Annotated in this window: 50 protein-coding genes, 5 tRNA genes, 2 rRNA genes, 1 pseudogene and 1 riboswitch; of the genes and pseudogenes, 4 read left to right on the forward strand and 54 right to left on the reverse strand. The window is 49.9% G+C overall.

Annotation, left to right across the window (positions count from 1 at the left end; all coding sequences use genetic code 11):
* The 8 genes and pseudogenes from bla to BLQ36_RS11770 form a co-directional block, all read right to left on the reverse strand.
* Nucleotides 1–552, reverse strand: a pseudogene (gene bla / locus BLQ36_RS11735) (class A beta-lactamase); the annotation flags it as partial.
* A gap of 149 nt (nucleotides 553–701) precedes the next feature.
* A tRNA-Pro gene (locus BLQ36_RS11740) sits at nucleotides 702–778 on the reverse strand.
* Nucleotides 779–854: 76 nt separating this feature from the next.
* Nucleotides 855–1,619, reverse strand: coding sequence for a zinc ribbon domain-containing protein (locus tag BLQ36_RS11745; RefSeq protein ID WP_074515772.1), 765 nt, complete (start codon nucleotides 1,617–1,619; stop codon nucleotides 855–857).
* A 144-nt stretch (nucleotides 1,620–1,763) separates the two neighbouring features.
* A complete protein-coding gene (gene guaA / locus BLQ36_RS11750) occupies nucleotides 1,764–3,296 on the reverse strand; it encodes a glutamine-hydrolyzing GMP synthase (protein WP_412583181.1) in 1,533 nt (510 codons plus the stop codon).
* Between the two features lie 136 nt (nucleotides 3,297–3,432).
* Complete coding sequence (locus BLQ36_RS11755; protein ID WP_081342355.1) at nucleotides 3,433–3,867, reverse strand: regulatory protein RecX; 435 nt, start codon at nucleotides 3,865–3,867, stop codon at nucleotides 3,433–3,435.
* A gap of 90 nt (nucleotides 3,868–3,957) precedes the next feature.
* On the reverse strand, nucleotides 3,958–5,001 hold the full coding sequence (gene recA, locus BLQ36_RS11760) for a recombinase RecA (RefSeq protein WP_074515775.1): 1,044 nt from the start codon (nucleotides 4,999–5,001) through the stop codon (nucleotides 3,958–3,960).
* A 147-nt stretch (nucleotides 5,002–5,148) separates the two neighbouring features.
* The gene (locus BLQ36_RS11765) at nucleotides 5,149–8,337 is read right to left on the reverse strand and encodes an efflux RND transporter permease subunit (RefSeq protein WP_074515776.1); all 3,189 of its coding nucleotides are present in this window, start codon (nucleotides 8,335–8,337) and stop codon (nucleotides 5,149–5,151) included.
* 12 nt (nucleotides 8,338–8,349) lie between these two features.
* Complete coding sequence (locus BLQ36_RS11770) at nucleotides 8,350–9,561, reverse strand: efflux RND transporter periplasmic adaptor subunit (RefSeq protein ID WP_318260985.1); 1,212 nt, start codon at nucleotides 9,559–9,561, stop codon at nucleotides 8,350–8,352.
* Nucleotides 9,562–9,800: 239 nt separating this feature from the next.
* Here BLQ36_RS11770 and BLQ36_RS11775 point away from each other — a divergent pair, with 239 nt between their 5' ends.
* Nucleotides 9,801–10,238, forward strand: coding sequence for a MarR family winged helix-turn-helix transcriptional regulator (locus tag BLQ36_RS11775; protein WP_074515777.1), 438 nt, complete (start codon nucleotides 9,801–9,803; stop codon nucleotides 10,236–10,238).
* A 46-nt stretch (nucleotides 10,239–10,284) separates the two neighbouring features.
* Here the strand turns inward: BLQ36_RS11775 and BLQ36_RS11780 are convergent, their stop codons facing one another.
* From BLQ36_RS11780 to larA, 17 genes are all read right to left on the reverse strand, one after another.
* Nucleotides 10,285–11,091 carry an MBL fold metallo-hydrolase gene (locus BLQ36_RS11780; RefSeq protein WP_074515778.1) on the reverse strand — a complete coding sequence of 269 codons (807 nt, stop codon included), beginning with the start codon at nucleotides 11,089–11,091 and terminating at the stop codon, nucleotides 10,285–10,287.
* 120 nt (nucleotides 11,092–11,211) lie between these two features.
* Nucleotides 11,212–11,928, reverse strand: coding sequence for a ribonuclease III (gene rnc / locus BLQ36_RS11785; RefSeq protein ID WP_074515779.1), 717 nt, complete (start codon nucleotides 11,926–11,928; stop codon nucleotides 11,212–11,214).
* Nucleotides 11,929–11,940: 12 nt separating this feature from the next.
* A complete protein-coding gene (gene fabF / locus BLQ36_RS11790; RefSeq protein WP_033170376.1) occupies nucleotides 11,941–13,185 on the reverse strand; it encodes a beta-ketoacyl-ACP synthase II in 1,245 nt (414 codons plus the stop codon).
* A gap of 46 nt (nucleotides 13,186–13,231) precedes the next feature.
* The gene (locus tag BLQ36_RS11795) at nucleotides 13,232–14,176 is read right to left on the reverse strand and encodes an NAD(P)H-dependent flavin oxidoreductase (protein ID WP_033170375.1); all 945 of its coding nucleotides are present in this window, start codon (nucleotides 14,174–14,176) and stop codon (nucleotides 13,232–13,234) included.
* Nucleotides 14,177–14,260: 84 nt separating this feature from the next.
* Nucleotides 14,261–14,491, reverse strand: coding sequence for an acyl carrier protein (locus tag BLQ36_RS11800; RefSeq protein ID WP_033170374.1), 231 nt, complete (start codon nucleotides 14,489–14,491; stop codon nucleotides 14,261–14,263).
* A 42-nt stretch (nucleotides 14,492–14,533) separates the two neighbouring features.
* The gene (gene fabG, locus BLQ36_RS11805; RefSeq protein WP_074515780.1) at nucleotides 14,534–15,277 is read right to left on the reverse strand and encodes a 3-oxoacyl-[acyl-carrier-protein] reductase; all 744 of its coding nucleotides are present in this window, start codon (nucleotides 15,275–15,277) and stop codon (nucleotides 14,534–14,536) included.
* 1 nt (nucleotide 15,278) lies between these two features.
* Entirely contained in the window at nucleotides 15,279–16,223 is a 945-nt protein-coding gene (fabD, locus tag BLQ36_RS11810) for an ACP S-malonyltransferase (protein WP_074515781.1), read from the reverse strand.
* 16 nt (nucleotides 16,224–16,239) lie between these two features.
* Nucleotides 16,240–17,187, reverse strand: a complete 948-nt coding sequence (gene fabK / locus BLQ36_RS11815; RefSeq protein WP_074515782.1) for an enoyl-[acyl-carrier-protein] reductase FabK — start codon at nucleotides 17,185–17,187, stop codon at nucleotides 16,240–16,242.
* A gap of 22 nt (nucleotides 17,188–17,209) precedes the next feature.
* The gene (gene plsX, locus BLQ36_RS11820) at nucleotides 17,210–18,238 is read right to left on the reverse strand and encodes a phosphate acyltransferase PlsX (RefSeq protein WP_074515783.1); all 1,029 of its coding nucleotides are present in this window, start codon (nucleotides 18,236–18,238) and stop codon (nucleotides 17,210–17,212) included.
* Between the two features lie 15 nt (nucleotides 18,239–18,253).
* Complete coding sequence (gene fapR / locus BLQ36_RS11825; RefSeq protein WP_033170369.1) at nucleotides 18,254–18,814, reverse strand: transcription factor FapR; 561 nt, start codon at nucleotides 18,812–18,814, stop codon at nucleotides 18,254–18,256.
* Nucleotides 18,815–18,952: 138 nt separating this feature from the next.
* A complete protein-coding gene (rpmF, locus tag BLQ36_RS11830; protein WP_033170368.1) occupies nucleotides 18,953–19,132 on the reverse strand; it encodes a 50S ribosomal protein L32 in 180 nt (59 codons plus the stop codon).
* 42 nt (nucleotides 19,133–19,174) lie between these two features.
* On the reverse strand, nucleotides 19,175–19,678 hold the full coding sequence (locus tag BLQ36_RS11835) for a YceD family protein (RefSeq protein ID WP_074515784.1): 504 nt from the start codon (nucleotides 19,676–19,678) through the stop codon (nucleotides 19,175–19,177).
* Between the two features lie 84 nt (nucleotides 19,679–19,762).
* A complete protein-coding gene (locus BLQ36_RS11840; RefSeq protein ID WP_074515785.1) occupies nucleotides 19,763–20,224 on the reverse strand; it encodes an RpiB/LacA/LacB family sugar-phosphate isomerase in 462 nt (153 codons plus the stop codon).
* A gap of 87 nt (nucleotides 20,225–20,311) precedes the next feature.
* Nucleotides 20,312–21,526 carry a nickel pincer cofactor biosynthesis protein LarC gene (larC, locus tag BLQ36_RS11845; RefSeq protein WP_074515786.1) on the reverse strand — a complete coding sequence of 405 codons (1,215 nt, stop codon included), beginning with the start codon at nucleotides 21,524–21,526 and terminating at the stop codon, nucleotides 20,312–20,314.
* A gap of 4 nt (nucleotides 21,527–21,530) precedes the next feature.
* On the reverse strand, nucleotides 21,531–22,289 hold the full coding sequence (gene larB, locus BLQ36_RS11850) for a nickel pincer cofactor biosynthesis protein LarB (protein ID WP_074515787.1): 759 nt from the start codon (nucleotides 22,287–22,289) through the stop codon (nucleotides 21,531–21,533).
* A 105-nt stretch (nucleotides 22,290–22,394) separates the two neighbouring features.
* Nucleotides 22,395–23,117: a D/L-lactic acid transporter LarD gene (gene larD, locus BLQ36_RS11855; protein WP_074515788.1), complete on the reverse strand. Its 723-nt coding sequence runs from the start codon at nucleotides 23,115–23,117 to the stop codon at nucleotides 22,395–22,397.
* Nucleotides 23,118–23,142: 25 nt separating this feature from the next.
* On the reverse strand, nucleotides 23,143–24,414 hold the full coding sequence (gene larA, locus BLQ36_RS11860; RefSeq protein WP_074515789.1) for a nickel-dependent lactate racemase: 1,272 nt from the start codon (nucleotides 24,412–24,414) through the stop codon (nucleotides 23,143–23,145).
* A gap of 178 nt (nucleotides 24,415–24,592) precedes the next feature.
* Between larA and BLQ36_RS11865 the strand changes: the two genes are divergently transcribed.
* A complete protein-coding gene (locus BLQ36_RS11865; protein ID WP_074515790.1) occupies nucleotides 24,593–26,068 on the forward strand; it encodes a helix-turn-helix domain containing protein in 1,476 nt (491 codons plus the stop codon).
* Nucleotides 26,069–26,167: 99 nt separating this feature from the next.
* Here the strand turns inward: BLQ36_RS11865 and BLQ36_RS11870 are convergent, their stop codons facing one another.
* Genes BLQ36_RS11870 through rsmD form a run of 3 tightly spaced genes read right to left on the reverse strand, consistent with a single transcriptional unit; the run spans nucleotide 26,168 to nucleotide 27,832 of the window.
* Complete coding sequence (locus BLQ36_RS11870) at nucleotides 26,168–26,764, reverse strand: ATPase (RefSeq protein WP_074515791.1); 597 nt, start codon at nucleotides 26,762–26,764, stop codon at nucleotides 26,168–26,170.
* Between the two features lie 7 nt (nucleotides 26,765–26,771).
* The gene (coaD, locus tag BLQ36_RS11875) at nucleotides 26,772–27,260 is read right to left on the reverse strand and encodes a pantetheine-phosphate adenylyltransferase (RefSeq protein WP_074515792.1); all 489 of its coding nucleotides are present in this window, start codon (nucleotides 27,258–27,260) and stop codon (nucleotides 26,772–26,774) included.
* Complete coding sequence (rsmD, locus tag BLQ36_RS11880) at nucleotides 27,257–27,832, reverse strand: 16S rRNA (guanine(966)-N(2))-methyltransferase RsmD (protein WP_074515793.1); 576 nt, start codon at nucleotides 27,830–27,832, stop codon at nucleotides 27,257–27,259. The genes coaD and rsmD overlap by 4 nt, the downstream gene beginning before the upstream one ends.
* A 163-nt stretch (nucleotides 27,833–27,995) precedes the next feature.
* Between rsmD and BLQ36_RS11885 the strand changes: the two genes are divergently transcribed.
* Both BLQ36_RS11885 and BLQ36_RS11890 read left to right on the forward strand, forming a co-directional pair.
* Nucleotides 27,996–29,681 (forward strand): DUF4127 family protein, encoded by a 1,686-nt coding sequence (locus tag BLQ36_RS11885; protein ID WP_074515794.1) that lies wholly within the window; start codon nucleotides 27,996–27,998, stop codon nucleotides 29,679–29,681.
* An 80-nt stretch (nucleotides 29,682–29,761) separates the two neighbouring features.
* Nucleotides 29,762–29,837: transfer RNA gene (locus tag BLQ36_RS11890), tRNA-Gln, on the forward strand.
* 95 nt (nucleotides 29,838–29,932) lie between these two features.
* Here the strand turns inward: BLQ36_RS11890 and BLQ36_RS11895 are convergent.
* The 26 genes from BLQ36_RS11895 to BLQ36_RS12020 all read right to left on the reverse strand — a co-directional run.
* On the reverse strand, nucleotides 29,933–30,790 hold the full coding sequence (locus tag BLQ36_RS11895) for a hypothetical protein (protein ID WP_143558762.1): 858 nt from the start codon (nucleotides 30,788–30,790) through the stop codon (nucleotides 29,933–29,935).
* Nucleotides 30,791–30,925: 135 nt separating this feature from the next.
* Nucleotides 30,926–31,564 (reverse strand): hypothetical protein, encoded by a 639-nt coding sequence (locus BLQ36_RS11900; RefSeq protein WP_074515796.1) that lies wholly within the window; start codon nucleotides 31,562–31,564, stop codon nucleotides 30,926–30,928.
* A gap of 28 nt (nucleotides 31,565–31,592) precedes the next feature.
* Nucleotides 31,593–33,173 (reverse strand): DEAD/DEAH box helicase, encoded by a 1,581-nt coding sequence (locus BLQ36_RS11905; RefSeq protein WP_074515797.1) that lies wholly within the window; start codon nucleotides 33,171–33,173, stop codon nucleotides 31,593–31,595.
* A complete protein-coding gene (locus BLQ36_RS11910; RefSeq protein WP_074515798.1) occupies nucleotides 33,170–33,658 on the reverse strand; it encodes a nicotinamide-nucleotide amidohydrolase family protein in 489 nt (162 codons plus the stop codon). Before BLQ36_RS11910 ends, BLQ36_RS11905 begins: the two co-directional genes overlap by 4 nt.
* 8 nt (nucleotides 33,659–33,666) lie before the next feature.
* Nucleotides 33,667–34,998, reverse strand: coding sequence for a 30S ribosomal protein S12 methylthiotransferase RimO (gene rimO, locus BLQ36_RS11915; RefSeq protein ID WP_074515799.1), 1,332 nt, complete (start codon nucleotides 34,996–34,998; stop codon nucleotides 33,667–33,669).
* Nucleotides 34,999–35,084: 86 nt separating this feature from the next.
* The gene (locus tag BLQ36_RS11920) at nucleotides 35,085–36,125 is read right to left on the reverse strand and encodes an ABC transporter substrate-binding protein (protein ID WP_074515800.1); all 1,041 of its coding nucleotides are present in this window, start codon (nucleotides 36,123–36,125) and stop codon (nucleotides 35,085–35,087) included.
* A gap of 109 nt (nucleotides 36,126–36,234) precedes the next feature.
* A complete protein-coding gene (locus tag BLQ36_RS11925) occupies nucleotides 36,235–37,185 on the reverse strand; it encodes a chemotaxis protein (protein ID WP_074515801.1) in 951 nt (316 codons plus the stop codon).
* Between the two features lie 119 nt (nucleotides 37,186–37,304).
* The gene (locus tag BLQ36_RS11930) at nucleotides 37,305–38,177 is read right to left on the reverse strand and encodes a S1 RNA-binding domain-containing protein (RefSeq protein ID WP_074515802.1); all 873 of its coding nucleotides are present in this window, start codon (nucleotides 38,175–38,177) and stop codon (nucleotides 37,305–37,307) included.
* 11 nt (nucleotides 38,178–38,188) lie between these two features.
* On the reverse strand, nucleotides 38,189–38,518 hold the full coding sequence (gene rsfS / locus BLQ36_RS11935; protein ID WP_143558764.1) for a ribosome silencing factor: 330 nt from the start codon (nucleotides 38,516–38,518) through the stop codon (nucleotides 38,189–38,191).
* Nucleotides 38,519–38,547: 29 nt separating this feature from the next.
* Nucleotides 38,548–39,582, reverse strand: coding sequence for an LCP family protein (locus tag BLQ36_RS11940; protein WP_074515803.1), 1,035 nt, complete (start codon nucleotides 39,580–39,582; stop codon nucleotides 38,548–38,550).
* Nucleotides 39,583–39,613: 31 nt separating this feature from the next.
* The gene (yqeK, locus tag BLQ36_RS11945) at nucleotides 39,614–40,198 is read right to left on the reverse strand and encodes a bis(5'-nucleosyl)-tetraphosphatase (symmetrical) YqeK (RefSeq protein ID WP_318260986.1); all 585 of its coding nucleotides are present in this window, start codon (nucleotides 40,196–40,198) and stop codon (nucleotides 39,614–39,616) included.
* Nucleotides 40,195–40,818 carry a nicotinate-nucleotide adenylyltransferase gene (gene nadD, locus BLQ36_RS11950; protein ID WP_074515804.1) on the reverse strand — a complete coding sequence of 208 codons (624 nt, stop codon included), beginning with the start codon at nucleotides 40,816–40,818 and terminating at the stop codon, nucleotides 40,195–40,197. The genes yqeK and nadD overlap by 4 nt, the downstream gene beginning before the upstream one ends.
* A 159-nt stretch (nucleotides 40,819–40,977) precedes the next feature.
* Complete coding sequence (locus tag BLQ36_RS11955; protein WP_074515805.1) at nucleotides 40,978–42,234, reverse strand: glutamate-5-semialdehyde dehydrogenase; 1,257 nt, start codon at nucleotides 42,232–42,234, stop codon at nucleotides 40,978–40,980.
* 18 nt (nucleotides 42,235–42,252) lie between these two features.
* Entirely contained in the window at nucleotides 42,253–43,380 is a 1,128-nt protein-coding gene (gene proB / locus BLQ36_RS11960) for a glutamate 5-kinase (RefSeq protein WP_074515806.1), read from the reverse strand.
* 15 nt (nucleotides 43,381–43,395) lie between these two features.
* On the reverse strand, nucleotides 43,396–43,698 hold the full coding sequence (gene yhbY, locus BLQ36_RS11965; protein WP_074515807.1) for a ribosome assembly RNA-binding protein YhbY: 303 nt from the start codon (nucleotides 43,696–43,698) through the stop codon (nucleotides 43,396–43,398).
* Between the two features lie 22 nt (nucleotides 43,699–43,720).
* Nucleotides 43,721–45,001, reverse strand: coding sequence for a GTPase ObgE (gene obgE / locus BLQ36_RS11970; protein ID WP_074515808.1), 1,281 nt, complete (start codon nucleotides 44,999–45,001; stop codon nucleotides 43,721–43,723).
* 182 nt (nucleotides 45,002–45,183) lie between these two features.
* A complete protein-coding gene (rpmA, locus tag BLQ36_RS11975; protein WP_033170343.1) occupies nucleotides 45,184–45,477 on the reverse strand; it encodes a 50S ribosomal protein L27 in 294 nt (97 codons plus the stop codon).
* Nucleotides 45,478–45,491: 14 nt separating this feature from the next.
* Complete coding sequence (locus BLQ36_RS11980; protein ID WP_074515809.1) at nucleotides 45,492–45,803, reverse strand: ribosomal-processing cysteine protease Prp; 312 nt, start codon at nucleotides 45,801–45,803, stop codon at nucleotides 45,492–45,494.
* Nucleotides 45,804–45,806: 3 nt separating this feature from the next.
* Nucleotides 45,807–46,118 carry a 50S ribosomal protein L21 gene (gene rplU, locus BLQ36_RS11985; protein ID WP_074515810.1) on the reverse strand — a complete coding sequence of 104 codons (312 nt, stop codon included), beginning with the start codon at nucleotides 46,116–46,118 and terminating at the stop codon, nucleotides 45,807–45,809.
* A 245-nt stretch (nucleotides 46,119–46,363) separates the two neighbouring features.
* Complete coding sequence (locus tag BLQ36_RS11990) at nucleotides 46,364–48,334, reverse strand: methyl-accepting chemotaxis protein (RefSeq protein WP_074515811.1); 1,971 nt, start codon at nucleotides 48,332–48,334, stop codon at nucleotides 46,364–46,366.
* A 147-nt stretch (nucleotides 48,335–48,481) separates the two neighbouring features.
* Nucleotides 48,482–49,816: an NCS2 family permease gene (locus BLQ36_RS11995; RefSeq protein ID WP_074515814.1), complete on the reverse strand. Its 1,335-nt coding sequence runs from the start codon at nucleotides 49,814–49,816 to the stop codon at nucleotides 48,482–48,484.
* An 86-nt stretch (nucleotides 49,817–49,902) separates the two neighbouring features.
* Nucleotides 49,903–50,005, reverse strand: a riboswitch (purine riboswitch).
* Nucleotides 50,006–50,132: 127 nt separating this feature from the next.
* Nucleotides 50,133–50,223: transfer RNA gene (locus tag BLQ36_RS12000), tRNA-Ser, on the reverse strand.
* Nucleotides 50,224–50,230: 7 nt separating this feature from the next.
* A tRNA-Trp gene (locus tag BLQ36_RS12005) sits at nucleotides 50,231–50,306 on the reverse strand.
* 12 nt (nucleotides 50,307–50,318) lie between these two features.
* Nucleotides 50,319–50,394: transfer RNA gene (locus tag BLQ36_RS12010), tRNA-His, on the reverse strand.
* A gap of 6 nt (nucleotides 50,395–50,400) precedes the next feature.
* Nucleotides 50,401–50,517, reverse strand: a 5S ribosomal RNA gene (rrf, locus tag BLQ36_RS12015).
* A 64-nt stretch (nucleotides 50,518–50,581) separates the two neighbouring features.
* Nucleotides 50,582–50,943: ribosomal RNA gene (locus BLQ36_RS12020) — 23S ribosomal RNA — on the reverse strand; the annotation flags it as partial.

Consider the following 50,943-nt stretch of genomic DNA (forward strand, 5'->3'; position numbering starts at 1 on the left):
GGCGGATAAATCACGGCAATATCATTCCGCGCCCCATAATCGCCTGAACCGCTCTTGTCGATAACTTTCCAACCTTGCGGAGTTTCTGCCTTGATAAGCGTGTCGGTTATAGAATTGTCGCTCATCCAATCAATCAGCAGTTTTTTGCTTGTCGTCGCTCAAAATATCGCCGAATATATAGACTTGCAAATTTTTTACCATCTGTCTCGGCGTGCTAGTATCACGATTATCTTTTGGATCGAAAAGATTAAGTTCAGGTTCATTTCGCGCAGGTTTGGTAGTTTTGTCGCCAATATTTTTTAGTGCCACCTTGAAATTTTCCACGCCGCCGATCTCCTGCAAAATTAAATTTGCCGCCGTGTTGTCACTCCACCTGAGCGATGCCGAACAAATTTCCGCCAGCGTCATGCCATCAGCAACATGGTCTTTGGTGATTGGCGCGTAGGACAAGATATCTTCCGCCGAAAACTTACGAATTTCATTCAAATCGGAGGTATTTTTTTGTCTTAGCAATTCTGCAGCCGTAAAAACTTTGTGCGTCGAGCAGTAGGAAATGAGCTAAACACTAAGGATCCCCCAAAGAAGGCCTTAGCGCCATGCCCCCCTTAGCCTTGCCTGTTGGAAATATTATTTCAAGACATAAAAAACGAGAGTCATTCATTTACTACATGAACAACTCTCAAGCCTTATTATTAAAGAAATGGTCGGAACGACGGGATTTGAACCCACGACCTCTTCCACCCCAAGGAAGCGCGCTACCAAACTGCGCTACGTCCCGAACAAAATCTATTATACGGCATTTCCTTTTATTTGTAAAGACTTATCCGCACATTGTATCAATGTTATTATAAGATCTATCTTTTTTTATATACCAGCAGTTCGGGATTCTTCCCTCCTTCTTCATAAGTGCAGACCAGCAGGAACTCCTTGTCTGCCAGTACCCCAAAGCACCGGCTGCTGCCAGCCGCACCTGGCAGTTGATTTCCCCAGTAGGTTTTATCATCATCCAGGAATTTTACCCGTTCGCCGCTGGGCAAGCCATAGGCCAGGTTCACATAGCTCCCCACTAGCGGATGCACTGCCTCCACTTTTGGCATTCCCTCGATGGAAAGCCCATTCAACTCTTCTACCAAGCAGTCTTTGAATGCGGCAAGCCCGCCGCCATCGCAAAACTCCTCATGCCGCCGCCAGTAAGCGAGTGTCGGCAGTTTCTCTTCCATATACTCTCTGGCCTGCTGCTCCGAAAAGCCTTGTTTCCTAAGTTCCCCGACACAGACCGCCAATAGCTCTTCCTTATTGCTATAAGTGAAGATTCCATCCGCATAACACCATTTGCAATAGTCTTCATTGAGTGACCCATCTTTGTTCCTGCCAATCAGCGGATCCTCCAGCGGCATCCCGCAACATTGGCAGATCAGCTTACGGGGCGATCCCAGCAGGGTATTGATTGAAACATCAAACACCTGGGATAACCGCTTCAATGTTTCGGTATTGGGAACTGTTTCGCCCTGCTCCCACCGGGATACTGCCTGCCTGGTCACGAAAATCTTCTGCGCCAACTCTTCTTGCGAAAGGCCAGCCTTATTCCGCAGTGCTAAAATCACCTCATGCGTTTTCATGTTTCATCCCTCCACTTTCATTATAAAACAGGCGGCCGCAGATTTCACGCAACTGCTGGTTGCCATAGCCCCAGGAGCCAGTTCCTGAAAACAAAAACAGCAGGAATCCCTCCTGCTGGATTCCTGCTTTCTTTTCTTTATGGATTATTCAAACTCAATCGTTGCTGGCGGTTTGCCCGTGCAGTCGTACATGACGCGATTGACACCTTTTACCTCATTGACGATACGGGTCGTGGTCTTCTGCAGGACTTCCCACGGAAGCTGCGCACTCTCTGCGGTCATGAAGTCGCTGGTCATGACAGCCCGCAGGGCAATCGCATAGTCATAGGTACGGCCGTCGCCCATGACACCGACGCTGCGCATGTTCGTAAGGGCGGCAAAATACTGACCAAGGTTCTTGTCAGCACCAGCCTTAGCCACCTCTTCGCGATAGATGGCATCAGCCTCCTGGACGATCTTGACCTTCTCTTCCGTCACCTCGCCGATGATGCGGATGCCAAGTCCCGGACCTGGGAAGGGCTGGCGATTGACGAGATACTCGGGAATGCCGAGCTCGCGGCCAGCCGCCCGAACCTCATCTTTAAACAGCAGGCGCAGCGGCTCGACGATTTCCTTGAAATCGACGAAGTCCGGCAGGCCGCCCACGTTGTGATGGGATTTGATGACCGCCGATTTCCCCAGGCCGCTTTCGATGACATCAGGATAAATCGTGCCCTGTACGAGATAATCGACAGCGCCAATCTTCTTGGCCTCTTCCTCGAATACGCGGATGAACTCCTCGCCGATGATCTTGCGCTTCTGCTCTGGCTCCGTGACACCAGCCAGTTTCGCATAGAAACGATCCTTGGCATTGACACGGATGAAATTGACATCATAAGAACCATTCGGTCCGAATACCGCCTCAACCTGATCGCCTTCATCCTTGCGCAGCAGGCCATGATCGACGAATACGCAGGTCAGCTGCTTGCCGATGGCCTTAGAGAGCAGGACTGCAGCCACCGAGGAGTCAACGCCGCCGGACAAGGCGCAAAGAGCACGGCCGCTGCCGATTTTCGCCTTGAGCTCTTCGACGGTTCTCTTGACGAAGGAATCCATCTTCCATTCGCCTGCACAGCCACAGACTTCGTAAACGAAATTCTTGAGCATCGTCTTGCCCTGAACCGTGTGCATGACTTCCGGGTGGAACTGGGTCGCATAGAGCTTCTTGGCTGCATTTTCCATAGCTGCCACCGGACATACCGGCGTCGAAGCCGTTACCACAAAGTCTGCCGGTGCCTCTGCAATGTAGTCGGTATGGCTCATCCAGCAGATCGTCTTCTCATCGACGCCCTGGAAAAGCTTCGAGCCCTGCTCCGCAATCGTGACTTCCGTTTTGCCATACTCGCTCGTCGGTGCCGTGGCGACCTTGCCGCCCAGCAGATGCGACATGAGCTGGGAACCATAGCAAATGCCCATGACCGGGATGCCGAGTTCGAAGAGTTTCGGGCTGCAGCTGGCCGAGTCTTCTTTGTAGACACTGTTCGGGCCACCGGTCAGGATGATGCCCTTCGGTGCCATATCACGAATCTTGTCCAGGCTCAGCGTATGCGGATGAACCTCACAATAGACATGGTTCTCACGGACGCGGCGTGCAATCAGCTGGTTGTACTGGCCACCAAAATCCAAAACCAGAATCATTTCATTGGCAGGCTTGCTCAAAATTTGTTCCTCCTCTAAGTACATTGACGTATAAAGCTTTTTTACGATTATATCATAAGCGCTTGTATTTTAAAAGCCTTGGACCTTTTCCCTAGGCCCAAGGCTTTTCTTTCTATCAATCGGTAATATCTTCATTCTGGCAGAATTCATCCACTGCCGCCCGGATTGCCGACGAGTCAAATCCCTTGCGGTAGAGATTCGCCATCATCTTCTGCCGGTCCGCCGACGGCTTGAACTTTAGTGCTAGCACCCGCATGGCTGCCGCTTTCTCGCGCTCAAAAGTATCGGCAGGAATACAGGATTTCACCAGGGAGGATTCAAAGCCCCGCTGCATCAGCTTGACACAAATCTGCCGCACCGAGCTGCGGCTTTCCTCATAAAGGAAGACAAACTGCCGGGCACAGGCATCCTCATCGTTAAGGTAGTGCATTTCCTCCAAGCGATTGATTGCCTGCCCAATCTCTTCTTCTTGGTAGCCCTTTCGCGCCAATTTTTCCCGCAGCTTATTTTCACTCTGCTCCTGACGGGCCAACAAGTCCACCGCTGCCATTAAGGCCGTCTTCTTCGGCTTGCGAAGAGACTTATTTCCCACGGAAGCCTCTTCATCATTGCCACGCCGTCTATAACGCCACACGATTCTTTACGCCTCAGTTTCCGGTGCTTCCGTCTGTTCCTCCGCCTCAAGAACCTCCTGGGACGCTAACAGCTTAGCGCGAATCTTCGCTTCAATCTCAGCACAGAGCTCCGGCTGATCCCGCAACGCCTGTTTCGCATTTTCTTTGCCCTGACCAAGGCGCGTGCCCTCGTAGGAGAACCAAGCACCACTCTTATCGACAATATCCATCTCAACGCCCATGTCAATGATGCTGGACATTTTGGAGACGCCTTCACCATACATGATATCAAATTCAGCCATCTTGAAGGGCGGCGCAACTTTATTCTTCACGACTTTGATGCGCGTACGGCTTCCCACTACATCCTGGCCTTGGGTAATCTTATCAATTTTGCGAACATCCAGACGAACCGAAGAATAGAATTTCAGTGCACGGCCACCCGTGGTTGTCTCGGGGTTGCCAAACATGACGCCAACCTTCTCGCGAATCTGGTTGATGAAAATAGCCACTGTCTGGCTTTTGCTGATAATACCAGTCAATTTGCGCATGGCCTGACTCATGAGGCGGGCATGAAGACCTACATGGCTGTCGCCCATCTCGCCTTCAATCTCTGCCTTCGGCACCAGTGCCGCTACCGAGTCCACAACGATAATGTCAATGGCACCACTGCGTACCAGAGCATCCACAATGTCCAAGGCCTGTTCACCAGTATCCGGCTGGGAAATCAGCAAATCGTCGATATTGACCCCCAGCTTTTGCGCATAGACTGGATCCAAGGCATGCTCTGCGTCGATAAAGGCTGCAATACCGCCAGCCTTCTGGGCCTCAGCAATCATGTGCAGCGTAACCGTTGTCTTACCAGAGGACTCTGGTCCGTACACCTCAATGATACGGCCACGGGGCACACCACCAACCCCTAACGCAACATCCAGCGGCAAAATTCCTGTGGAAATAACCTCCACATTCATATTTGCCTTCGCATCACCAAGGCGCATGATGGAACCCTTGCCGAAATCCTTCTCAATCTGTTTCAGCGCATTGGCCAATGCTTCTTTTTTATCCGTTGCCATCCGTATACCCGCTCCTTTCACGTTCACGTTTTATCTCTTTAGCTATTATATAAAACAACCGTTCTTTTTGCAAGAAATATTTTCGAACATATACCTAAAAAACTTCCCCTCTCCAAAGAGAGGGGAAGCAAAAACACCTCGACAGGATTACATGTAATCGGCCGTCGTTTTCTTTTTCTGTTGTTTGAACATGCCAAGCTTCGCTGCTACCCATTCCATCGCAACAAAGAATACCGGGATCAGGAAAATTCCCAAAGCCGTTGCAAAGAGCATACCACCCACAACAGCAACGCCCATACCATTACGGGCAGCCGCACCGGCACCGGTGGCAATTGCCAACGGCAAACAGCCGATGATGAAGGCAAAGGACGTCATAAGGATTGGACGCAGGCGCAGGCCAGCAGCTTCAATTGCGGCTTTTACCGGCTCCATACCACGGTCAACACGAACCTTTGCAAACTCGACAATCAGGATAGCGTTCTTCGCAGCCAGACCGATAATCATGATGATACCAATCTGCATGTAAACGCTGTTCTGAAGACCAGCATTCATATGGCCAAACATAGCCTCCAGCATGGAAAGACCATACTCGGAAACCAAAGCCCCCATGATACCAGTCGGCACCGTAAGCAGTACAGCAAACGGTACGCTCCAGCTCTCATAAAGTGCTGCCAGGCAGAGGAATACAAATACCAGTGCCAGCGCTAAGACCTGAAGTGTCGAGCTCGAGGCCTTAGACTCCTCACGGCTCTGGCCGGACCACTCGATATTGAATCCATTATCCGTATTCTGCTTAACGATTTCCTGAATAGCTGCCATAGCCTGACCAGAAGAATATCCTTGGCCGGCGTTACCCTGAATAGTAACCGAACGAGCACCGTTGAAACGGGAAATCGCCGTCGGACCCGAGCTAAGTTTCGGCTTAAGCAATGTATCCAACGGAACCATCGTACCACTGCTGCTCTTAACGAAGATGAATTTAGCCGCATCAGCTTCGCTGCGGTACTGGGTATCCGCCTGAAGCATTACCTTATAGGAGCGGCCAAACTGGTTGAAATCATTAACCTGGGTGCCGCCGAAGTTGACCTGCATCGCTGTAAATACATCCGAAAGCTGTACCCCAAGCTGTTTAACGCGTTCGCGGTCAATTTCAAATTCATAGCTCGGCGCCGTCATCTTGAAGGTCGTACGAACGCCCTGAAGTTCGGGGCGCTGGTTGGCTGCGGCTACGATCTTGTTGGTGATATCCGACAGCTCTTTATCCGTATGACCAGACATATCCTGAAGCTCCAGCGACCAGCCGCCGACCGAACCGAGGCCCGGCAGAGCCGGCGGGTTCATGGCGATAACCGTTGCCTCCGGAGCAACTTTTGCTCCCAAGCCAAACATCTTGCCAACCGCAGCATCGACCGAAGTTCCCGGAGCCGTACGCTGGCTCCAGTCCTTCATGCCCAAGACAACCAAGCCAGCACTCGGCTTAGCACCACCGGACAAGATATCAAAGCCCGTGATGGCCATGACATTCTCAACACCCGTGACATTTTCCATGGCCGCCTTGGCGACCTTATCAATGGACTTCTGGGTCTGGTTCATAGAGGTGCCCTCTGGCAGCTGAACCACCGTAAAGAGATAGCCCTGATCTTCGCTGGGAACGAAGGTCGATGGCATAATCTTGTACACGGCACCAGCAACAATGCAGACGATAACCATGAATAAAATGGCCAGCCGCGTGCGGCGGATAAACTTGGCCACAATGCCCATATAGCCGCGTTTCGTGCGTTCAAACCAATTGTTGAACTTTACAAAGAACCGCCCCAGTACGCCCTCATCGTCTTTTTCTTCATGACGTTTGAGAATCATCGCACAAAGTGCCGGCGTCAACGTCAAAGCAACAAAGGCCGACAATGCCATCGAAACGGCAATGGTCAAAGCAAACTGTTTATATAATACACCGGTCATACCGCCGAGGAAGGCTACCGGCACAAAGACGGCGGCCAATACAAAGGCGATGGCCACAACCGGCCCCTGGACTTCGTCCATGGCCCGCTCCGTTGCATCAACCGGCTCCAAGCCCTCTTCCATATGCTTCTCAACGTTCTCGATAACGACAATAGCATCATCGACAACCAGGCCGATAGCCAACACCATAGCAAACAGTGTCAACGTATTGATAGAGAAATCCAATACGATAAAAGCAGCCAAGGTACCAATGAGGGATACCGGAACTGCCAACAGCGGGATGACTGTCGCCCGCCAATTCTGCAAGAACAAGAAGATAACGAGAACGACCAGTGCCAAAGCCTCGAGGAACGTCTCCAAAACCTCTTTAATCGATGCCTTGATGTAATTCGTCGAGTCGAAAATCTGCGACATCTTGAGGTTCGGCGGCAGATTCGGTTCCGCCTTCTCCAATACTTTGCGAACGCCAGCTACCGTCTCCATAGCATTGGCATCACTGGTCAGGTTAATACCAAAACCTACCGAAGGATATCCGTTGAATTTCGAAACGATCGAGCTGGATTTTTCTCCCGTTTCCACCCGGGCAACATCCTTCAACCGGACAAATTTACCATTGTCCGACCGCAGGATGACGTTGCCGAACTCCTCCGGCGTTACCAGGCGGCCGGCAATCTTGCCAGTATACTGTTTCTCCTGGCCATTATTGACTGGCATAGCACCAACTGTACCGGCCGGAGCCTGGACATTCTGTTCCTTGATAGCGGCCGTGACATCAGCTACTGTGAGGTTAAGCTCGGCAAGCTTATCCGGATTGAGCCATACCCGCATGGCATAGTCCGAACCGAAGATCTGGACATCACCAACGCCTGGAACACGCTTGAGCTCATCTAACAGATAGATATCGGCGTAATTCTTCATAAAGGCACGGTCATAGGTACCATCTGGCGAATACAGCGAAAGCATGTAGGCCATATCATTGGAAGACTTACGCGTCGTAAGGCCCACCGTCTGTACATCCGTCGGCAGGCTGGCAGTTGCCGTTGCCGCATTGTTCTGGACCTTGACGGCATCCATATCGCCATCGGTCCCCGTCTCAAATACGACTTTCAAGCTGTAGCGGCCCGTATCATCCGAGTTGGAGGACATATAATCCATGCCCTGCGTACCGTTAATCTGTTGCTCGACAACCTGTGCTACCGTCTCATTGACAACCGACGCATTCGCGCCCGTATACGAGGTACTTACCGATACCGTCGGCGGCGAAATCTGCGGGTATTGGGCAATTGGCAGCTGGAATGCTGCCAGTACACCGACAATGACAATGATTATAGAGATGACGATAGCAAATATCGGGCGGTGTATAAAGAATTTTGACAAAATGCCGCCCCCTTACTTGTTCGAATCAGAAGCTGCAATCTCATTCGCATCAAATTTGCTATTATCCGTAGTCAAGGAGAAGCCCATATCATCTGCCGTGACCATGGTAACCGCAAGGCTGATGCCCTCCTGCAGGTTCGACAGGCCCTCAACGACAACCACATCGGCGGCCGTCAAACCATCTTTGATGATGTAATAGCTGCCGACTTTATCGCCTAACGTTACCGTACGAGCTTCCGACTTGCCGTCTTCACCAACCACCATGACAAAGGATTTGCCTAGCAGTTGCTGTACAGCCCGCTGCGGAACAAGAATAGCATTAGGCACTACTTCTCCCGTCAAGCGGATGCGGGCAAACATCCCCGGCAGAAGCAAACCGTCTGGGTTGTCAAACAGCGCCTTGACTGTCAGCGTGCCAGTATTCGAAGACAGGGCACGGTCCGTCTGGACAATCTTGCCTTCAACGGGATACTGGGTGCCATCGGAAAGAGTGATGGAAACCGTCGGCGATATACCGTTGCCATTCTGGGAAGCATAATTTGAGAATTTCAGATAGTCGCTCTCAGAAATGCTGAACTGCGCAAATACCGGATTGGAAGAACCAATCGTGACGAGATTTGTACTGCCCGCAGCCGCAAAAGTTCCTACGGCGACATCGTCCACCGACAGCTGGCCGCTCATAGGCGCATAAATAACCGTGTCGGCCAGATCCTGCTGCGCCTTGCGCAAAAGAGCGTCATTGGCAGCTGCCGCAGCACTGTAGGCGTTGACATTAGCCTGCTGGTTGGCAACCGTCTGCTCAGAAATTGCCTGAGCCGAAAGCAGTTGCTGATAGCGGCCCAAATCCGTTACGGCATCGCTAAGCGTTGCCTGGGACTGGGACAGATTTGCCTGAGCCTGCAAGACAGCCGATTCATACTGACGGGAATCAATCTTATAGAGGGGCTGTCCTGCCTCTACATGCTGACCACCAGTCACATACTTATCGACGACATTGCCCGATACTTTCGATTGGACCTTTACCTCGTCTTTTCCCACGATTTGACCGGCAAATTCACTGGTCAGCGGCGTATCCTGCTGAATGACTTGCATGGCCTTTACCTGGGCTCCCTGCTGCTGTTGCTGTTGATTTTGCCCGCAGCCCGCCACGATAAAGCTTGAAGAAATGGCCAGCGAAATACCAATCATCAATGCCTTCGTTTTCTTGTTTTTCGCGAAAAACAAAGTATTAACCTCCTTTTACCATAGACAACAAAAGAGACAGTTTCTCCTCCACTGCCTACGAAACATTCCATTCCCATCTCTACAGAAGCATGGCTTCAATGAAATAGTAAATAAATGTTTACTATCGATGAAATATATAGTATATTATATCTAAGAAAAAGTCAAGGATATGACATCTCCTAAGCCTCCATTATCCAAGATTTAATGATTATTTAATTAAAAGGGGTAATTTTTCGATTATGGAAACGATATCGACGCCGAATGTCTCACAAAAATTCATTGAAACGTTGATGCTCATACATAACAACTTCTATCGACAGACCAAAGTACCGATTCCCTTAAATCAATTTGGTGTCCTAATGGTCGTATTGACAGAAGAGGCTGTTTCGATTACCGAAATCAGCCACATCCTCAAGATTTCCAAACAGCAAATGACCACCGTTATCGATAAGCTTGTAAAAAACGGCCTTGTCCAAAAACAAGCAGATATCAACGACCGCCGCCGCTTCGTCATCACCTTAACCCCGGCGGGAAAACAAATTATCGATGACCAAAATGAAATCGTTCGCAAACGATTCAACGACCGTATCCAGCACCTTAGTGCCGCGGAAAAGGCCAAGCTCGGCGATGCCATTGCAAACTTCAATCTGTTGATTGAAAAAATGTTCGCTAACTAAAAGAGATGCAGCAAGAATAACTCACTCTTGCTGCATCTCTTATTTATTATAAGGTAATTACATCCAAATCATCGGGAACGTAAACATTGCCCTGATAATACGTTCTGGCCTCAGCAGAATACTCCTGTTTGCGGGTAGATAGGTGTTTGTCCTCTGTATGATAGAGCACCAAATTTTTAACTCCCAGCTGCTGAGCCAATTCACTAGCTTCCTTTACGGTGCTGTGATTCTTCTCATAGGGCTTGAAAACGTCGCGATCCTTATACTGGCAAAAGGCCTCAGCCAGCAGCCAATCGGCCCTCTCAGCGTATTCCCGGTCGTGTTCATTATAGGGTTCATCGCCAAGGCAGGTGAACTTCATCCCATCGGCGAAATTCAGACAGTAACCAAACTGCTTTGCCTTCGTCGACAGGATATCAAAAGCCGTGAGCTTACAGGTCGGCAATTCAACGCTCTGTCCATCCTGCAAGTCGTGAATCAGGATATCCGTACCGACCCGGGCAAAATCTTTTTTCTTTAAGGTCATCTTTGTCATGGTAAGCAACATGTCCTTGACCACATCGTGACCGTAAATATGAAAGAAACCTTCATATTTACCTTTATTCATCAAGTCGGCTACTTTGCGTATAATCCAGATAACTCCGAGAACGTGGTCCGTATGCCCATGGGTTACAAACATGTGATGGCACTTTTGATAGTCAAAGCCCGTAACTTCGAGCTGGCGAAGAATACCGTTGCCGCCACCGGCATCGGTTAAAAACAGGCTGCCATCTTCCAACTCTAAGAAGAAACAGGTATTGAAGCATTTGGTTGCCATGGCAAACCCAGTGCCAAGGATTGTCAACTTTCGCATAAAACTCCCCCTTCCATTTTCTTCATTATAACGCGGCTGTCTCGGTTTTGCCATAGGCAAAACCTTTACGGGAACTTTTACCGATACAAAAAGGCGCAAGCATTTGCCTGCGCCTTCTTGTTATTTTCCCTTGAGTTTTTCCAGTGCTTCACGAGCTGCGTGCTGTTCCGCTTCTTTTTTGCTGCGGCCTGTTCCCTGCCCCATTACCCGACCGGTGATACGGACCTGAAAGGTAAAGCTCTTATCATGATCGGGGCCTTCTTCTGCTACCAGCTCATAAACAACACTCTGTCCCTCATGTTGATAGACTTCCTCCTGAAGGATAGTCTTGTAGTCCTTTAGGATTGCCCCGTGTTTGACCAGTTCAAATTCCGATTTTAACTGACGCAATACATAAGCCTGAGCCGCTTCCCAACCCTGGTCAAGATATATTGCCCCAATAACGGATTCAAATGCATCCTCAAGATTTGTCTGACGCGTACGACCGCCGCCCATTTCTTCGCCATGACCTAAAAGCAGGTAATCGCCAAGATGAAGCCCCGCCGCCAGCTTAGCCAGCGTTGCTGAGCAAACGATACTGGCTCTGGTCTTGGTCAACTGCCCTTCCGGCATCTGCGGAAAGTGCTGATAAAGATAAGTGCTGGAGGCAAGCTCCAGCACAGCATCTCCTAAAAATTCGAGACGTTCATTATGGACGATGTTCCCTTTGGATTCATTCGCGTAGGATGTATGAACCAGCGCCTGCTGGAGGAGATTCAAATTGTGAAACTCCACTCCCAGGGTCTTTGCCAGCTCACAAAGCGATTGTTTGCGCTCTTCCGACAGAATGTTTTCCATCGTCAGCCTCCATTACTCTGCGTATTTTTTCAGCAGCAGGCAGGCGTTGTGACCGCCAAAACCGAAGTTGTTGGACATAGCCGCACGAACCGTCTTAGCTTTTGCCTTGTTCGGAACGTAGTCGAGATCAAGCCCCTCATCCTGGGTCTCGTAGTTCATGGTCGGCGGCAGCATGTCATTCTCGATAGCCAGTGCCGTAGCAATGCACTCAACACCGCCAGCAGCACCCAGCAGATGACCCGTCATGGATTTGATGGAAGAAACCGAAACGTCTTTGGCTGCCTCGCCCCATACGGACTTGATGGCCATCGTCTCGCCTTCATCATTCATGTGCGTGGAAGTACCATGGGCATTGACATAGTCAACTTCCGAAGCCTTCATGCCAGCATCATCAAGAGCGGCCTGCATGCATTTTGCCTGGTACTCACCACCCGGAGCCGGGCTCGTGATGTGGTATGCATCGGAGTTAGCGCCATAGCCTACAACCTCAGCATAGATATGAGCGCCACGAGCTTTTGCATGCTCAAGGCTCTCGAGGACTACGAGGCCTGCGCCTTCGCCCATGACGAAACCGCTGCGGTTCTTGTCAAACGGACGGGATGCATGAGCCGGATCGTCGTTGTGATCCATGCAAAGAGCCTTCATGGCAGCAAAACCAGCGACAGCAGCTTCCGAGATAGCAGCTTCCGTACCGCCAGCGATCATGACATCAGCATCACCGCGCTGGATGACACGGAAAGCATCGCCGATGCAGTTGGACCCCGTAGCGCAAGCCGTAACGATACAGCTGGACGGTCCATGCAGTTTATACGTGATGGAAACCTGGCCAGCAGCCATGTTGGCAATCATCATCGGGATGAAGAACGGGCTGATGCGGCCTGGGCCTTTGGCAAACAGTTTCTCATACTGGGAATGCATCGTCTCGATACCGCCGATACCAGCGCCAACGAAAGTGCCAATACGATCCAAATCCTCTTTCTCGAGGTCGAGTTTTGCATCGTCAATGGCCATGCCAGCAGCAGCAACAGCGAACTGCGTGTAACGATCCATGCGTTTAGCCTCTTTTTTATCAATGTAAGCAGCTGGATCGAAATCCTTAACTTCACCAGCGATCTGTGCACCATACTCCGACGCATCAAAGCGGGTAATCTTATCGATACCATTACGGCCTTCCATCAGACCATTCCAGAATTCCTCTTTACCCATACCAATCGGGGTGATTGCGCCCAGACCAGTGATTACTACACGATTACTCAAAACGAATAGCTCCTCTCAATTATTTAGTCGTTTAGAAAACGTCTGCTCAGTTGGCAGCCTCAGCTTCAGCCTTGAGCTGCTCAAAGATTTCGTGAACCGTCATGATTTTATCAATCTTCGGCATGTATTCGCCGGTAAATACCAGACCGGTCTCCACATCGCCCTGCTGTGCCCGCGTAAGCGCACGAATAATGCAGAAATTGTGCTTGCATGCCTTAAGGCAGGCATCGCATTTCGTCGGCGGGACAGGTCCTTCCATGACTTTTGCCGAGAACGGCGTGCGGACAGCACGTCCTGGAAGGCCAACAGGACTGTGGATTACCACGATATCCTCTGGTTTTGATTTCAGATAGTATTCCTTGAGTGCAGGAGCCGCATTAGACTCTTCGCAAGCCGCAAAACGGGATCCCATCTGGACGCCTGCAGCGCCCAATTTTATCAAATCAACGATGTCCTGGCCATGCAGTACACCACCAGCCGCAATAACTGGAATATTTACCGCTGCGCTGACATCTGCAATAAGGTCACGTACTGACGTATCCGTACCGAGATGTCCACCAGCTTCCTTGCCCTCCAGGACAATGGCAGCTGCACCAAGACGCTCTGAAATTTTAGCTAATTTAACGGAAGAAACAATCGGAACAATCGGCGTTCCAGATTCCTTACCGAGAGCAAACATATCACGGGAAAAACCAGCACCAGCTACTACCAGGTCAATGCCTTCCTCAATCGCCGTATTTACCACGCCAGCGAAATCTGCTGCTGCTACCATGATATTGATGCCGATGATACCAGACGTAAGCGAACGTGCGAGCCGGATTTCATAACGCAGTTCGTCGTGGCTCATACCAGATGCGGCAATGAGGCCGATACCGCCCTCGTTCGCTACAGCTGCCGCCAGACGGGCCGTTGACAAGCGAATCGCCATACCACCCTGCTGGATAGGAACTTTTGCGATTTTATTGCCAATTTTCAGCTCTGGAAGTTTCAATGTTACTCCTCCAATCAATCCTACCTTGAGAAAATCCCGTGAAACAAGCTTCACGGGATTTTCAAACAGGTAAGACGCTCAAACTTATTTGTTCTGGTCTATGTAGGAAACTACGTCCTGAACGCTCTTGATCTTCTCAGCAGCCTCGTCCGGAATCTCAATATTGAATTCCTCCTCGAAAGCCATGATCAGCTCAACGATATCCAGGGAGTCAGCACCTAAATCATCGATGAAGGTAGACTCGAGTGCAACCTCGTCAGCCTCAACACCTAACTGCTCAACAACGATATCTCTAACTTTTTCAAAAGTCGACATGAAGTTTCACCTCCTTAAAATGAAAGTTCCTATATAGTTATATCACATAACCATGCCGCCGTCTACATTGACGATCTGACCCGTGATATAGGATGCATAATCCGATACCAAGAAGAGCACCGCATTGGCGACGTCTTCCGGCTGCCCCATACGCTTAAGCGGGATGCCTGCCAGCGTGGCCTCTTTGGCTTTATCCGTCATTGCTGCCGTCATATCCGTAGCAATGAATCCCGGTGCAACAACGTTGACGTTGATGCCGCGAGCAGCCAGCTCCTTAGCAGCCGACTTGGAGAAGCCGATAACGCCTGCTTTGGCTGCGGCATAATTTGCCTGACCAGCATTTCCCATGAGACCCACAACCGATGCCATGTTGACAATACGGCCGCTGCGCTTCTTCATCATGAGCTTGGAGACAGCTTTCGTGCAGTAGAACACGCCCTTGAGGTTCGTGTTGATGACTGCGTCGAAATCTTCGTCCTTCATGCGCATGAGAAGGCCATCGCGAGTGATGCCGGCGTTGTTTACCAGAATATCAATCTGGCCAAAGGCCTCCGTGACCTTTTCAATCATAGCATCGACAGCCTCAGGGCTCGAAATGTCAGCCTGAACGAGGATAGCCTCGCCGCCGTTCTTTTCGATTTCCGCTTTGACCTCTTCCGCCTTAGCCGTATTGCCGGCATAATTGATGGCGACCTTAGCGCCTTCACTTGCCAGACGAACTGCAATGGCACGGCCAATACCGCGGGAAGCACCGGTAACCAGTGCGACCTTTCCGTCTAAAAGCATATTAGCGAACCTCCTTGAAATAGTCAAGCGTTTTTTGCAAACTTTCGAGATTTTCTACGTTCATGCTCTTGAGAGCCTTGTCGATACGGCGGTTGAAGCCACAGAGGGTTTTGCCCGGGCCTGCCTCAACGAAGGTCTCAGCGCCAAACTCTTTCATCGTGTTGACGCAGGCAATCCATTTTACTGGATGATCTGCCTGGGCCACAAGGTTTGCTTTAATTTCCTCAGCTTTAGTCTCCAGTTCGCCCGTAAAGTTGGAAACCACTGGAATCTTGGCATCGCGAATCGTAACCTTATCCAGCTCAACAGCCAGTTTCTCAGCAGCCGGCTTCATCAGCGTGGAATGGAACGGAGCCGATACCGGCAGAATTACTGCCTTCTTGGCGCCAGCTTCCTTAAGGGTCTCAACAGCCGCCTCAACGCCTGCCGTCGTGCCAGCAATAACCGTCTGGCCCGGGCAGTTGAAGTTTACTGCCTGGACTTCGCCAGCAGCCTTGGTTGCCTTCTCACAAGCATCGACGATGACTTCATCGGCAAGACCGATGATAGCTGCCATGCCGCCCTGGCCAACCGGTACAGCTTCCTGCATGAACTGGCCGCGTTTGTGTACGAGAAGAACAGCATCCTGGAAATCCAGGACACCAGCAGCAACCAGTGCCGAATATTCGCCGAGGCTGTGACCGCCCGTCACTTCCGGCTGAATGCCATGCTCTTTGAGAATCTCATTAGCGATAACGCTCATCGTGAGGATTGCCGGCTGCGTATTTGCCGTCAGCTGCAAATCTTCTGCCGGTCCTTCAAAGCACATCTCCTTGATGGAGTAGCCAAGGGCCTCGTCAGCCTGCTGAAACAACTTCTTTGCTACGTCGTACTGCTGGCAGAAATCTTTGCCCATGCCAACCGTCTGAGCTCCCTGACCAGGGAATACAAATGCAAGTTTACTCACCGTCAATTACCTCCAATTATTTGCAATCCTGCTGAATCGTGTCGATAACATTTGGCAGACCAGCTACGATTTCTTCAATAATCTGTTTTACCGGTTTGATGTCGTTAAGCATGCCCGAAATTTCGCCAATCATGACGGAACCATTCTGAACATCGCCTTCGTGGGTTGCACGATGCAGAGAACCTACTCCCAGCTTCTCCAATTCTTCATTGGAAGCACCAGCTGCCTCGAGTTCCTCATACTTGCGCGTAAGCTTGTTAGCCAGTACACGCGCCGGATGACCAAGGGTACGGCCCGTAACCACCGTAGAACGGTCCTTAGCCTGCTTAACCATTTTCTTATAATCCGGATGGGCAATGCACTCCTCGCTCATGACGAAGCGGGAACCCATCTGAACAGCCTGCGCACCCAGTGCAAAGGCTGCTGCTACACCGCGGGAATCGGCAATACCGCCAGCACCGATAACTGGAACATCAACAGCATCAACGACCTGCGGCAGAAGAGCCATGGTCGTGATCTCACCGATATGACCACCGGACTCCGTGCCCTCAGCGATAACGGCATCAGCGCCACTGCGAACCAGTCGTTTTGCCAGTGCTACCGAAGCGACAACCGGAATAACCTTCGTGCCGATTTCCTTCAATGCCGGAACATATTCGCCAGGGTTGCCAGCACCAGTCGTAACCACCGGAACTCTCTCATCAATAACGACCTGCATGACCTCTTTTACATACGGGCTCATAAGCATGATATTGACACCGAACGGCTTATCCGTCCAACCTTTGCATTTCTGAATCTCTGCACGCAGAATATCCGGCGGCATGTGACCAGCACCAATGATGCCAAGGCCACCGGCATTAGATACAGCCGAAGCCAATTCTGCCGTACCGATCCAGGCCATACCGCCCTGGAAAATCGGGTACTTTATGTTCAGTAGTTTACAGATTGCATTGTTTTCAAACATTAAAATTAGTCCTCCTCAGGCGTTATTTTTTCTCACCCTCGTCTGCCAGTACCTCTTCTTGAGTCAGTGCATCCCGAATATGTTCCAGGACGTTGCCGTTCACATAATCGTTCGCGACTCCGATTGCACTGCAGATTGACTTAGCATTTGACGAGCCATGGCTAATGATGCAGACTCCATTTACTCCCAAAAGTGGTGCACCACCATATTCTGACGCATCAAGGCGTTTCCCCAGCTTCTTTAACGTTGGCATCAGCATGAGCGCTCCCAGCTTTGCCAAAATGCCACCATCTTTGATGGCTTCTTTTATCAGCTTCATGATGGTCTTTGCCAGTCCCTCTGCAAATTTTAGCACAACATTGCCAACAAATCCATCACAAATTACAACATCAAAGTTTCCCTTGGGGATATCACGGCCTTCTGCATTGCCGCCAAAATTGATCGTATGCATCTCCTTTAACAGAGCATACGTCTCTTTCGCCTGTTCATTTCCCTTCGTCTCTTCTTCTCCGATGTTGAGCAGTCCCACCTTCGGATTTTTCGTTCCGAATACGTATTCCGCATAAATTGCGCCCATCATTCCGCTCTGTACCAAATGGATTGGCTTGGAATCAACATTTGCTCCAGAGTCCAGCAGCAGCGTTGCCCCCTTCGGCGTCGGAATCGGCGTCGCAATGGTAGGACGGCCAATGCCTCGGATTCGCTTGAGAATCAGCTGGGCAGCCGTAACGGCTGCACCAGTACTGCCCGCCGATAACACGGCATCACATTCGCCATCCTTTACCAGACGAGTTGCCACTACCAACGAGGAATCCTTTTTGCTGCGAACGGCCTCGGCAGGATGCTCATCCATCTCAATAACTTCCGTCGTATGATGAATCGTGATTCCGAGTTTTTCCCAACCATTTTCATGTTTGAGCACCGCCCGAATTTTAGGTTCATCACCAACCAGTACAATATCGCAATGATATTTTTTCGCCGCACGAACTGCACCGAACACAATCTGCTCCGGCGCAAAATCGCCGCCCATGGCGTCAACTGCAATTTTCAAGAGTCCTTATCCCCCTTACTTCTCTCCCCACGAAACCATGATAAATTTCGCGCGGAAAACTTCCTGGGTTTCATTATGGGTCTTTACCCATACAAAATACTTGTTGCCGCGAACTTTTACGATTTCCGCCTTGGCAATCAATTTCTCCCCGACATGAACTGGTACCTTGTATTTTACGTTAGCCACACCGGTAACGGCCATCGGTGCATCAATCACAGCTAACGCCAAGGAATTCGCCTGCGAAAACATATAATGCCCCTTGGCAATCTGCGTCTTGGCAAACACCATATCATCGGTTACCCGCAGCAAGGAAATACCTGAATGACCGAGTTCCAAATCGATAAGCTCACCAACGACCTCACCGCTTTGAATGGATTTCACTTTATTCTGGGCCTTTTCCGCCATATTCCGTATGCGTCCCCGCAATTCCGGTATACCGAGTTCCAGGCGGTCCAGCCGAATCGTCTGAACACTGACTTCCAGATATTTTGCCAGCTCTTCATCTGTCAAAAAAGGTTTCGTCTTAACCTGTTCCAAGAGCAGCCGTTGACGCTCCTTTTTTTTGACCCGTGCCATCCAAACACCCCCTTGCATTTTTAGTACCTACTACTACAATCTCATATAATGGTCTATTATAAATGGTATGTCCTAAAAATGCAAGTACCTGGGAAATAAAATAAGCAGGACAATCCGTCCTGCTTATACAGCTTCTAATTATTCTGCTGCCTTGACAACCTCTTTGCCATCATAATAGCCGCATTCCGGGCATACATGATGAGGCATCTTCGGCTCGTGGCACTGCGGGCAAGAAACGAAACCCGGAGCCTCCAATTTCCAGTTAGCACGACGCTGGTCGCGGCGAGCTTTGGAAGTTTTACGCTTTGGTACTGCCATGTCGGATACACCTCCTTAAGTCTTTGTGTTCCTATGGGGAACTTAGTCTTTTTTCAATAATTGCTGTAATGCTGCCATGCGCGGATCGATAACCAAACGATCGCAACCGCAATCGCCTTCATTCAAATTATGACCACACACTGGACAAAGCCCCTTACAGTCGGGCTTGCAGATATTACTGAGCGGCTGGGCCGCAAGCAGGGTATCCCGGACCATATCCTGGATATCCAGCATATCTCCCTCAAACACATTGACTAAGTCTTCTGTTTCCGCTGCTTCCCGACTGTAATCCTCCGAAAAATCATAGGACTGATTTTCCCGACAATCCGTCAGGCACCGACCACAGACAAAGGTCTTTACCACTTCAATTTTTCCCGACACCCGCCAACAAGTGCCCGTATAGACCACCGTTCCCGTGACCTCAATCGGCCCTTCAAACGCGTAATCTTCGCTTATGGCATCTAGTTCTTCAGCAGTCGTCGTAAAGGAAAAGGGAAGCTCCCTGCCTAAATCGGTATTTAATTCAGCAATATTAACATTCATCATTCAGCATCAACCTCAATCCATTATAGCGACCGGCCTATCGTTTGTCAAGAAATTCTCCTTGACTGGCCCCTTAGACAACAGGTCTTATTTTACCGGAACACAGTGCTTGTCATTGATTTCTTTAACCTTTTGAACGCGGCGAACATATTTCTCAGCCGTGAGGGGATCCGTATGCATCCAGGTTTTCACCGTTTCCATGGCAATAGCACCACCAATGATTTTGCCCCCCAGGCACAAAACATTGCTGTCGTTATGCTGACGAGCCAGCTGCGCGCAGAAGGGGTCCTGACAGACTACAGCATAAATGCCGTTTAACTTGTTGGCAATCATCGCACTGCCATAGCCGACACCATCAACGAAAATACCGCGGTCACATTCGCCCTTAGCTACTGCCATGGCTGCCGGATAGACAAAATCGGACAAATCACAGGATTCCTCATCATAGGTGCCAAAATCCTTTACCTCATGCCCTTCATTCTCCAAATACGCTTTGATTTCCTTCTTTAAATTCGTACCAGCATGGTCGTTTGCCATTGCAATTTTCATAAAAAACCTCCCGTTACCATCAGAAATAATACTTTGATTGTAACGAGAGGTTTCTTATTTGTCAACACGACTGTGGGCAATGCCGCATCATTCTCCCAGCCGCTCTTTAAATACCCGCACAGCTTCCTGCTGAACCGCCTTTAAGGGCACCGCTTTTTCTTCGGCCAGCCGGCGGCAGTCTTCGTATTCTGGGGAAAGACTGCAAAGTTTTCCGTTCCAGGCACTTACCTTGCAGTTGACCAAACCGTATTTTGTCTCCACCTTGGCAATATGGCGGGAGGCCTCCAGCCGCCTTGCCACTGGCATGACACGCAGGCCGATGCTGGTGGATTCGGTGAAGATGATATTGATGCAGTCGGCCTTCCCGGCTTCATCCACCAACACAGACAATTTCTGTGCCGGCCGGTTTTTCTTCATTAATATTGGCGTTATCCAAACATCCAAGGCACCAGCCGCCAATAATTTTTCAAAGAGATACCCATAAACCTGGGGATTCATATCATCGATATTGGCCTCAAGAATGGCCAGGTTCCCGCTCTCCGTCCCATGGTACTCACCAACGTAAAGCCGCAGGACATTGGGAATTGTAAGCTCATGGCTTCCGGCCCCATAGCCAACACATTCGGCTTCAAATCCCTTGGGCACGCCCTCGCTATACACGCCTAACGCTTTAACGATACCTGCCCCAGTAGGCGTCACCAGTTCCTTCTGTTCCGTTCCCGGCTGGGTCTGCCAGCCCAGCAGAAGCTCTGCCACCGCCGGCGCGGGGACAGGCATAAGACCATGGGCACAGGAAACAAAACCACTGCCTAAGGTCAGTGGCGAAACAAATACGCGCTCAATGCCCAAATAATCCAGGCAAATGGCTGCGCCGACGATATCCACCAACGAATCCACAGCCCCCACTTCGTGAAAGGCTACCTCATCTGCTGACTTACCATGAACTTTGCCCTCCGCTTTGGCGATTTCCATAAAAATAGCCAAAGCCTGCTGCTTTATCGGCATTGCCAGGGCGGATTTTTCCAGCATTTCCCGGATGTCCTTCATGGTGCGATGTTCATGATGATGGTGCTGTCCATGATGATGCTCATGGTGGTCGGCTTTGGTTTCCTTTACCTCCACATAGGCCGCATGAATGCCATTTCGGACCACATCGGAAACGGTCAAAACGAATTCATCCTTAATGGGCAATTTCGCCAATTCCTTTTCCAATAAAGCGGTCGGCACACCTGCCTGAAGCATTGCTCCCAAAAACATATTGCCGCTGATTCCAGCAAAGCAATCCAGATATATTGCGCGCATTGTTTCACCTCAATTTATTTATCTTGCTGGCCAGTGCCCCTGCACCGAAACCATTATCAATATTAACCACCGATACTCCCATCGCACAACTGTTGAGCATGGACAAAAGCGCCGCCACACCGTGGAAGGAAGCACCATAGCCCACACTAGTGGGCACAGCAATCACCGGCTTATCTGTGAGCCCCCCCACCACGCTGGCCAGGGCGCCTTCCATCCCCGCAATGACTACCAGGACATTTGCTTCCTTGATAGCCGGCAAATGGGCAAAGAGCCGATGAATCCCTGCTACGCCGCAGTCGTAACAAGTTGTCACACAGTTGCCAAAGAGGTACGCCGTCAGCCGTGCTTCCTCCGCCACGGGAATATCGCTGGTACCTGCTGTCAGAATCAAAATCTTATGGGATTCATCCCGCTTAACTTTCCTATCCCGATCCAGGTAAATCATGCGGGCAGTTTCATCGTATACCGCCTCCGGCACCTTCTCCTGTACCTTATCATAATGCTCCCGTTCCGCTCTGGTCGCCATTAAATTCCCCTCACTATGGGTGTAGAGGGAATAAAAAATATCCCGCACCTGCTCAGGAGTCTTTCCAGCCGCATAAATGACTTCAGGCATTCCCTGCCGCAGCTCGCGATGATGGTCTACCTCAGCAAAGCGCATCTCTTCAAAGGGTACTTCTGCTATTTTATCCACAGCATCTGCTTCTGTAATCATTCCCATTTTATATTCCTGCAACAAACGGGTTATTTCTACCTTTGTCATTTGGCCACCTCAATTCTATATCTAACCAATTACAATTATTCGTGTTAAAAAGGAAAATTCCTTTTAACGAAAAAACCTTCCCTTCAGGGAAGGTTTTCCAGCCAATCAAATACCAAAGAAACCACGCATAAACCATGCAGCTGCGGCAGCCCCCACAAAGGGCGCAATTCCCGGTACCAAAATGCCATACTGCCAGTCATTATCCGCTTTGTTTTCGATTGGTAAAACCGCATGGGCAAGACGCGGCCCCATATCACGGGCAAGATTCATGGCAAATCCTGTGGTTCCTCCCATCCCCATACCAATAGCCCAAACCAAAAGGCCAATTGCAATCGGCGCTAACATCGCTGCCGAGCCCTGGCAGGCCTGCAAAATTCCTAAAATACCGGAAATAAATATAAAGGTAGCAAAAAACTCACAGAAAAAGTTACGCGGCAAATTGCGAATCCCCGGAGTCGTCGAAAAGATATTACGAATGCGTACCGGGTCGATTTTCCCCACCGAAGCTTTGAAATGGTCTGCATAACAAAACCACATGATGGCCGCCCCAAAGAAGCCGCCCGCCAGCTCCGCCAAAGAAAGGGGCAAAACCATCCCCCAACCAATATTTCCCAAAACGGCTTGAGCCAGCACCATTGCTGGGTTAATGCACACATCACCAAATAAATAAAGCGCTACCGTAATACCAAAGGACCAAGTCGTTATTGCGAAAATATGACCAGAACCATTATATTTCGTATGCATCAGCGTATCATCACAATGCACGCCAATACCAAAAATAATCATCAGCGCGGTTCCCATAAATTCTGCCAACAATTGATGTTCCATTTATTCTTCTCCTATCCTTTCCTTATCAACCAACAATTACAGCCAAGCCATCGGGAATGACCGCTACTTTCGCATCATTTCCCTCATATTTATATGCTTTGGCCAATGCTTCATCAAAACTCTTCGCCAGTTCCATGTGCATATCCGTAATAAGATGAGGTTCTACCAAATCCGATACCATGATTACGCGGTGATGGGCAAGGATTCTCGCCAAAATCTGCGCCGTCCACTGATCTGGAATCGTCTCCGACCGTGGCGTATCGATTGCCTTCTGCAGAAACTCCTGGGGCGTTTTTACATCGGCCAGATTGTGGTAGAAGCCTTCTCCGCCATGACCGTCGGCACAACCTGCCACCATGATGATGGTACCACCTTCCTTATTCGCTGCTTCGGCAGCAGTCATTCCCTTTACCGCTTGATAAATGTTCTGGTCAAGGGGATAGCCGCCATTGGTCGACACCGTAATATCCGCCTGAACCTGCGGCACATGGGCCAAATCCGCCACAAAGGCACAGCCCTTTTCATGAGCCCGTTCCAGCTCACCAGCAAAAGAGCCGATAATTTCTTTGTCCTCGTTGAGCACCACATTGAGGATGAACTTCAAGCCAGCGGTACGCGCCGCATAAACCATATCGCGATGAATCGGATTGTCCAGCAAATTTCCCGTGCGTGCATGATGCGAGTTGATAAACTCCCCGCAATGATTGGCCATAATCGTCTTGTACGATGCCACCCCCGGCAAGACAGCCTTGCGGCCACCGGAAAAACCAGCAAAAAAGTGCGACTCAATAAAGCCCTCTGCAATCAATAGATCTGCCTCGACGGCCGTACGATTCACGATGCACGCACCACCGCTAGGCAGTGTCCCAATCTTAACCATTGAGGAATCATCCGTTGAAACATGCATGACGATATTCTCGTTGCGCACGATCTCTTCCCCGTACTTTGCCACCAGTTCCTCGTGGGTTGACGGACGATGAAAGCCCGTGGCGACCAGAATACTGATTTGCGCTTCCGGCTCTACAGAACGAATACGGCGCAAAAGTATCGGCATCGTAATATGGGAAGGAACTGGACGGGTGTGATCCGAACTGATAATCGTTATTTTTTTCTTTCCTTTTACCAAATCCTCTAACCGTGGCGAACCGATAGGATTATCCAGCGATTCCTCCACCAGCTCCTTCTGCCCTTTATCGGCCTTATAGGCTGCTGCTTTTGACTCCAACACCGCCAGCACATTTTCATCTGCAATCTCTGCTGACATTGTCCCCTTGTCATAAGGTAAGGAAATCTTCATTGTAAAAACCTCTCTTTCCAAATCCTCCAATTTCCAGTACAATTAATCATAATGTAAACCGTCTTTCACCAGACGAATATAGCGTAGCATAAGCCGGCAGGCTTGTTGCATCAATACTTACAACAAGATACCGTAAAAAATGCGAAACCATCATACTACTTAGAAAGAAGGTTTTCCCTTGCTCCCCATTCTCGACAAATCCCGGCAAAAAGAATACGCTCTGCTCAGTCTTTTAGATTCCGCCGACCGTTACTTTTCCTGCCAAGAACTCGCCCAAAGTCTAAAGCTTTCCGAACGAACCATCCATAAATATCTTCAAGACCTTACCACTCACCTAGCGGAACACTGCGGCCAGGATTTTCACATTGAACGCAGTACCGCTCTCGGTATACGGCTGCACCGCGTTCCCTGGCTTAATATCCATACCGTCTACACGAAATTTGCGCAAAAGTCCATGAGCTACTCTTTTTTTCACACGATGTTCTTAGAAACATCCGATACCACCACGGCTTTCTGTTTATCCCATTACCTAAGCCAAGCTTCCCTATACCGCACCCTCACCCCCATGCGTAATGCCGTTGCGGCCTTCTCGTTGACTCTCGACATCGCAAATATGCGGCTGTCTGGGAACGAAATGCAGATACGCTACTTCTTTAACAATTTCTATCTGCAAATATATCGCGGCTATGATTGGCCCTTTCCTGCTATCTCACGTCAACGTGTCATGAATGCCATCGAGGACATTTTAAATGCCCTTGATTTTCCCATGTCAATCAGCGACCGCAAACATTTTTCCTATTGGCTGGCCATTATCGCTCACCGCTTGACGCTGAGACATTCGCTTTCTTCCACACTACCTGCCGAATTAGGTATGGAAAATGAAGCCTACCAGGCCTGCCTTCCTGCCATCCAACGTTTCTTCCAACGTTTCCGTCTCCCCCTCCTTACTGCAGAGTGTCAATTTATCTTTTATCTGCTCCATGCTTTTCCCTTTGGCGTCAATATCCAACAGCGGCTTTTTGCCGCTGCTCGCGATGCCCGCGGCTTCGACTGTTTGCCCCTTACCGCCACCGACCATTTCATGGCTGTTTTTGCTCGCTACTTTCCCAACTGGATTGGCCTAGGAGCTCCCAGCTTCCGGCAAAAATTACACCGTCTCCACTTTCATGGCGCTTTGCTCAGCGGCAGTTCCGATCTCCCGGAACGCTATCCATTTCTAAAATCTTACCAAAGCACCTATCCTAATTTCGCCCACCATATCCAGAAGCTTTATGAGGCCCTTGAACCCCATCCCTGTGGCCGTTGTTTTGCCGACGCCCGTTATCTGCTCCCCCACTACATCCTACTATGCAGCCAATACTTCAACCTAACCGCTGCGGAATCGGTCATAACGTTAGCCCTATTAACAGACTATGGCCCCATCTACGAAGAAAAAATAAAGCAGGAAATCCTTTCCCGCTTTCAAGATGAATTTCACCTTCAATTTGTTACGACTAACGTTGCCTATGACCTGCTAATTACCAATCTCCCAGCCCCTATTCACTCCCCAGGGCATCTTACCCTGTCCATCCATACGGCCTTTAATGCCCGCGAATGGGACATGCTGCGGCAATTGCTAACGCATATTCGCACACAAAAACCGTTGCATCCGTAAACACCAATACCAATATTCTATACAGCAAAAGGCCCGTTGACTTACCGTCAACGGGCCTTTTGCTGTATCGCCTTGGACTGTTTGTTTCGTCCTTGTCCTTTATTCTTTTTTCGGCTGCTCGGCGGGAGCAGACGGCACAGCGCTTGCAGCTGCTGCCGACTGCTGAGCCTGGCGCGCTGCCTGCTGGCTCATCTGGGCCTTGGCCTGCTTAAGGACATTCAAGGCCTGCTGGAGTCCCTGCTCTGCCTGCTGAACCCCCTGGAAGGTTCCCGTCACATGGGAAATCAGCTGATCAAACACCTGATTGGCGTAGGCATCGGCATCACTTTGAAGCTGCATAGCATTTTTCTGGGTGCGCTCCATGATTTCCTTTTCCTGCTGCTGAGTCTGCTGCAAAATCGTCTTTGCCTTTTCCTTCGCCTGCAGGACAATTTCGCTTTCGTCTGTCACCCGATTGGCATACTCTTTTGCTTCCTTCTTAATCTGTTCCGCTTCTTTTTCCGCATTGCGAATAATCTCATCCCGATTCTTCATGATTTCATCGGCACGATTGAGTTCCTTCGGAAGGTCGTTGCGGAGCTCATCTACGTAATGAATCAGTTCATTATCGTTAATCAGCGTCTTTTCTGTAAAAGGAAAATGCGAAGCTCCTACTACCATATTTTCTAATTTATCTAAGGTATCGCGTACTGACATATTCCGCTTACTTCCTTTCTCTATCATCTAAATTCATCATCGCCTGTTCCACGCATTCCGGCACCAATCCATGAATGTCCCCATGGAATCGGAACAACTCCCGGACTCCCGAAGAACTCACAAAGGAGTAATCCGGACGCGTCAAAAGAAAAACCGTATCAATGCCAGGCTCAATATGGCGAATCATGTACGCCTCATTTTCCTCATATTCCAAATCTTTGACGGAACGAATGCCACGTACAATAACCCGCGCATCGTGCTCCTTCATAAAATCAGTAATAAGGCCTTCAAAGGACATGACCTGGACATTTGACAAATGACGGACCGACTGGCGCAGCAGTTCCACCCGCTGCTCAATCGGAAAAAATCCCTGTTTCTGCACATTGTGGAATACACAGATAATCAGCTCATCAAACATCGTGCTTGCCCGCTCGAATACATCGATGTGCCCATTGGTCACGGGGTCAAAGCTTCCCGAACACACAGCCCGTCTCATGCTTCCACCTCCTCAACATACTCGCGCCACTGATAAAAACTCAACTGCGTCGTATGTCCATAGCGGCGATTCATGACCTGTACCAGGGAGCTAAGCTCGGGAATCTCGTTTTCATCAGCACCGTGCTCGATGACTAAAATTCCATTGCGAGCCATAATTCCCTCTGACCGGTCAATTGTCAACAGGGCCTTTTCCCAAAGTCCGATGTGATAGGGCGGGTCACAAAAGATTAAGTCAAATTCTTCCCGGTTTCCAGCAAAGCGCCCCAGTTCAGCAAATACATCGCCGCCCCGTACAACCGCTTTCTCCTGCATACGCACCAGCCGGACATTCTCCTTCATGATATCCGCCGTAGCTTGGTCAACCATCACGCAGGCCTTAGCACCACGCGATAAAGCCTCCAGCCCCAAATTACCAGTTCCCGCAAAGATGTCAAGCACCTTTCGGTCCATGACTTTTTGTCCCAGGATATTGAAAAGCGATTCCTTTACTCGATCAGCAGTAGGCCTTGTATTCCAGCCTTTTGGCGTTTTCAGCCGACAGCCCCGGGCTGATCCCGTGATGATTCTCATAGGTTCCACTCCATCCTGTACTTATGGTTTCTGCGTCGTTCGTCCTTGACAAAGACAAACTTACAGCAAACAAATACATTTTACCATATTTTCTCCGAATAGTGAACTATCCCTATGGTATAATATTCAAAGAATTAACTACGAATTGACATAGGAGTATATCGTGAAACGAACCGATAAATATTTGACCTTGCTGGGACTGTTTTTCTTTCTGCTTGGCCTATGGCATCTATGCCGCTTTTCGCCAGCAGCCACCAATGTTGCGCCCCAGCGCCAGGAAACTGCAAAAATCCTGTTGGTTCCCCTTGACGGCCGCCCACCCTGCCGCCAATTTGTTATCGATGCTGGCCACATTGCCGGATTAGCAGTAACTCCTCCACCTAACGAATTGCAAGACTATTATTCCCAGCCTGGTGATACGGAAGGCATGAAGCAGTGGCTCTCTGCCAACATCGAAACCAGTCAGGCAGTCATCCTGTCTATTGACCAGCTTCTTTACGGAGGCCTGCTCACCGCCCGGGAAAAAGAAAAGACACCAGCAGAGCGCCAACAGCTCATTGCTTTTCTGCGGCAGCTTCATGAAAAACATCCTGCTGTTCCCATCTATGCCTTCAGCATCCTTCCTCGGCAAACACCCCAGGATACCATTGACGGGTACTGGGAACGGCGCCACCTGCTTGCCTATTCACGCTTAAAGGGGCGCCAGGCAGAAGGCCTTCCCGTTTCTACCGAAGAATTACAAAAACTAGAAGCAGCTATTCCCGCTGAAAGCCTTGCCCGTTATTTATCCCATTTTGAAGAAAACCGCCTTCTCAACGAAGAACTCATCCAACTTACCAAAGAAGGCGTTTTTACTCAGCTTGTTCTCGGGCAGGACGATGGTGAACCCTACACCATTCCCAACATCGAAAAAAAACAGCTGCAACAGTATATCCACCAGCAGAACCTGCCGCCAGACAAAGTTTTTTTGACCCACGGCGCCGATGAAATCGCCCTCTCCCTGCTTTCCCTCATCCAAAATCGCCGCGCCGGCTTTAAACCTCGCGTTCTTGTGAAGTATGCCGCCCCGTATATGGCCCAGCGCATCATGCCCTACATGGCGGTTTCCATCGACGAAACCGTCAAAGAAAAAATTGCCCTATTAGGCGGCGAAGAAACCACCACCGCTGAAGATGCTGACTTTACCCTCTATATCTCAGCTTGTGACAAAGATACCGGGGATGTTGCCGCCCGGAAAACTGCCGTAAAGCAGCTAAAGGCCAATCAGCAAGAGGATGCCCCCACAGCTCTGGTGGACCTCAGTAAACATTTTGAGGCCAGCGAGACCGTACTTCCCCTGCTTATCGAAGCCGATTATCCCGTGAATAACCTCATCGCCTATGCAGGCTGGAATACCACCAGCAATGCTATTGGCACTGCCCTGGCCCAAGCCAGCATCTACGAAGCCTGCCGGCAGCAAACCGAAGACCGACAAGAAATGATTGGCCTTACCGCAGCCAACCTCACCTTTCTCCAGGGACGCATCTTAGAAGATTATTTTTATCTCAAAGATGACATCGAATTGGTCAATCAAAACTTGAAAAAAGCCGGCTATATCAACACGGCTGACCTCGACCTTGAACATAATTACCGTTGGGCCAACCGCATGCTTCAAAATTCCATGCAGCAGCACATCGCCAGCTATAAACAGACAAAATCCGCCCGCACGCCGGTAAAATTCACGTCCCCTGCTGGCGATTTTACCCTGATGATGCAGGACCTGACCGCAGAGCTCAGCTATCCATGGCCCCGGACCTTTGAAATCTGGCTCCATGCCACGCCGTCTTTTGCCATGCCCAGTGAAAAATAATATTTATTTTGGTATTGACAATACTCTGTTCATCCGATATAATTTATAAATGTTGACGGCATTAATTGTCGGATGCTCACAGGGGTATCGCCAAGTTGGTAAGGCACGGGTCTCTGAATCCCGCATGCGTTGGTTCGAGTCCAGCTACCCCTGCCATATGAAATTTAACCGCTATCTGCTGATAGCGGTTTTTTTGTATCTCCAAACAACAAAAAGGCGAGGATAATTCTTGCAAAAATCCTCGCCACTTTTTATTTCACGGAATGGATTGGCGGCAGCTCTACTATCTTCTCTGCTCTCTCTCCAGAAATCTGAGCAACTTTTTCAATGGGTGGCAGTTCCACTACCTTTCCCGACGACAACACAGTCACGGCCCGCGCCTCACCGGGCACTGGCTGAATCGGCGGCAGTGACACAGTCTTCCCTGCTGGTGGCTTTGCAGTTGCAGCCACGGGCTCAGGCTCTGGCAAAGCCACCACATTTTGGCCTGTCACACCACTAGAACTATGGGCAGCTCCCTTGCCATTAAGTGGATAGATGCGCAAATCCGTATCGCTGTCATCGATAGGCCGCTGTCCCTTTGCCCCTGCAGAATAGCTTCCACTTCCCCAGGATGCCTCGGAACCACTGCCCGAATAGCTAGAAAGCCCACTGCCATTAACAGCAGCATCGTTTCCGGCCAAGCCATTCGTTCCCAGAGCAGTACCCGCTCCCCCTGGGCTGGCCAGGCCATTGCTGCCAGGATTTTCATTCACATTCGCGCTACCGCCGCCAGCAAAATTGCCATTGGCGTCCTGAATTCCCGTCGATCCAGTGGCGGAATTTACCTCCCTTCCCTGCATCCGACTATGCTTTTTATTCATGGCATCCACATCGGCAGCAGTAATGATAATGGGGATAGCCTTTTCCTGAGTCACTTCTGTCGGCGGTTGTTCCACCGCTATTTTTTTTGCTTCTTGATTTACTGCTTCCCAACGAAAGGCCGCCTGATTTCCCTGTGGCTGCTGCGCAGCCACATCACTGGTATCAACACCTGCGTAGCAAGTGGAAGATAGCATCGTCATGACTGCCATCATTAGCGCCGCCTTCGTCCTTTTTGTGTAATTCATCCGGTTAGCCCCCAATATATCTTAATGCTGCGTAACTTCCTTTTATCTAATATTTAATTCGTCAAGTTCCGGAAAAATCCTCCTTACCAGACAAAAAGAGACTGCGATATTTCACAGTCTCTTTTGGGTTAGCCCTTATTTTTCCTGGAAGGTCATAGCACCATTTTGAAACTTGACAATCTCACTTTCCCGAAGTTCCGGATTGTCAATCAGCTGCAGGGAGTAGCAGCCGCCCTTATTGCCACGGAAGAACAGGATTGCCATCTGGGTATCCGCCTTGGCCGTCACATCCGGCTTGCCGTCCCCGTCCGTATCTAGTTCTACTTCCTTAGCCGTCAGTGCATAGATGGCTTTGTTATTCTTGTTAAGATTCACCACCATGGCTCCTTCATAGGGATTGCTCTGCATGATACCGTCCAGATATTTTTTTGCCTCGGCCTCATTCATCTTATTGAAATCCGGCGTCTTTTTCTTGTCAAAGGCATCGGTCAACACCAACCAGGCATTTTTGATATTATAACCATCGTTATCAAAAATTAAGACCTCACCTTTTTTGCCTTCCATCAAAAGATTGGCAGGAATTACATGGGGCTTTTGGGGGCAGACTATGGTATATCCATAGTCCTTGCTCGTATAAAGATATCCTTCGACGGCTGCCGCAGATGTTGCTGCTGCCGCATTATCCTTCTTAGCTTCTGCCGGCTGTACTCCGCCTATTAGTATCAGCGTTACAACCAGACAGCCAATCGTCATCATGGCTTTTTTCCAATTCATGAATCATGCCCTCTTTCCCCTAGGAATCTCAGCGCTTGCGTGCTGGTTCAACGTTTATTTTGTACCCCTTAACCGTATTGCGGTGCATGACGTTCATGACCCGCTCGGCTACATCTTCCGGTACCTCCACGAAGGTAAACCGATCGTAGATATTGATAACCCCAATGGTATCCCCGGGAATATCCGCCTCACCGGCAATAGCCCGTACGATATCCGACGGACGAATCTTCTGGCTACGGCCAATGTTCAGGAACAGGCGCACCATGCCCGGAGCCCCACCGGTATCGCCAAAGCCTTCTTTATCCTTCGGACTTTCCTCCTTGAATCCTTCCAGCGAAAGTTTCAAGGCAGCAGCGGCAATATCCACCATATCAAAGCCTTCATCTGCCACATCCGAAATAATCGTGTGATAATCATCGTAATGATTCTGCTGCAGCGTCTTGATGAGCCGTTCCTGTACCAAGTCCTTCTGGCGTTCGAGAATATCCGAGGCCGACGGAAGTTCGCGGCGCTGAATCTTGGTATGAGCCAGCTTCATTATCAAACGGAGCTGACGATACTCCTTCGGTTCGATAAAAGTTATCGCTACACCGGTACGGCCCGCACGGCCCGTGCGTCCAATGCGATGGACATAGGACTCGTGATCCTGCGGAATGTCGTAGTTAATGACATGGGTGATGTCATCGATATCAATACCGCGGGCTGCTACATCCGTAGCAATCAGCACATCGATGCGTCCCTCGCGGAACTTCTTCATCACCCGGTCCCGCTGAATCTGGGACAAGTCACCATGAAGTCCCCCTGCCGAATAACCGCGGGCATCGAGGGAAGCTGCCAAATCATCCACCGCGCGCTTCGTGCGGCAGAAGATGATGAGTTTTCCGGTCTCTTCCACATCCAGCACCCGGCAAAGCCCATCGAATTTCTGACGGGTCTCATAATACACCTGATCAATCAGCGGAACCGTCAAATTCTCGCGGGTAATCGTCACCTGCTGAGGATTCTCCATATAACGGCGTGAGAGCTTTTCAATCGGGCCGGGCATCGTAGCCGAAAACAGCAGAGTCTGCCGCTCTTCGGGTAAATTCCGAATGATGGTTTCGATATCCTCGATAAAGCCCATATCCAGCATTTCATCGGCCTCGTCCAAGACCAGGGTCTGGACATCTTCCAAACGAATCGTCTCGCGATGCAGGTGATCCAGCAATCGTCCCGGAGTTCCCACGATGATGTGAACCCCCCGCTTCAAGGCCCGTATCTGACGGTCAATGGATTGACCACCGTAAATGGGCAGCGTGCGAACGCGTTTGTATTTGCCGATTTTATTCAGTTCCTCGGCCGTCTGAATCGCCAATTCCCGGGTCGGCGTCAGGACCAATGCCTGAATGCGATGATTTTTCTCCATCACCTTTTCCACCGTAGGAATGCCAAAGGCTGCCGTCTTGCCAGTTCCTGTCTGAGCCTGGCCAATGACGTCATGTCCTTCCAAAGCCAAGGGAATCGTCTGGGCCTGAATTGGCGAGGGCTCTTCAAAGCCCATGGCCTCTACTGCCTGTAGAATTTTGCGGCTAAGATTTATCTCACCAAATTGTTTCAATTCTTGTTTCAAAAAGATCCTCCTGATAAATACTCTATGATCATTTGCAGAGCCATCTCTGCACTTTGCTGTTTGATTGCCATGCGATTGCCATGAAAATGATTTTCGCAAACCTTAGTTCCCCGGCTGCCAGCAACAGCGATGAAAACTACCCCCACCGGCCGCTCTTTCGTGCCGCCTCCGGGGCCTGCCAGCCCAGTTATGCCAACCCCCAGGTCCGTCCCAATCAGCTGGCGAATCCCTTCGGCCATTTCGCCGGCAGTCTCCGCCGATACCTCCGTATGGGCGGCAATCGTTGTGGGATTGACACCAACCAGTCGCTCTTTTACCGGATTGGTATACGATACCACCGAGCCCATGACATAGGCGGAACTGCCTGGAACATCCGTCAGCCTGCTGGTCAGTAAACCACCAGTACAAGACTCCGCGCAGGCGATGGTCTGATGCTTGGCCATCAGCAGCTGGCCTGCGGTCTCCTCCAGCTTTTTCATGGTCATGCCTCCCCTTATTCCGGCAGCTTTTCGCCTACCACGTCATAGGTGAAGCCCTGCAGGACTTTTACCCGAATGATGTCACCGGGCTTGCTGTCCTGGTCATTTTCCACATATACCTGACCGTCGACTTCCGGCGCCTCGCGATAGGAACGGCCGACGCAGATATTGGGCTGCTCTTCGTCGCGGCCTTCCACCAGTACTTCCAGCTCTTTTCCCTCGAAGGATTGATTGACCTCTTCGGAAATCTTGCTCTGCAAACTCATGAGGTCATGATAGCGCTCCTGCATGACTTCTTCTGGAACCTGATTCGGCATGTCATAGGCGGGCGTATCTTCTTCACGGGAATAGGTAAAGACTCCTACCTTGTCCAAACGCTGCTCCTCTAAGAACTTGCGCAAGGTCTGGAACTGCTCCTCCGTCTCACCGGGGAAGCCGACGATAAAGGTCGAGCGAATGGTGACGCCGGGAATCTTTTTGCGGAGTTTATCCAACAATGCCACCATTTCCTCCTGGGTATCCGGCCGATGCATGGACCGCAGCAAGTCGTTATCGGCATGCTGCAGCGGCAAATCCACATATTTGCAGATTTTCGGCTCAGACGCATACACATCGATGAGCTCATCCGTAAAGAATTTCGGATAAAGATAGAGGGTACGAACCCATTTGAGCTTTGGTACCTTGACCACATTGCGCAAGAGCTCAGCCAAGGATGGTTTTCCATAAAGGTCCTTACCATACATCGTGCTGTCCTGAGCAATCAGCACAACTTCCCGCACACCTTTTTCGGTGAGCTTCTCAATCTCCTTGCAGATGTCTTCAATCCGGCGGCTGCGGTAATGACCGCGAATCTGCGGAATCGCACAAAAGGCACAGCGATTGTCACAGCCTTCCGCGATTTTGACATAAGCGGTGTAGTCAGGCGTGGTGGTAATTCGCGGCGTGTTTTCATCGTAAATGGTATCGTCCTCATCCGCGATGACCACCCGATGACCTTTAAGAGTTTCCTCCACCGCCTCCATGATACGGCCCCAGGCACCTGTTCCCAGGATGGCATCGGCTTCCGGCAATTCATCCAGAAGTTCCTGCTTATACCGCTGCCCCAGACAGCCGGCAACAATCAGGCTGCGGCAACGTCCCGTCTCTTTATAATCCGCCATGTTGAGGACCGTCGTAATGGATTCCTCCTTGGCCGACTGGATAAAGGCACACGTATTAACAATAAGAATATCCGCCTCAGCGGGGTCAGACGTCAGCTCAATTCCATGAGCTTTGAGTTCTCCTAACATTACTTCTGTATCGACCAGATTCTTGGAACAGCCAAGACTAATAAAACCTGCTTTCACTTTTTTGCCTCCTAAATTCTATTTCCCAAAACAAGACACAGAGGATACTGCCCGTAGCTACAGGCCGCATCCTCTGTTTTAGCCAATCATTTGAAGCGAATCTCCTTCACCCAGCGGTCCAGGAAATCATGTTTTTGTTCGGTACTGAACAATCCCGGCTGGTTAAAGAGAATCATATTCTTGCCCGCAAAGGACTTATAGGCAAGCGTTCCCGGATTTGTTGGCACAAAATAGAAGCCCTGCTCCTGCAGTGCCAGCTGAGCCTCATCCGTAAGCAGCCAATCCGAAAACTCCTTGGCTGCGGCGGCATCTTTCTCACTAGCTTTAAAGGCCATAGCCGTGCCAGTCACCATAGCCGCCGTTCCATCAGCAGGATACACTACCTGCAGCGGATAACCGTCCTGCATATAACGGATGGTTTCACTTTCCACAGCAATGGAAATGTCGACCTCCCCCATCCCAGCTTGACGGACTGGATTGGATAAATAGCGCGCATACTGCACCACTTTAGGATGAATCTGCCGCCAAATATCATAGGTAGCTGTATCGCCAAACTGGGCAATCATGCTGATGAGCAGATTTGCCGAGGCGTCAGCAGCCAAAAAGTCCGTCACACCGATGCGAACCTGTTTTTTCTGAGCCAATTCCATCCAGGTGTCCGGAATTTGGGTCTGGGTTTTCAAATAATCCTTATTGACGCAAAAGACGATGGGGTCATACCATACCCCCACCCAGTAGCCATTCTCTTCCCGGAAATCCGCGGCCACTTGATCCCCTGCCTGGGACAAATACGGAACAAGCTCCCCTGCTGCCGCGGCCTTCATAAGGGTTTCCCGGTCAGCTAACACCATGGCACAGGGGCCATTATCCCCTGCGGACTGATTTTTTAAACGGCTTAGGAGCTGATCCGAGGACAACGGCACAAAATTAACCCTTACCCCATGCTGTTTTTCATAAGCAGCGGTAAGGATTGATACATGTTCAGCCGGTAATGTCGTATAAACGGTAAACTCCTGCATCGGACGCCGTTCCGTATCATGTCCGGCACCTGCCAGATATGCGGAACCTGTCACCACAATCAAAAGCAACAAAAAGGACGTCAACAGGAGCGATGTATATCGTCTCATGAAAGGATACCTCACCTAAAAAGACAAAACTAATTAGTATCATTCTATCATAAGAAAAGAACCACCGCAACATAGCGGTGGTCCCGATTCCTTCTTGACTTGTCAAAAATCAGCCATTCGACTGCTCATTCTTGATTGGCGTGCCAAAAATCAAGTTGTCGAGCAAGCCAATGAGCTGGTTGATTTCCGGTTTAGCAATTTGGCCAGATGCCCCAAGCTGCTCACCTTTAAGGCGCATCTCATCACTAATCAGCGACGAGAACAGCACCAAAGGAACCTTGCCCAGGCGCTCATCTTCACGAACCAGCTTCAGCAGACGATGACCATCCATCTTCGGCATCTCAACATCCGATACGATAACACCGACATGCTCGTTGATATTGCCATCGCGCTGGGAAAGTTCCTGCAGATAGTTCCACGCATCCTGGCCATTGCCAAAATCGCGGATAAAACGATAGCCAGACTCATGAAGCGTCGTAACCAGCAGGTCGCGAAGCATCGGCGAATCTTCTGCCACCACCACATGGACATCCGAACGCTTCGATTTGACATCCTCCGTAGCCTCTTCATAGGTAGTGAGCTTCGCATTGATTTCCGGATTGATTTCCGCAATGATGGTCTCAAAATCCAACAGAAGAACAATGCGGTCTTTCATCTTGACGAGACCAACTACCCGAGACTGGTCGCCAACTTCCGGCGCCGGTTCCATGTCCTTCCAGGAAATGCGGTGAATGCGCGATACGTTTTCCACCAAGAAACCAATGTTGTAGTTGTTGATTTCCGTTACGATGATATTCTTTGGCTCGGCATTCGACTGCACATTGAGGCAGCGCGGCAAATTGACCAAAGGAATAGCCTTTCCACGCAAGGTGAACAAACCATCAACATAGGGATGTGCCTGTGGCATTGTCGTCACCGGTGCACTCGTGATAACTTCTCTTACTTTTGCAACGTTGATACCATAATTTACCTGACCAATGCTGAATTCTACAATTTCAAATTCATTGGTACCTGTCTCAAGAAGAATTCCTTTTTTATCTCCACTCGTCTCTGCTGCCATTAAATTCGCCCCCATACTCGGATTCGTAATATCCCATTATAATTTCATCTCTTGATGTCATAATTCGCGCTAGAAAGTTAAAATCCTTCTATTCGTGTGAAAAAAGTCCACCGAATCAATCATTTTTCTTTCAAGTACGTCCAGCCATCTTCTTCCACCACACGACCTTCACGCATAAGATGTCCTAAAGCCCGCTTGAACGCTGCCTTGGAAATCTGGAACTTATCCCGAATAACTTCCGGCGATGTTTCATCGCTGTATGGCATCTTGCCGTTGCGGCTCGCCAGCAGTTCCAATATGCGCTTGGAATCGGTAATCAAAGCTTTTTCTTTTACCTCACGCAGGGATGCATTCAAGCGTCCATCCTGCCGCACATAGGTCACACGGGCGGTAACAATCTCCCCCACCCGTGGGCGGTTCTTAATTTCCTTGTTGTCAATAAAGACGATATAGCGTTCGTTGCTGAACATAAAGGCACCGCTGTCCGTATAGTTATAAATAGCTCCGGTTACCTTATCCCCCACGTGAACGCCAACCGCCGGCTGGGACGCCCGGCGCATTTCATCTTCGACCTCCATGGTCACCGCCAATCGTCCCGATTTATCCGTATAGAGCTTTGCCCATACGACTTCCCCAATCTGCGGACGGCCGCGCATGCCAGCATAGGGCATAAAGATACCGCGCTCTGCCCCTACATCTAAGAAAGCACCATCACGGCTGGTATTGATTACCTTTAACCTGGCAATCTGCCCCTCTTTCATGCGGGGGACCCGCATACTGGCAGTCAAACGGCGTTTCGGGTCAAGATACAGGAACACGGTAACCATATCCCCAACCTTAACCGGTGCCGTTTGCTGGGTCTTGTGCAGTAAAATGTCATCCGACGTATTGCCTGTTTCTGCATCCAGGAAGGCGCCCATCTCACCGAGACGAGCCACTTTTAGCGTAACCACCGTACTAGGCCCGTATTTCCGTTTTTTTCTCTCTTCCATAGCATCCTCAATCAGTCTTCGTAAGGAGTCAGTTCCGCATCGCCCCAAAGGTGTTCCAAGGCATAGTACTCACGAGCTTCCTGCATGAACACATGGACGACAACATCGCCGTAATCCATGAGGACCCATTCGCCTTCCCGATACCCTTCCTTATGGTCAAAGGAAATGCCTGCCTTATCCATCTCCTCTTCCACGTTGTCGGCAATTGCCCGAACCTGGGTTGCCGTATTCGCCGAACAAATCACAAAATAATCGGTGGACGAGGTCAAGCCCTGCATGTCCATTACCACAATGTCCCGTGCCTTTTTGTCACTGGCTGCCTCACAGATGACCTTCGTCATTTCCTTAATCGTCAAAGTAATTCCTCCTCTTATTCCTTGTCTTTCGCTTGCTCTAATGTTTCAGCAGGGAATAATTCCTGCATTCTTTTCTGTATTGCCGCTTCGTCTGGCACCCAAATGGTGTCATCGCCTTCCGCCACCGCGCCTGGCAGCATAATGCTGGCAGGGGGTTCACTGCTCATGCTCCGCAGCACGTTGGCCAAATGGGCCGAATCAAAAATCTCAGCACTCGTTTCCATCTGCTGCTTAAAAATCTCAGCCACCGCCGGCAGTTTCGGTATGGTCTCAAATTGCAACAGCTTCTGATACATTGCCTTGACAAATTTTTGCTGCCGCTGTACCCGTCCGACATCTCCCAGTTCTTCACTGCGATAGCGCAGATACTTCCCTGCCTGTTCACCATCTAAATGCTGATACCCTTGTCGGATGTGAATCGACAGCTCGGCTTCAGGGTCCTCATAGTCCATATTCCCTTCCACATAGAGGTCAATCCCCCCCAAAGCATCCACCAGCTTGGCAAAGGTTTCCATATCCAAGGCAATATACTGGTGAACCGATATCCCCAGCAAATTACTGACCTGGCGCACCATCATGGAAGGCCCCCCCAGGGCATAAACACTTTTGAGTTTCATCTGACCACCATGGTCTGGCAGTTCAATCCACGTATCCCGGGGAATATTGATAAACCGCACCTTGCCGGTATCATTTTCCAGACTTATCAGGAGAATGGTATCGGCCCGCTTCTCCTGTCCGCCCGTCTCATCGGCACCATCATCCAGTCCCATGACCAGTATATTCGTATATCCGTCAAATCGGGGATCTATCTCACCGCGACGTTCCTGCTGACGCTCCGTGTAACCGGCATACATGGCCTGATATTCCTGATAAATCCGGCTGCCCCAGGAAACCACCGTATAGCCGACATACAATACACCTGCCATAATGGCACCAAGAAACACCAGCAGGAAAAACAAACGCAACAAAGCCTTGCGCCGTCGTCTGGCCTGTATTTTTCGCTTACGCAGGATATTTTCCCGCGTACTAGTATACTGTTCCTTTCCCATAGGCTTTCCTTCTTTGCTTATTATCCAGTCCTTACCGGATTTTCTTTAGCAGCAATTCGTTTCGCGCCAACACAGTATCCGGATGAATCAGATGGCCCTTGGCCACCACAAACTGAATAGATTGGCTGAATCCTGCCAGCATTATATCATCCAGGGAGGCTTCTTTTGCTAACTGCCGCAAATTCTCCACTCCCGGATAATCACGTCCTGGCTCAATCATATCGGCAAACCAAATGATTTTATCCAAAGCGGTCATCTGGGGACCGCCCACTGTATGACGCCAGATTGCCTGCTCCACTTCCGCATCCTCAACCTGATAAATTTCCCGGACGCGCTTAGCTCCGATATAGGCATGAAGCAGCAGCGGCATCGCCTGTTCCACCGTGCCAATAGCAATCCCACGCTTTTGGGCCTCCGCAATCATATCCTCATTGCGAAACTCTCTGGCACAATCATGTAGTAGACCAGCCACCCGAGCCTTCTGTTCCTCCACACCAAATCGCCCGGCCAAAAACACAGCGGTTTCTGACACGCCCACCGAATGGGCAAAGCGACTGGCTTTAAGGCGTCTTGCCAGCTCCTCTTTCATGGCTTCATAGCTCATGCCAAAACTCATTGATATAAACCTTCTTTTCTTATATACGCTTCCACTGCTGCTGGCACCACATATTTGATACTTTTGCCGCAGCGCACCCGCTGGCGGATATCCGTAGAAGAAATCTCCAGTTCCGGCACCGCTAAGAAATGAATCTTTTCTTCTGCCAGCCGGCCAAAACGCTTGACTAAATCTTCTTTATCCACCGGGGCCCCCGGTCTTGTCGTGCCAACGAAATGACAGCTGTCCAGCAGTTCTTCAATATGATACCAGGTGTGCAATTCATTGATGGTATCTGACCCGGTGATAAAATACAATTCTGCATCGGCTCCATACTTTTCCTGCACTTCCCGCACCGTCAGCAACGAATAGGACGGTCCTGTCCGCTCTAACTCCTGCTTCGAAACATGAAAGCAGGAATTGGAATAGGTGGCCAGCTGAGTCATCATCAAGCGATGATAAGCAGGAGCCACCTTCCGCCCCTGTTTATGTGGCGGGTTTGCCGCCGGAATAAACAGGACCAAATCCAGGGCAAAAGCCTCCCGAACCTGTTCGGCAATCGCCAAATGTGCCATATGGATAGGATCGAAGGTTCCGCCCATGATGCCGATTCGGCGAATCGGCTGCAACGTATCCTCCATGACATCAAAACCCCCATTTCCATCCCATGAGGATTGCCAAGACAACCCCAATGGTCACTGCAATCAGAAGGATTGCCCTTCCGTAATCTTTCACATCATGGCTTCCCTTCGGGGTAGCTAGATATTGCGCTATCGTTCGAATATAACCGCGGATGGGATTCATTCGCGAACCTGCCCCTCACCATAGATGAGGTACTTCATGCTGGTAAGCTCTTCCAGTCCCATTGGTCCTCTGGCGTGAAGTTTCTGGGTGCTGATGCCAATTTCAGCACCAAACCCGAATTCAAAGCCATCGGTAAACCGCGTGGAAGCATTGACATAGACCGCCGAAGCGTCCACTTCCCGCTGGAATCGATGGGCATGGGTAAGATTCTCGGTCACGATTGCTTCCGAATGTCCGGTATTATACCGATTGATATGGGAGATGGCCTCATCAATATCCTTTACGACTTTGACGGATAAAATCAGGTCACCGTATTCCGTCGACCAGTCTTCCTCCGTAGCTGGCAGGAAAGCCTCACAAACTGCCTGACAGCGTGGGCAGCCACGTAACTCTACTTTCTTTGCCTGCATCGCCTTGGAAAGCTTCGGCAAGAATTCGTCGGCCACAGCCTCATGAACAAGCAGAGTCTCCATGGCATTGCAAACCGACGGATGCGATGTCTTGGCATTGACCGCAATGCGGATAGCCATTTCCTGGTCAGCGGAATCATCCACAAAGGTATGACAAACGCCAGTGCCGGTCTGGATGACCGGAACGGAGCTGTTCTTCACGATATGCTCAATCAACCCAGCGCCACCGCGGGGAATGATGACATCGAGAAAACCGGACAAATGGGTCATAACATCTACGGCTGCCCGGTCCGTAATTTCAACGAATTGCAGCGCCCCTTCCGGAATCCCATTTTCATAAGCGGCCTTCGCTAACAGCGAACTGATTGCCGTATTGGAGCGGATTGCCTCCGAACCACCGCGCAAAATGACCGCATTGCCGGATTTCAGGCAAAGGCCAGCTGCATCCGCGGTAACATTTGGCCGTGCCTCGTAAATAATGCCGATTACGCCCAGAGGAACGCGCACACGGCGAATCTCCAAACCATTGGGACGGATGGTCGAATAGTTACCCTGACAAACCGGGTCAGGCAGCGCAGCCGTCTGACGGAGCCCTTCTGCCATCTGACGAATCCGCGTCTCATTTAGCATCAGCCGGTCAAGATAAGAACGTTTTAAACCTTTCTGACGGGCATCTTCCAAGTCTTGCTCGTTCGCCGCTAAAATCATGGCACTGCGTTTTTCCAAAACATCCGCCATGGCCAATAGCGCCTTGTTTTTCACACTGGTGGACAATACCCCCAGTTTCCGGCTGGCTTTACGGGCTTCTTCTGCCTTTGTTCTCATCACTGCTTCGATATCCATCCAAATTCCTCCTCTGGTTCAGACCATCAAAACCATATTGTCCCGATGAATGACTTCTTCAGGAATATCGCCATCTACCAAGGTGGCAAATTCTTCCGTTTTATGCCCCAACAACTTCTGCAGAAGCTCTGACTTATAATTCACGATGCCGCGGGCAATTTCCTGCCGCTCCGTGTTAAGCACACGTACGGTATTGCCTTCGCGAAAATCGCCTTCACATTCCAGGACTCCAGCAGCCAAAAGACTTGACCCCTTTTCGCGCATTGCTGCTGCACAGCCATCATCCACCACAATTTCACCGGCCAATCGCTTGCCAAAGGCCAACCAGCTTTTGCGGACCCGCAAGTGGGATTCCCGGGCGGGAAATACCGTCCCGATTTGTTCCCCGGCCAAAATGCCGCGAATCGCACCCTCTCTTGCCCCTGAGGCAATGACCATGGTGACGCCAGCACTCATGGCAATCTGCGCCGCCTGAATTTTGGTCATCATGCCGCCAGTTCCTAGTTTCGAACCTGCACCACCAGCAATTCGCTCTACCTCCGGCGTGATTTCCGGAATCTCACAGATGAGCTCTGCCTCTGGATGAGTCGAAGGATTGGCCGTATAAAGGCCTTCAATATCCGAAAGGATAATCAGCGCATCGGCATCAATGAGCGTTGCCACCATAGCCGAAAGATTGTCATTATCGCCAATCTTTATCTCATCGACAGCCACGGCATCATTCTCGTTGATTACCGGGATTGCCCCCATGGCCAGCAAGGCCAGCAGGGAATTACGGGAGTGAATATACTGATGATGGCGGACAGAATTCTCTTTCGTCAAAAGAACCTGTCCCATCGTCTGCCCGTATTCCGCAAACAGCTTCTCGTAGATATGCATAAGCACACCTTGGCCAATTGCTGCAATCGCCTGTTTTTCCGGAATTGAATCCGGCTTTTGGGAAAGTCCCAATTTCCCCAAACCAGCGGCAATGGCCCCCGAAGAAACCAACACCATTTCCTTACCCTGATTGCGAAGATCCGCTAATTCCCGGATCAAATGGTCAATGCGGTAAAGATCCAGTTTGCCAGTCTCATGTGCCAGCGTGCTGGTCCCCACCTTGACAACGATGCGCTTTGCTTCGCGCAGACGCTCTCTTGCGTTCATAGGCTCGCCCCCGTTTTACGGCAGTTCGATTTTCGGATTCTCGAAGTTTTTCTTGTACAAAAGACCATTTCGGCCAATAATCTGGATGAGGTTGACATCCGCACGCTCAGCCAGCATGGTGATGGCATCCTCTGGTTCTTCCAGGCAGTTCTGCAAAACCCGTACTTTAATCAGTTCGCGTTTTTTGATTGCCTCACGGGCAGCTTGTACTACCGACGGCGTAACGCCCTCCTTCCCCATCATGACCACTGGTTCCAGTTTATGACCCATCGAACGCAGAAAGCTCTTCTGCTTACCGGTCAGTGAATTTCTAAGCAATATATATCCTCCTATAAATCTCTTACTCGCGGAATTCAAATTCCATCGCACCAATGTGGACCGTATCGCCCTCTTTGATGCCCTTAGCCTTTAACTTGCTGTCAATGCCCTTAATACGCCAGATATACTGGAAACGACGTACCGCCTCATCGTTGAGGAAGTTCGTCATAGCCACCAGCTTCTCCAAGGATTTGCCCGATACCACAAAATCGCCGCTGATATCGCGGGAAATCGTAACTTTTTCCGGGTCTTCGGCATTTTCGTCATAGACTTTGACATCATCTTCGGCCTCTGGCTCTTCCACATAATTGTCCAGCCATTCACCAACATAGCTGATGAGTTCGCTAACCCCCTGACGGGTTGCGGCGGAAATCTCAAAGAATTTCAAGCCCTCTTCCTCTGCCAACTTCTTGAGCCGAGGAATATTTTCGGCAGCTTCGGGAATATCCATCTTATTAGCCACCAAAATCTGCGTGCGGCGCGCAATCTTTTCACTGTATTTTTTCAGTTCCGCATTGATTTTATAATAATCCTCTACCGGGTCGCGCCCCTCAAGACCGGAGGCATCCACAATGTGCAGAATCAACTTCGTGCGTTCCACGTGACGCAAAAAATCGTGACCAAGGCCAACGCCATCGGCCGCACCCTCGATAAGCCCCGGAATATCTGCCATGACAAAGCTTTTCTCATAGTCGGTCTTTACTACGCCTAAAACCGGCGTAATCGTCGTAAAGTGATACTCGGCAATCTCCGGTCTAGCTGCAGAACAGCTGGCCACCAAACTGGATTTACCCACACTAGGGTAGCCCACCAATCCCACATCGGCCAAAAGCTTCAGTTCCAAAATCAGATTACGGGCCTCACCGGGTTCACCAAATTCAGCAAAAGTCGGCGCACGGTTGGCCGAGTTGGCAAATTTCGCATTGCCCCGGCCGCCCCGGCCTCCCTTGCAAATAACCGCCTCCTGACCGATTTCCGTCAGGTCAGCCAAGACTTCTCCCGTCTCCTCATCTTTTACGATTGTTCCCGCTGGAACTTTTACATAGCATGCCGGAGCATTGGCACCGTACTGGTTTTTAATATCGCCATTCTCACCATTTTTGCCGTTGAATTTGCGATGGAAACGAAAATCCAGCAGCGTATTCATATTCGGGTCCACGACAAAAATCACGTCGCCGCCGCGGCCGCCATCGCCACCAGAAGGACCTCCATTGGGCACGAATTTCTCACGACGGAAAGCGGACTTTCCATGTCCGCCATCACCAGCCTTGCAAATGACCTTCGTGCGATCGATAAATTGCATGATTTGCCTCCTTTTCCTTACACTTTCCTGCCTTGTGATGAATAAAAGTAAAAGCCGGCATTGTGTTCAATACCGGCTCTTACCTTTATGCACCACAACGCAACCTAACGCCGTTACTATATGTTCAATATAACAATACCTGCGCAGACCAAAAGAATGCGCAGGTACCTATATATCTTGGCTTACATAGCCTGTTCTTCAGCCGTGTAGACGCTAACCTGACGGTTGTAGCGGCCTTTGCGCTCAAAAGCTACCTTGCCGGCAACCTTTGCGAACAACGTATCATCCTTACCGATACCAACATTGTGGCCCGGATGGAAATGCGTACCGCGCTGACGGACGAGGATGCTGCCAGCCGTTACGACCGTGCCGGCATGCTCCTTAACGCCCAGGCGCTTGGACTCGCTGTCGCGGCCATTACGCGTGGAGCTAACACCCTTTTTATGAGCGAATAACTGCAAATCAAAAACGAACATCATATTCACCTCCGTTATTTCAGGATACGAACAGCCTCCGGACTGAGCTTCTGAATCTCCATCAGTCCTAGAAGCATCGACTGCAAAATTGCTTCCGTGAGATCATCTGGGTTCTCCTTGAGCTCCACCAAGAGCTTTCCACTCGCAACATCATAAGCGACTTCGCGATGCAGGTACTCCATTAAGCCCAAAAGTGCGGTCTGCGTAAGGGAGGACACCCCTGCGCAGACGATATCCTGGCCATGCTCTGCCGTGCCACTATGACCCGTAACAGAAAAACCAGTTATCATCCCATCTGATTTGGTAAAAACACGAATCTCAATCATGCATTAAGCTTCGATTTTCTCGATAACAACCTTCGTGAACGGCTGACGATGACCCTGACGTTTGCGATAGTTGGATTTAGCCTTGTATTTGAAAACAAGGATCTTCTTATCTTTGCCCTGAGCCTCGACTTTACCCGTTACTTTGGCACCTGCGACAACCGGCTTGCCGACCTTGACATCACCATCGTTGACAACCGTCAGGACTTCGTCAAAGACAACAGCCTCGCCTTCAGCTGCAGCCAGCTTCTCGACCGTGATAACATCACCCTCGGAAACCTTGTACTGCTTGCCACCAGTTTTGATAATAGCGTACATAAAAACACCTCCCTATAGATTACTCGCCAGCTGCGGTACAGCTGAACTCGCCAGCTGATTTAGGAACCCCGCTGTGCGGTTGGGGATGGGCATAAAGCCCAATAGACGCACGAACTGCATCTACAGTAGAAAAGTTTATCATAGCCCCTAGATGATGTCAAGCAAAAACTCTCCCTTTCCCTCTCGCCTTTTCCCATAAAAAAAAAACAGGCAAATCTTACGACTGCCTGTTTGTAAAACCGTTCTTATAACTTAAACTTACCGATTGCCGATTGCATATCCGTTGCCATATTTGCTAAAGCCTGGGAAGCCGCAGCAATTTCTTCATTGGACGCTGACTGTTCCTCGGCAGCCGCCGAAATTACCTGGGTATGCTCCGAAGTCTTGCGGCTGATGGTATCAATGGAATCCACTGCTGCTACAATGCTATTGGCTCCTGTAGATACCTTCTCCACCGAATCATTGATTTCGCCCATCTGGGCCTTGATACCATTGACCATGGAGAGAATTCCTTCAAATTGTTCCCCAACCTCACGAATAGCATCCGTACCAATCTTTACTTCATCCGTACCAGACTGCATGGCATTGACTGCTTCAAGCGTATCCTTCTGAATGGAAGCAATACGCTCCTTAATCTGTTCTGCCGATTCCTGAGACTCGGCTGCCAGTTTGCGCACTTCCTCTGCAACTACTGCAAATCCCCGTCCATGCTCACCAGCCCGGGCTGCCTCAATGGCCGCATTGAGGGACAAGAGATTGGTTTGCTCGGCAATGGACGAAATCGCCTCGACAATCTGTCCAATCTGATTGCTGTTTTCGCCCAGCTTCTGTACCACTTCCGCCGATGCGATAACACTGCGCTCGATATTGCCCATGCGATTTACCGCGTTTTCCATCAACTGGGAACCCTTTTGGGCTGCCTCTGCCGTACGATTGGAGGTCTCCGTAACGGCATGTGCCTTGTCCGCCATCACCGATACATCGGTATAAACCGTATCCACATCTTTTTTAGCTCCATCGATATCACTAAGCTGCTGGTCCATGCTAGAGGATACATCCGCTACTGTTTCGGCGACATGTACCGAAGCCTCTGCCGACTGCTGAGCATTAGCCGTCAGCTCTTCCGAAGAAGCCGCTACTTGCTCACTGGTTGCTGCCATCTTGGCGATAAGTTTGCGTAGATTTTCACTCATAGTGTTGAAAGCAACGGTCAAAGCTCCAATCTCATCCGAAGATTCCACCGGCAGTTTTTTCATGGACAAATTGCCATCGGCGAGTTGCGACGCGTGGGATTCCAGTCGGGAAACCGGTGTTACGATACGCGTTGCAAAGGTACGGCAAATGCCCAGCGCCAGAAGAAGCCCCAACACCGTAAGCAAGGCAAAAATCATTTTCAAATGCTTCAGCGGTGCAAAGACAAAGGATGCTGGCACCGAAATTCCCATAATCCAGCCCGTTGACGGTACGGTCTGATAAGCAAATACTTTATCTTCGCCGTTAATCGTCGTCTCAAAATAGCCTTCACCCTTATTTAACATTTCATCAAAATGATTGCCAAGACCATCAATATCCTTAAAGCTCTTCATGGGCTCACCTGCACCGGAGGTCGCCAGGATATTTCCGCTCTTCTCCATGACGATACCAGCGCCTTCGCCATGATACTTCATCTTATTTACCTGGTCGGTAATTGTATCCAACGTGATATCCACACAAGTTGCACCGATGAATTTGCCATCTGCTTTAACCGGTGCTGCTACCGAAACAACCAATTTCCCCGTGCTGGCAGCCACATAAGCTTCCGTGAAAAGTGCCGCGTCCTGGGCCTTTGCTTCCTTATACCAAGGGCGCTGACGCGGATCACGCTTGCCAGTCTTATCACCAGTATAGAAACCAACCCACCAGCCATCTTCGGTTCCACCTGTCATCTCAAGGATTTCCTTATCGGTAATCGTCGTTCCTAAGGTCTCCTTGCGATGCATGATTTCATAATTACCATTCAAGCTGGTCATGTAGTTTGTCGTAGCCACGCCAAAAGCCTTCTTTTCCCGAAGCCACCCATCAAGCTCCATCGCTTCACGGGAAACGGTAGCTCTAAGCTCACTATCCACGCTCTGCTGCAATTCCCTGCTGGCCATCCAGTAACCAACAATTGCCACCAATGCCATCAGAAATCCCATAATCCCCGACAACAACATAAACTTTTGCTTCAACCCCATATAATATTTCCCCCTTTATTGATGTCCGAATCTGAATGCATTTTGCTAATTATATAATTCTCCATATTTATTTAAAATCCTAGCAAGTCGACGGTGGAATCAAAAAAAACTCCGTCAGGACGAGAAGTCCCAACGGAGTTATAACGATTACGACCGCATAAACAAATTGATGAGGAACGCGATGCTGACCAGCCACATAATTGGGCTGACTTCACGCCACTTCCCTCCCAAGGTCTTGATAAAGGCGAAGCTGATAAAACCAAAAGCAAAACCATTCGCGATGGAAGATGTCATAGGCATCATGATGATTGTCAAAAATGCCGGCAAACCATCTGTGAAATCCTGGAAATTAATCTTGCCGACTTCGCTCATCATCAGCGCCCCTACCAAAATAAGCGGAGGAGCTGTAGCAAAGCCCGGCACCAACCCAATCAGCGGTGCAAAGAGCAACGAAACCAGAAAGAGAACCGCTACCGTAACCGCCGTAAGACCTGTCTTACCACCAGCAGCAATACCAGCAGCACTTTCAATATAAGAAGTAACTGTCGAAGTACCAAAGATTGAACTGCAAATGGTGCCCACGGCATCCGTGGTCAAAGCACGGTCGATGTTTTCAATCTCACCATTCGGTTTCACCATCTTAGCCTTTGACGTAAGACCAATCAGGGTTCCCATGTTGTCGAACAGCTCAACAACGGTAAAAGTGAAAATAATCGAAACGATTCCGTAATTCCATGCTCCGACAATGTCTAACTTGCCAAAGGTCTCTCCCATATGGGGCAGTGAAGAGCTGACGACATCCGAAAAAGAATGAGGAACTGGCGAATAGCCCATTGCCATAGAAAGCAGCGTTGTCAATACGATGCCAATCAAAATGGAACCTTGAACATTGCGGGCCATAAGAGCACCCGTACATACAAGACCAAACAGGGAAAGGGCCGTCGTCGGATTCGTCACATGTCCCAGCGTAATAAATGTTGCCGGGTCACTTACGATAAGTCCGGTTCCCTTCAAGCCGATAAAAGCAATGAACAAACCGATACCAACACCAATGGCTACGCGCAGATTCTGCGGAACTGCATTAATGATTGCCTGGCGAATATGGCTGACCGTCAAAATCAAAAACAAAACACCAGAAAAGAAAACAGCTCCTAATGCCACAGTCCAATGCAAATGCAAAACACCACAAACATAATACGCAAAAAATGCATTCAACCCCATACCTGGTGCTAAGGCTACCGGATAATTAGCAAAAACTCCCATAACCATCGTCGAAAGTGCAGCAATCCAAATCGTCGAAGCGATTGCTGCCTCTTTCGGAATCCCTGCATCAGCTAAAATGTTCGGGTTAACGAACATGATATATGACAGAGCGATAAATGTCGTAAAACCAGCCAGGATTTCGTTTTTGACCGTTGACTGCTTCTCCCGGATTTTAAAGAACCGTTCCAGGAAGGTCGGCTGACCCATTTGTGCTTGCATAAAAATAAAAGCCTCCTCTTTCTGGGCTTCCATAAATGCTCAGCCCCAAAAAGAAAAGACTCCAATGATTAATAATCCCATGTATAATCATCTGCAATTTCCCTTGTAGACTGTGACAGTTTACGGCTGCCTGTAGAAACGCCCGCACCGTATCAGCGGGCTTATACAAGTAATATGACAGTTACAAGAATAACAAAGAAAGAGACCTATGTCAATTTGAAAAATAACCGATAATTTTCTAATAATTACTATAATATTAAGTTGCGTTATTGGCACACAAAAAAGCTCTGAAAAAATCAGAGCTTACATTTGCAAGTGGCGGAGTGGAGAGGATTCGAACCTCCGCACCGGTTACCCAGCCTAACGATTTAGCAAACCGTCCTCTTCAGCCTCTTGAGTACCACTCCATATATATGGCAGGGGCAGTAAGAATCGAACTCACAACCTACGGTTTTGGAGACCGTTGCTCTACCAATTGAGCTATACCCCTAATAGTTAAAAATGGGGCGACTTATGGGGATCGAACCCATGCATGCTGGAGCCACAATCCAGTGTGTTAACCGCTTCACCAAAGCCGCCATTAAAACCGGCAACTACCTATCCTCCCAGTCCGTCTCCAGACAAGTACTTTCGGCGTATATGTGCTTAACTACTGTGTTCGGTATGGGAACAGGTGGAACCACATAGCTATCGTCACCGGATATTCAATTGAATGAACTATGTCCACTCAAAACTATACAGAAGAAATTCGAACATTTTAGATGATAAGTTAAGCCCTCGACTTATTAGTATTGGTCCGCTACATGCCTTACGGCACTTCCACTCCCAACCTATCTACCTTGTCTTCTTCAAGGAGTCTTACTAGATTAACTCTATGAGATACTTCATCTCGAGACAGGCTTCACGCTTAGATGCTTTCAGCGTTTATCCCTTCCGGACGCAGCTACCCAGCTATGCTTCTGGCGAAACAACTGGTACACCGGCGGTCCGTCCACTCCGGTCCTCTCGTACTAGGAGCAGCCTCTCTCATGTATCTTACGCCCGCGATGGATATGGACCGAACTGTCTCACGACGTTCTGAACCCAGCTCACGTACCACTTTAATGGGCGAACAGCCCAACCCTTGG

It is taken from the genome of Selenomonas sp. WCT3 (assembly GCA_900100835.1).
Taxonomy (GTDB): Bacteria; Bacillota; Negativicutes; order Selenomonadales; family Selenomonadaceae; genus Selenomonas_A; species Selenomonas_A ruminantium_E.

Coding starts and splice junctions, on each gene's coding strand:
- rpmA (WP_033170343.1), bottom strand. CDS start 45,477: ATGTTCGTTTTTGATTTGCAGTTATTCGCTCATAAAAAGGGTGTTAGC.
- BLQ36_RS11780 (WP_074515778.1), bottom strand. CDS start 11,091: ATGCGAAAGTTGACAATCCTTGGCACTGGGTTTGCCATGGCAACCAAA.
- proB (WP_074515806.1), bottom strand. CDS start 43,380: ATGAACGCAAGAGAGCGTCTGCGCGAAGCAAAGCGCATCGTTGTCAAG.
- recA (WP_074515775.1), bottom strand. CDS start 5,001: ATGGCAACGGATAAAAAAGAAGCATTGGCCAATGCGCTGAAACAGATT.
- BLQ36_RS11920 (WP_074515800.1), bottom strand. CDS start 36,125: ATGAGACGATATACATCGCTCCTGTTGACGTCCTTTTTGTTGCTTTTG.
- guaA (WP_412583181.1), bottom strand. CDS start 3,296: ATGATTCTGGTTTTGGATTTTGGTGGCCAGTACAACCAGCTGATTGCA.
- rsmD (WP_074515793.1), bottom strand. CDS start 27,832: ATGAGAATCATCACGGGATCAGCCCGGGGCTGTCGGCTGAAAACGCCA.
- BLQ36_RS11835 (WP_074515784.1), bottom strand. CDS start 19,678: ATGATGAATGTTAATATTGCTGAATTAAATACCGATTTAGGCAGGGAG.
- BLQ36_RS11800 (WP_033170374.1), bottom strand. CDS start 14,491: ATGTCGACTTTTGAAAAAGTTAGAGATATCGTTGTTGAGCAGTTAGGT.
- fabK (WP_074515782.1), bottom strand. CDS start 17,187: ATGTTTGAAAACAATGCAATCTGTAAACTACTGAACATAAAGTACCCG.
- BLQ36_RS11940 (WP_074515803.1), bottom strand. CDS start 39,582: ATGGGAAAGGAACAGTATACTAGTACGCGGGAAAATATCCTGCGTAAG.
- larD (WP_074515788.1), bottom strand. CDS start 23,117: ATGGAACATCAATTGTTGGCAGAATTTATGGGAACCGCGCTGATGATT.
- BLQ36_RS11755 (WP_081342355.1), bottom strand. CDS start 3,867: ATGGCAGCGGTGGACTTGTTGGCCCGTCAGGAGCAGAGTGAAAATAAG.
- BLQ36_RS11910 (WP_074515798.1), bottom strand. CDS start 33,658: ATGACCATGAAAAAGCTGGAGGAGACCGCAGGCCAGCTGCTGATGGCC.
- BLQ36_RS11870 (WP_074515791.1), bottom strand. CDS start 26,764: ATGTCAGTACGCGATACCTTAGATAAATTAGAAAATATGGTAGTAGGA.
- nadD (WP_074515804.1), bottom strand. CDS start 40,818: ATGGAGGATACGTTGCAGCCGATTCGCCGAATCGGCATCATGGGCGGA.
- yqeK (WP_318260986.1), bottom strand. CDS start 40,198: ATGAGTTTTGGCATGAGCTATGAAGCCATGAAAGAGGAGCTGGCAAGA.
- BLQ36_RS11990 (WP_074515811.1), bottom strand. CDS start 48,334: ATGGGGTTGAAGCAAAAGTTTATGTTGTTGTCGGGGATTATGGGATTT.
- BLQ36_RS11775 (WP_074515777.1), top strand. CDS start 9,801: ATGGAAACGATATCGACGCCGAATGTCTCACAAAAATTCATTGAAACG.
- larB (WP_074515787.1), bottom strand. CDS start 22,289: ATGACAAAGGTAGAAATAACCCGTTTGTTGCAGGAATATAAAATGGGA.
- coaD (WP_074515792.1), bottom strand. CDS start 27,260: ATGAGACGGGCTGTGTGTTCGGGAAGCTTTGACCCCGTGACCAATGGG.
- fabG (WP_074515780.1), bottom strand. CDS start 15,277: ATGCTTTTAGACGGAAAGGTCGCACTGGTTACCGGTGCTTCCCGCGGT.
- rpmF (WP_033170368.1), bottom strand. CDS start 19,132: ATGGCAGTACCAAAGCGTAAAACTTCCAAAGCTCGCCGCGACCAGCGT.
- rsfS (WP_143558764.1), bottom strand. CDS start 38,518: ATGACGAAGGTCATCTGTGAGGCAGCCAGTGACAAAAAGGCACGGGAC.
- obgE (WP_074515808.1), bottom strand. CDS start 45,001: ATGCAATTTATCGATCGCACGAAGGTCATTTGCAAGGCTGGTGATGGC.
- BLQ36_RS11980 (WP_074515809.1), bottom strand. CDS start 45,803: ATGATTGAGATTCGTGTTTTTACCAAATCAGATGGGATGATAACTGGT.
- fapR (WP_033170369.1), bottom strand. CDS start 18,814: ATGGCACGGGTCAAAAAAAAGGAGCGTCAACGGCTGCTCTTGGAACAG.
- larC (WP_074515786.1), bottom strand. CDS start 21,526: ATGCGCGCAATATATCTGGATTGCTTTGCTGGAATCAGCGGCAATATG.
- BLQ36_RS11745 (WP_074515772.1), bottom strand. CDS start 1,619: ATGAAAACGCATGAGGTGATTTTAGCACTGCGGAATAAGGCTGGCCTT.
- BLQ36_RS11900 (WP_074515796.1), bottom strand. CDS start 31,564: ATGAATTGGAAAAAAGCCATGATGACGATTGGCTGTCTGGTTGTAACG.
- BLQ36_RS11925 (WP_074515801.1), bottom strand. CDS start 37,185: ATGGCAGCAGAGACGAGTGGAGATAAAAAAGGAATTCTTCTTGAGACA.
- BLQ36_RS11840 (WP_074515785.1), bottom strand. CDS start 20,224: ATGAAAATTGCAATGGCAAACGACCATGCTGGTACGAATTTAAAGAAG.
- rplU (WP_074515810.1), bottom strand. CDS start 46,118: ATGTACGCTATTATCAAAACTGGTGGCAAGCAGTACAAGGTTTCCGAG.
- BLQ36_RS11895 (WP_143558762.1), bottom strand. CDS start 30,790: ATGAATTACACAAAAAGGACGAAGGCGGCGCTAATGATGGCAGTCATG.
- BLQ36_RS11955 (WP_074515805.1), bottom strand. CDS start 42,234: ATGGATATCGAAGCAGTGATGAGAACAAAGGCAGAAGAAGCCCGTAAA.
- BLQ36_RS11930 (WP_074515802.1), bottom strand. CDS start 38,177: ATGGAAGAGAGAAAAAAACGGAAATACGGGCCTAGTACGGTGGTTACG.
- BLQ36_RS11995 (WP_074515814.1), bottom strand. CDS start 49,816: ATGCAAGCACAAATGGGTCAGCCGACCTTCCTGGAACGGTTCTTTAAA.
- larA (WP_074515789.1), bottom strand. CDS start 24,414: ATGAAGATTTCCTTACCTTATGACAAGGGGACAATGTCAGCAGAGATT.
- rnc (WP_074515779.1), bottom strand. CDS start 11,928: ATGGAAAACATTCTGTCGGAAGAGCGCAAACAATCGCTTTGTGAGCTG.